At 32.9% G+C, this 57,671-nt stretch carries 60 protein-coding genes and 1 riboswitch (1 of these 61 running past the window's edge); of the genes, 13 read left to right on the top strand and 47 right to left on the bottom strand.

All coding sequences use genetic code 11. The features are described 5' to 3' along the window. Positions 1-258: 258 nt before the first annotated feature. The 9 genes from ACWG42_RS02310 to ACWG42_RS02350 form a co-directional block, all read right to left on the bottom strand. Positions 259-1,488, bottom strand: coding sequence for a bifunctional folylpolyglutamate synthase/dihydrofolate synthase (locus ACWG42_RS02310; RefSeq protein WP_455789889.1), 1,230 nt, complete (start codon positions 1,486-1,488; stop codon positions 259-261). A gap of 2 nt (positions 1,489-1,490) precedes the next feature. Continuing rightward, positions 1,491-2,150: a uracil-DNA glycosylase gene (ung, locus tag ACWG42_RS02315; protein ID WP_455789890.1), complete on the bottom strand. Its 660-nt coding sequence runs from the start codon at positions 2,148-2,150 to the stop codon at positions 1,491-1,493. 79 nt (positions 2,151-2,229) lie between these two features. Further along, the gene (locus ACWG42_RS02320; protein WP_455789891.1) at positions 2,230-2,649 is read right to left on the bottom strand and encodes a hypothetical protein; all 420 of its coding nucleotides are present in this window, start codon (positions 2,647-2,649) and stop codon (positions 2,230-2,232) included. A 24-nt stretch (positions 2,650-2,673) separates the two neighbouring features. Then, entirely contained in the window at positions 2,674-3,279 is a 606-nt protein-coding gene (locus ACWG42_RS02325; RefSeq protein WP_455789892.1) for a YczE/YyaS/YitT family protein, read from the bottom strand. Positions 3,280-3,370: 91 nt separating this feature from the next. Next, positions 3,371-4,816, bottom strand: coding sequence for a glycoside hydrolase family 1 protein (locus ACWG42_RS02330; protein ID WP_455789893.1), 1,446 nt, complete (start codon positions 4,814-4,816; stop codon positions 3,371-3,373). Between the two features lie 21 nt (positions 4,817-4,837). Further along, positions 4,838-6,274, bottom strand: coding sequence for a glycoside hydrolase family 1 protein (locus ACWG42_RS02335; protein ID WP_455789894.1), 1,437 nt, complete (start codon positions 6,272-6,274; stop codon positions 4,838-4,840). A gap of 11 nt (positions 6,275-6,285) precedes the next feature. Beyond that, positions 6,286-6,630, bottom strand: a complete 345-nt coding sequence (locus tag ACWG42_RS02340; protein ID WP_455789895.1) for a PTS lactose/cellobiose transporter subunit IIA — start codon at positions 6,628-6,630, stop codon at positions 6,286-6,288. A 33-nt stretch (positions 6,631-6,663) separates the two neighbouring features. Beyond that, the gene (locus ACWG42_RS02345) at positions 6,664-7,920 is read right to left on the bottom strand and encodes a PTS sugar transporter subunit IIC (protein WP_455789896.1); all 1,257 of its coding nucleotides are present in this window, start codon (positions 7,918-7,920) and stop codon (positions 6,664-6,666) included. 119 nt (positions 7,921-8,039) lie between these two features. Then, positions 8,040-8,393, bottom strand: coding sequence for a PTS sugar transporter subunit IIB (locus ACWG42_RS02350; RefSeq protein ID WP_455789897.1), 354 nt, complete (start codon positions 8,391-8,393; stop codon positions 8,040-8,042). 168 nt (positions 8,394-8,561) lie between these two features. On the opposite strand from ACWG42_RS02350, the gene ACWG42_RS02355 reads away from it, so the two are divergent. The 7 genes from ACWG42_RS02355 (at position 8,562) to dapB (ending at position 16,211) form a co-directional block, all read left to right on the top strand. Beyond that, positions 8,562-10,487 carry a BglG family transcription antiterminator gene (locus tag ACWG42_RS02355; protein WP_455789898.1) on the top strand — a complete coding sequence of 642 codons (1,926 nt, stop codon included), beginning with the start codon at positions 8,562-8,564 and terminating at the stop codon, positions 10,485-10,487. Continuing rightward, positions 10,484-11,314, top strand: coding sequence for an HAD family hydrolase (locus tag ACWG42_RS02360; RefSeq protein WP_455789899.1), 831 nt, complete (start codon positions 10,484-10,486; stop codon positions 11,312-11,314). The genes ACWG42_RS02355 and ACWG42_RS02360 overlap by 4 nt, the downstream gene beginning before the upstream one ends. A 132-nt stretch (positions 11,315-11,446) precedes the next feature. Beyond that, a complete protein-coding gene (locus ACWG42_RS02365; protein ID WP_455789900.1) occupies positions 11,447-11,638 on the top strand; it encodes a hypothetical protein in 192 nt (63 codons plus the stop codon). A 222-nt stretch (positions 11,639-11,860) separates the two neighbouring features. Continuing rightward, a riboswitch (Lysine riboswitch) is annotated at positions 11,861-12,026 on the top strand. Positions 12,027-12,102: 76 nt separating this feature from the next. Further along, entirely contained in the window at positions 12,103-13,389 is a 1,287-nt protein-coding gene (lysA, locus tag ACWG42_RS02370; RefSeq protein ID WP_455789901.1) for a diaminopimelate decarboxylase, read from the top strand. Beyond that, positions 13,386-14,582, top strand: coding sequence for an aspartate kinase (locus ACWG42_RS02375; protein WP_455789902.1), 1,197 nt, complete (start codon positions 13,386-13,388; stop codon positions 14,580-14,582). Before lysA ends, ACWG42_RS02375 begins: the two co-directional genes overlap by 4 nt. Positions 14,583-14,613: 31 nt before the next feature. Beyond that, positions 14,614-15,492 carry a 4-hydroxy-tetrahydrodipicolinate synthase gene (dapA, locus tag ACWG42_RS02380; RefSeq protein ID WP_455789903.1) on the top strand — a complete coding sequence of 293 codons (879 nt, stop codon included), beginning with the start codon at positions 14,614-14,616 and terminating at the stop codon, positions 15,490-15,492. Further along, on the top strand, positions 15,489-16,211 hold the full coding sequence (dapB, locus tag ACWG42_RS02385; protein ID WP_455789904.1) for a 4-hydroxy-tetrahydrodipicolinate reductase: 723 nt from the start codon (positions 15,489-15,491) through the stop codon (positions 16,209-16,211). The genes dapA and dapB overlap by 4 nt, the downstream gene beginning before the upstream one ends. A 59-nt stretch (positions 16,212-16,270) precedes the next feature. Here the strand turns inward: dapB and ACWG42_RS02390 are convergent, their stop codons facing one another. Further along, positions 16,271-17,389 carry a hypothetical protein gene (locus tag ACWG42_RS02390; RefSeq protein ID WP_455789905.1) on the bottom strand — a complete coding sequence of 373 codons (1,119 nt, stop codon included), beginning with the start codon at positions 17,387-17,389 and terminating at the stop codon, positions 16,271-16,273. Between the two features lie 120 nt (positions 17,390-17,509). Here ACWG42_RS02390 and ACWG42_RS02395 point away from each other — a divergent pair, with 120 nt between their 5' ends. Genes ACWG42_RS02395 through ACWG42_RS02405 form a run of 3 tightly spaced genes read left to right on the top strand, consistent with a single transcriptional unit; the run spans position 17,510 to position 20,991 of the window. After that, positions 17,510-19,459: a maltodextrin glycosyltransferase gene (locus ACWG42_RS02395; RefSeq protein WP_455789906.1), complete on the top strand. Its 1,950-nt coding sequence runs from the start codon at positions 17,510-17,512 to the stop codon at positions 19,457-19,459. Positions 19,460-19,497: 38 nt separating this feature from the next. Further along, positions 19,498-20,340 carry a radical SAM protein gene (locus tag ACWG42_RS02400; RefSeq protein WP_455789907.1) on the top strand — a complete coding sequence of 281 codons (843 nt, stop codon included), beginning with the start codon at positions 19,498-19,500 and terminating at the stop codon, positions 20,338-20,340. A 33-nt stretch (positions 20,341-20,373) separates the two neighbouring features. Beyond that, positions 20,374-20,991, top strand: coding sequence for a YigZ family protein (locus tag ACWG42_RS02405; RefSeq protein ID WP_455789908.1), 618 nt, complete (start codon positions 20,374-20,376; stop codon positions 20,989-20,991). 10 nt (positions 20,992-21,001) lie between these two features. On the opposite strand, the gene ACWG42_RS02410 is transcribed toward ACWG42_RS02405, so the two are convergent. The 6 genes from ACWG42_RS02410 to ACWG42_RS02435 all read right to left on the bottom strand — a co-directional run bounded on the left by ACWG42_RS02410 (position 21,002) and on the right by ACWG42_RS02435 (position 27,323). After that, on the bottom strand, positions 21,002-21,517 hold the full coding sequence (locus tag ACWG42_RS02410) for an NAD(+) diphosphatase (protein WP_455789909.1): 516 nt from the start codon (positions 21,515-21,517) through the stop codon (positions 21,002-21,004). Between the two features lie 101 nt (positions 21,518-21,618). After that, positions 21,619-22,524, bottom strand: a complete 906-nt coding sequence (locus ACWG42_RS02415; RefSeq protein WP_455789910.1) for an Rpn family recombination-promoting nuclease/putative transposase — start codon at positions 22,522-22,524, stop codon at positions 21,619-21,621. Between the two features lie 156 nt (positions 22,525-22,680). Further along, complete coding sequence (locus tag ACWG42_RS02420) at positions 22,681-25,101, bottom strand: transglutaminase domain-containing protein (protein ID WP_455789911.1); 2,421 nt, start codon at positions 25,099-25,101, stop codon at positions 22,681-22,683. Between the two features lie 57 nt (positions 25,102-25,158). Further along, positions 25,159-25,848 (bottom strand): hypothetical protein, encoded by a 690-nt coding sequence (locus ACWG42_RS02425; RefSeq protein WP_455789912.1) that lies wholly within the window; start codon positions 25,846-25,848, stop codon positions 25,159-25,161. Continuing rightward, positions 25,841-26,332 (bottom strand): RNA polymerase sigma factor, encoded by a 492-nt coding sequence (locus tag ACWG42_RS02430; RefSeq protein ID WP_455789913.1) that lies wholly within the window; start codon positions 26,330-26,332, stop codon positions 25,841-25,843. Before ACWG42_RS02430 ends, ACWG42_RS02425 begins: the two co-directional genes overlap by 8 nt. Positions 26,333-26,489: 157 nt before the next feature. Beyond that, positions 26,490-27,323, bottom strand: a complete 834-nt coding sequence (locus ACWG42_RS02435) for a hypothetical protein (protein ID WP_455789914.1) — start codon at positions 27,321-27,323, stop codon at positions 26,490-26,492. 319 nt (positions 27,324-27,642) lie between these two features. Here ACWG42_RS02435 and ACWG42_RS02440 point away from each other — a divergent pair, with 319 nt between their 5' ends. Both ACWG42_RS02440 and ACWG42_RS02445 read left to right on the top strand, forming a co-directional pair. Then, positions 27,643-28,131, top strand: coding sequence for an Lrp/AsnC family transcriptional regulator (locus ACWG42_RS02440; RefSeq protein ID WP_455789915.1), 489 nt, complete (start codon positions 27,643-27,645; stop codon positions 28,129-28,131). After that, on the top strand, positions 28,131-29,300 hold the full coding sequence (locus ACWG42_RS02445) for an aminotransferase class I/II-fold pyridoxal phosphate-dependent enzyme (RefSeq protein ID WP_455789916.1): 1,170 nt from the start codon (positions 28,131-28,133) through the stop codon (positions 29,298-29,300). The genes ACWG42_RS02440 and ACWG42_RS02445 overlap by 1 nt, the downstream gene beginning before the upstream one ends. A gap of 18 nt (positions 29,301-29,318) precedes the next feature. On the opposite strand, the gene ACWG42_RS02450 is transcribed toward ACWG42_RS02445, so the two are convergent. The 4 genes from ACWG42_RS02450 to ACWG42_RS02465 form a co-directional block, all read right to left on the bottom strand. After that, positions 29,319-30,335, bottom strand: coding sequence for an ABC transporter permease (locus ACWG42_RS02450; RefSeq protein WP_455789917.1), 1,017 nt, complete (start codon positions 30,333-30,335; stop codon positions 29,319-29,321). Next, entirely contained in the window at positions 30,307-30,978 is a 672-nt protein-coding gene (locus ACWG42_RS02455) for an ABC transporter ATP-binding protein (protein WP_455789918.1), read from the bottom strand. Before ACWG42_RS02455 ends, ACWG42_RS02450 begins: the two co-directional genes overlap by 29 nt. Continuing rightward, positions 30,975-31,631, bottom strand: coding sequence for a MerR family transcriptional regulator (locus ACWG42_RS02460; protein WP_455789919.1), 657 nt, complete (start codon positions 31,629-31,631; stop codon positions 30,975-30,977). Before ACWG42_RS02460 ends, ACWG42_RS02455 begins: the two co-directional genes overlap by 4 nt. 67 nt (positions 31,632-31,698) lie before the next feature. After that, positions 31,699-33,138 carry a DEAD/DEAH box helicase gene (locus tag ACWG42_RS02465; protein ID WP_455789920.1) on the bottom strand — a complete coding sequence of 480 codons (1,440 nt, stop codon included), beginning with the start codon at positions 33,136-33,138 and terminating at the stop codon, positions 31,699-31,701. A gap of 425 nt (positions 33,139-33,563) precedes the next feature. Here ACWG42_RS02465 and ACWG42_RS02470 point away from each other — a divergent pair, with 425 nt between their 5' ends. Further along, positions 33,564-34,040 (top strand): DUF2798 domain-containing protein, encoded by a 477-nt coding sequence (locus ACWG42_RS02470; protein WP_455789921.1) that lies wholly within the window; start codon positions 33,564-33,566, stop codon positions 34,038-34,040. Between the two features lie 93 nt (positions 34,041-34,133). On the opposite strand, the gene ACWG42_RS02475 is transcribed toward ACWG42_RS02470, so the two are convergent. From ACWG42_RS02475 to ACWG42_RS02605, 27 genes are all read right to left on the bottom strand, one after another. Further along, positions 34,134-35,453, bottom strand: a complete 1,320-nt coding sequence (locus tag ACWG42_RS02475) for a hemolysin family protein (RefSeq protein WP_455789922.1) — start codon at positions 35,451-35,453, stop codon at positions 34,134-34,136. Positions 35,454-35,725: 272 nt separating this feature from the next. Beyond that, positions 35,726-37,066: a GGDEF domain-containing protein gene (locus ACWG42_RS02480; RefSeq protein WP_455789923.1), complete on the bottom strand. Its 1,341-nt coding sequence runs from the start codon at positions 37,064-37,066 to the stop codon at positions 35,726-35,728. 648 nt (positions 37,067-37,714) lie between these two features. Continuing rightward, complete coding sequence (locus ACWG42_RS02485) at positions 37,715-38,794, bottom strand: hypothetical protein (protein WP_455789924.1); 1,080 nt, start codon at positions 38,792-38,794, stop codon at positions 37,715-37,717. A 41-nt stretch (positions 38,795-38,835) separates the two neighbouring features. Then, the gene (locus ACWG42_RS02490) at positions 38,836-39,354 is read right to left on the bottom strand and encodes a hypothetical protein (RefSeq protein ID WP_455789925.1); all 519 of its coding nucleotides are present in this window, start codon (positions 39,352-39,354) and stop codon (positions 38,836-38,838) included. Continuing rightward, entirely contained in the window at positions 39,351-39,791 is a 441-nt protein-coding gene (locus ACWG42_RS02495) for a zinc-ribbon domain-containing protein (protein ID WP_455789926.1), read from the bottom strand. The genes ACWG42_RS02490 and ACWG42_RS02495 overlap by 4 nt, the downstream gene beginning before the upstream one ends. An 851-nt stretch (positions 39,792-40,642) precedes the next feature. Beyond that, positions 40,643-41,152, bottom strand: coding sequence for a helix-turn-helix domain-containing protein (locus tag ACWG42_RS02500; RefSeq protein WP_455789927.1), 510 nt, complete (start codon positions 41,150-41,152; stop codon positions 40,643-40,645). A 264-nt stretch (positions 41,153-41,416) separates the two neighbouring features. Beyond that, entirely contained in the window at positions 41,417-41,917 is a 501-nt protein-coding gene (locus ACWG42_RS02505) for a GNAT family N-acetyltransferase (protein WP_455789928.1), read from the bottom strand. Positions 41,918-42,506: 589 nt separating this feature from the next. Continuing rightward, positions 42,507-42,794 carry a hypothetical protein gene (locus ACWG42_RS02510; RefSeq protein WP_455789929.1) on the bottom strand — a complete coding sequence of 96 codons (288 nt, stop codon included), beginning with the start codon at positions 42,792-42,794 and terminating at the stop codon, positions 42,507-42,509. A 915-nt stretch (positions 42,795-43,709) separates the two neighbouring features. Continuing rightward, positions 43,710-44,729: a PDDEXK nuclease domain-containing protein gene (locus ACWG42_RS02515; RefSeq protein WP_455789930.1), complete on the bottom strand. Its 1,020-nt coding sequence runs from the start codon at positions 44,727-44,729 to the stop codon at positions 43,710-43,712. A 149-nt stretch (positions 44,730-44,878) separates the two neighbouring features. Beyond that, complete coding sequence (locus tag ACWG42_RS02520) at positions 44,879-45,094, bottom strand: NlpC/P60 family protein (RefSeq protein ID WP_455789931.1); 216 nt, start codon at positions 45,092-45,094, stop codon at positions 44,879-44,881. Positions 45,095-45,314: 220 nt separating this feature from the next. After that, entirely contained in the window at positions 45,315-45,560 is a 246-nt protein-coding gene (locus tag ACWG42_RS02525) for a hypothetical protein (protein WP_455789932.1), read from the bottom strand. Positions 45,561-45,601: 41 nt separating this feature from the next. Continuing rightward, on the bottom strand, positions 45,602-45,877 hold the full coding sequence (locus ACWG42_RS02530; RefSeq protein WP_455789933.1) for a hypothetical protein: 276 nt from the start codon (positions 45,875-45,877) through the stop codon (positions 45,602-45,604). 510 nt (positions 45,878-46,387) lie between these two features. Beyond that, entirely contained in the window at positions 46,388-47,491 is a 1,104-nt protein-coding gene (locus ACWG42_RS02535; RefSeq protein WP_455789934.1) for a hypothetical protein, read from the bottom strand. Between the two features lie 152 nt (positions 47,492-47,643). Continuing rightward, the gene (locus ACWG42_RS02540) at positions 47,644-48,780 is read right to left on the bottom strand and encodes a tyrosine-type recombinase/integrase (RefSeq protein WP_455789935.1); all 1,137 of its coding nucleotides are present in this window, start codon (positions 48,778-48,780) and stop codon (positions 47,644-47,646) included. A gap of 81 nt (positions 48,781-48,861) precedes the next feature. Beyond that, positions 48,862-50,007 (bottom strand): tyrosine-type recombinase/integrase, encoded by a 1,146-nt coding sequence (locus ACWG42_RS02545; protein WP_455789936.1) that lies wholly within the window; start codon positions 50,005-50,007, stop codon positions 48,862-48,864. Between the two features lie 20 nt (positions 50,008-50,027). Next, complete coding sequence (locus tag ACWG42_RS02550; RefSeq protein WP_455789937.1) at positions 50,028-50,267, bottom strand: helix-turn-helix domain-containing protein; 240 nt, start codon at positions 50,265-50,267, stop codon at positions 50,028-50,030. Between the two features lie 109 nt (positions 50,268-50,376). Then, on the bottom strand, positions 50,377-51,060 hold the full coding sequence (locus tag ACWG42_RS02555; protein ID WP_455789938.1) for a hypothetical protein: 684 nt from the start codon (positions 51,058-51,060) through the stop codon (positions 50,377-50,379). Between the two features lie 461 nt (positions 51,061-51,521). Continuing rightward, complete coding sequence (locus ACWG42_RS02560) at positions 51,522-52,004, bottom strand: sigma-70 family RNA polymerase sigma factor (RefSeq protein ID WP_455789939.1); 483 nt, start codon at positions 52,002-52,004, stop codon at positions 51,522-51,524. 353 nt (positions 52,005-52,357) lie between these two features. Then, complete coding sequence (locus tag ACWG42_RS02565) at positions 52,358-52,834, bottom strand: hypothetical protein (RefSeq protein ID WP_455789940.1); 477 nt, start codon at positions 52,832-52,834, stop codon at positions 52,358-52,360. A 21-nt stretch (positions 52,835-52,855) separates the two neighbouring features. Then, positions 52,856-53,383, bottom strand: a complete 528-nt coding sequence (locus ACWG42_RS02570) for a hypothetical protein (protein WP_455789941.1) — start codon at positions 53,381-53,383, stop codon at positions 52,856-52,858. A gap of 114 nt (positions 53,384-53,497) precedes the next feature. Then, positions 53,498-53,653, bottom strand: a complete 156-nt coding sequence (locus ACWG42_RS02575; RefSeq protein ID WP_455789942.1) for a hypothetical protein — start codon at positions 53,651-53,653, stop codon at positions 53,498-53,500. Positions 53,654-53,677: 24 nt separating this feature from the next. Next, positions 53,678-54,391, bottom strand: coding sequence for a hypothetical protein (locus ACWG42_RS02580; protein WP_455789943.1), 714 nt, complete (start codon positions 54,389-54,391; stop codon positions 53,678-53,680). 318 nt (positions 54,392-54,709) lie between these two features. After that, a complete protein-coding gene (locus ACWG42_RS02585) occupies positions 54,710-55,132 on the bottom strand; it encodes a hypothetical protein (RefSeq protein ID WP_455789944.1) in 423 nt (140 codons plus the stop codon). A 138-nt stretch (positions 55,133-55,270) separates the two neighbouring features. Further along, positions 55,271-55,753, bottom strand: a complete 483-nt coding sequence (locus ACWG42_RS02590) for a DUF1307 domain-containing protein (protein ID WP_455789945.1) — start codon at positions 55,751-55,753, stop codon at positions 55,271-55,273. A 17-nt stretch (positions 55,754-55,770) separates the two neighbouring features. Next, positions 55,771-56,454, bottom strand: a complete 684-nt coding sequence (locus ACWG42_RS02595) for a hypothetical protein (protein ID WP_455789946.1) — start codon at positions 56,452-56,454, stop codon at positions 55,771-55,773. A 219-nt stretch (positions 56,455-56,673) separates the two neighbouring features. Continuing rightward, positions 56,674-57,117 (bottom strand): DUF1307 domain-containing protein, encoded by a 444-nt coding sequence (locus ACWG42_RS02600; protein ID WP_455789947.1) that lies wholly within the window; start codon positions 57,115-57,117, stop codon positions 56,674-56,676. Between the two features lie 103 nt (positions 57,118-57,220). After that, positions 57,221-57,671, bottom strand: partial view of a hypothetical protein gene (locus tag ACWG42_RS02605; RefSeq protein ID WP_455789948.1) — the 3' portion only. The gene runs 173 nt beyond the window's last position; the window shows 451 of its 624 coding nt (coding positions 174-624); its start codon lies off the right edge, out of view; the stop codon is at positions 57,221-57,223.

Here is a 57,671-nt window from a genome sequence, read left to right on the forward strand (position 1 = left end):
AATATTCATTAAATTTTGAAGTAGTTAAAGAAGTAAAAAAAGAAAAGAAGCAATATATTCCACCGATGAGTCATCCATGGAAACATGCTTCGTTTCAAAATTATTTACTAACGATGAAGCATCGCAATGACTGTACTAATGTTTAACTATTTTTGAGACATTTTCAAAAACGGTTGACAACACAATCATTCAACATCTTACAATTCCACTGAGCTACTATATATTTATTAACTCCAATTACGATTCACCTTATATTTATTAATTATTCCCAATGAATAATACACGTACATCACTAATAAAGTAAAGAGAGCCCGTTATAATAATTGGTCGATGCAAATCAATGGCTTGTTGAAGAGCATCTTCCATGTTATAAACCAAGTGTATCATGTCACTTTCCTGTATTTCATATATATCCAATGCTCTTTCATTATGTTGCAGTTGCGTTAAGATGATATAATCAGAAATTTTTTGAAGTTCATCCAACATGGAATGAAAATTTTTATCCTTTAAAACCGAAAATATAACAACTGGATTATGAATATCTTGTAAGGATTCACATAAAGCATGAACCCCCTCAGTATTATGTGCGCCATCTAAAATAATACGTGGTATTTCACTTACTACCTCAAATCTTCCTGCCCAACTAGCCATTTGTAAACCAGACCGTACGGAGTGCTCATCACATTTAATATCATGATACTCCTTCAAATATGTAATTACTTCAATGGCAAGAGCTGCATTCAAACATTGATATTTCGCTCCTGAAGCCAATGTTATATTATCATAATCTTTGTATTTGAAACTTATAACTCCATTTTGATTGTACATATTTGTAATATCTGCAATTTGTACTACTTCCGTATGTTTTTCTTTTGCGATGGCTTGAAATATTTGAAGACAACTTTCTTTTTTCTCCGCTGTAAACAACGGAATGTTTTCTTTCATGATACCTGCCTTTTCAATCGCAATCTTTTCATAGGTATCACCTAATAGTTCCATATGATCCATTCCGATATTTGTAATCACGCTTACCATAGGAGTTAAAATATTGGTCATATCTAAACGACCTCCAAGTCCTACTTCAAATACACAGAAATCAACATTCTTTCTAGAAAAATAAACACTCGCAATACACATATCGATTTCAAACATGCTTAAGTCCCATGTCATCCAAGAATCATAGTATTCATTCACAATTTCTAAAAAATCTGCTTCAGATATATACACATCATTGATACGAATGCGATCAAGATGTGTGATCATATAAGGCGAAGTAAATGTACCTACTTGATACTGTGCTTCTTGTAACATACTTCGTATATCATTCGTTGTACTTCCTTTACCATTTGTACCAGCTACATGAATAACCTTTAACTTTGCATGTGGACTACCAATACTCTCCATGTACGCTTGAAAATGGGGTAATCCATTCCCCCTGTTTTTTCGTTGTTCAATGATGGAGATAATTTCATTCGCGTTCTCAAACATACTTACTCTCCAATCTTCCAATCAATCGGTGTTCTTTTCATTTCTATTAAATAGCGATTAGCTTTTGAAAATGGCTTACTACCAAAGAATCCTTGATACGCAGATAATGGAGATGGATGTGGTGAACAAATGATTCGATGTTGTTTATTTGTAATAAGTTCCATCTTCTTTTGCGCCCAATTTCCCCATAGAATAAATACAATTCCTTGTTCTTGTTGATTCAAAAGAGAGATGGCTCGATCGGTAAAGATTTCCCATCCTTTTTTCTGATGAGAACCCGCTTTACTTTCTTCTACACTCATCACTGCATTCATCATAAAAACTCCCTGTTTTGCCCAGTCCATCAAGTAGCCGTGCTTTGGCATATCAAGTTGTAGATCACTGTTTAATTCTTTATATATATTCTTTAAGCTTGGAGGTATTTTTACTCCTTTGCGTACAGAAAAACATAATCCATGTGCTTGATTTGGTTGATGATACGGGTCTTGTCCAAGGATGACTACTTTTACATCTTTTAAAGGACATGCTTGAAAACATGAAAATAAATCCTCTTTAGGAGGATAGATTGTCTTTGATTGATACTCTTGTTCAAGAAAACACATTAACTGTTTGTAGTATGCTTCCTTTTGTTCGTATTTTAAAAATTCATCCCATGTGTTCATATTGTCACTTCCTAGCGTCAATATCATATCACAAAGGATGAAAAAGCGTTACTTTTTTGTATGAAATTCTATAGATTACTTACTTCCAACCATGCTTTAATTCATCTATCCAACACTCTTTTTCTATTTTCATAGACTTCAACAAATGCTGATAATCCTCTGCTTTTATAAATCCTTTTTCACACATAAGTTTATAGAATTTCTTAATGCTTGCACTATACAAATTCACATTATATTCACTAGTACATACATCCTTACCAATGCCAAAAGGACTAAAGAATGCAGAAAGTTCATAACACCCCACACACATTTCTTTTGGTTCATAGTGACAAAGAAATTCATTGATGTAAAAGTCGATGTGTTCTATATGTTGGCGGATTGTTTTTTCGCTTAGATTTTGTATCTTCAGATATTCCTCAAATACATCGATATATTGCTTGTTTTGTTTTTGCATTTTCTCTACTTGTGCATCAAATGATGTAAACAATTCCATAGACATAAGCCTACCTCCTGATTATTATATCTAAAGTATATCATGCTTTACTTGTTTACGATTCATCATCTTACAGAAGAATTGAATACAATAACCTGTGGTTAGCACACAAAGAATCGTTCCTATGCCAAATGTTGAACCTAGTAAATACGCGACAATCACAAAGATGACATCACAGATTGTTTTCACAACGCGATATGATATATGTAATTTCTTTTCTATACTTGCTAGGATTGCGTCTAATGGACTTCTTCCTAAGTTTAACGCAATCAACATTGCGAACGCATAACACATCATCAATTGGCCAACTACAAACAATAGTATTTTTAAAGTTGTTGAAAGTTCTGCAATTTCTAAAGGCGCTAGAATCCAACGATAAACATCAATAAATATACCTGTTGCATAGGCATAAGAAACACTTCCCCAACCTAATAAATCCTTTGCGAATACCACGGCTATTACCATACATATCGTACTATAAATCAAACCTGATATTGTATAGTTCGTCTGAAAGAAACGTGCAATACCATCGTTCATCATTGTGATGGCATCACAACCAAACCCAACTTGTAATACAAAATTGATACCAACGCCAAGTAAATTCAATGCGATAAAGATATATAAAAACTTTTTCATTTACCATCACCATCTCATTCTTGTTTTATGTATTTTAATTATACTGCTTTCTTATATGAAAGGCTACAAGCATGAGCTCATAGCCTTATGTTTATAAATCTTCTCCGTTTGTTTTGATAACGTTTTGATACCAAGTAAAGGAATCTTTCTTTAGACGTTTTTGGCTACCCTGACCAAAATCATCACGGTCTACATAAACAAATCCATAACGTTTACTCATTTCTGCAGATGAAGAACTTACGATATCAATCGGTCCCCATGCACAGTACGCAAAGATATCGACACCATCTTTGATACATTCTTTTAATTGATGAATATGTTTTTCGTAGTAGTCAATACGGTATGGATCATGGATACTTCCATCTTCTTCTACTGTATCAAGCGCACCAAATCCATTTTCACCAATCATCATTGGAATTTCATAACGATCCCAGTACTGAGATAAACAGTTATAGAAGCCTAGTGGATCCATACGCCATTCCCAAGGTGTTGGTTGAAGGTTTGGATTTTGTTCCGCATCTGTTGGATTCATGCCATTTTTTGTAGAGTCTATGATTCTACTGTAGTAATAAGATAATGCTAAGAATTCCATTTTGTTATTACGGATGACTTCTTCATCGCCATCTTCCATATGAATATGGATGTTGTTGTCCGCAAAATAACGAAGTGCATATACAGGATATTCTCCACGTAATTGAACATCGGTAAAGAAGTATTGCATACGATTACGTTTCATTGTTAAGATTACATCTTCTGGTTTACATGATGCTGGATAGAATGTACAATCCGCAACCATGGTACCAAGTACTGCATTAGGATCTATTGTTTTTCCTAATTCTTTGATTCTAGCACAAGCTACAAATTGGTTATGAACTGCTTGATACATTAGTTCTTCCATGTTTTCTGCTTGATCATCGTAAATTCCTAAAGAACCAAACTGTACGGTAGGAACTAGATTTACTTGATTACAAACAATCCAGTATTTTACTCTTCCTTTGAAGCGTTCCAATAATACACTTGCGTACTTCACAAAGAAATCAATCACTTTACGATTTGCAAATCCACCATATTCACTTACTAAATGAAGTGGCATATCATAGTGAGACATGGTAATGATTGGTTCCATACCATCACGAACGATTTCATCAATTAAATCATCATAAAATTTTAATCCTGCTTCACAAGGTTCTCCTTCATCTCCTTTTGGGAAGATTCTTGACCATGAAATACTTGTACGGAAACATTTGAATCCCATTTCCTTTAACAATGCTAAATCTTCTTTATATGTATGATAGAAATCGATTCCGAAACGTTTTGGATAATACCCTTCTGTATCATTCGCAGCTCTTACAATACTAGCGAGTGTTCCTCCACCTTCTTTTTCGATATGCGCACGATTTAATCCTTTTGTATACTCATGGATGTCAGAGGTAGATAACCCTCTTCCATCCTTATCAAATTCACCTTCACTCTGACAGGCCGCAAATGCACCTCCCCATAAGAAATTCTCTGGAAATCCACTCATTACTTTTTTCATTATTTACCTCTTTCTATTTGTCTAATCTAATTGTTCTCCATTGGATTCGATGACCTTTTTGTACCAGTAAAAGCTATCTTTTCGAATACGAGCACATTCTTTTGGATCATCATCATTACGGTCTACATAAATAAAGCCATAACGTTTTTTTACACCATTGCTTGTGCTCAATAAATCTACAGCTGACCATGGCATATATCCTAATACTTCTGCACCATAATCAATTGCTTTTTTCATTGCGGCTACATGATCTCTTAAATATTTAATACGGTAATCATCGTGTACCTTACCATCTTCTGTCAGGGTATCGAATGCACCCATACCATTTTCTGTAATCATCAATGGTTTATTGTAGCGTGTATATAAATCACGGAAGATATATTCCAATCCAGTTGGATCAATTGCCCAATCCCAATCCGTTGTATCAAGTTCTGGGTTTTTGCACATTTGATAAAATCCAGGTTGTGTCTCAAATCCAGACATTTCACCTTTTTTACCAGACGGGTTAAATCCTGACCAACGTCTTTCTTCATCAATTGAACAATATTTCGCACATTCACTTGCATAATAGTTCAATGCTAGATAATCTGAAATACCTTCTTTTAGTAGTTCTTCATCGCCTTCTTCCATAACTGGAGCCAATCCATTTTCTTCTAGGTAAATGGATGCTGCTTTGTTATAGAAACCTTTGAAGTATACATCTAAATAATATGAATTACGTAAGTCATGTGCATTTTGTGCAGCCATAACATCTTCTGGTTTACATGTTAAAGGGTAAACTGGAGCATATCCAAGAGCCGCACCTGCCATACCACCTGGCACTAATTCATGTACAAGTTTTACCGCAATGGCATGCGCTAAATTCATATGATGATTGATTTGATAACGCAATTGATTGTTGTGTTGATACTCTGGTTTTATATAACATTTTTGTGTCCAATATTGTACAATGATACTTTGTTCATTGATAGTTAACCAATACTTCACATCGTCTTTGAACTCATTGATTACATAGTTCGCAAAATACTCAAAATCGTTAACAACCTGACGAGAAATCCATCCATCATAACGATCCACAAGAGCCATTGGCAAATCATAATGATACAGTGTTACCACTGGTTCTATTCCATTTGCCTTTAATTCATTAATAAGATTATGATAGAATTCTACACCCTTTGCATTCGGTTCTCCCGTTCCATCTGGAAAGATTCTACTCCATCCAATGGAGAATCGATAGCTGGTAAATCCCATTTCTTTAAATAGTGCGACATCTTCTTTATATTTATGATAATGATCACTTGCAATACTTGCATCTGCAAATCCTGTTTTCTTTGAATATTCAAGGTTTACAATATCTTGTTGAGAAGGTCCCTTCCCATCTTCCAATGCCGCTCCTTCTACTTGATAAGCACTGGTAGCTGCGCCCCACAAAAACCCCTTTGGAAAACCCTTATTCATGTTACTGCCTCCTATTTCTGTTCAATTTTTGTATTTAAAATTTGAAACATGTCAATTAATTCTGATGCTAGTTTTGCCTCAGACATAATGGTCATAATAGTATCCTGAGCGTGAGCAAACAATAGACATGGTGTATACTGTTGTCCTCTCGTTTCATTTTGAATGACTCCAGTTTGTGCAATATGCGCTTGATGGATACATTCTTTGGCCTCTTCTTGACAACGCTTTGCACCATCAAAATCAAACTTTTTAGCACATGCTAGTGCTTCCTCTGTTTTGATTCTAGCATCGCCTGCATGCAATATAATCTGCATTGCTACTTGAATTAATTCGTTGTCTTCTATGTGTTCACCCATATCGGTTACCTACCTTTCTACTTCCTATGCTATCTAGCTTTGTGCAGATTCATTAAGATCTGCTTGTTCTTCTACTAAACACTCTTTTTCATATACTTTAAAGAATGGATACCAGATAAATAAATATACAATAAATAATACAATCGCCCATAAGATACCTCTTACGTCTTGTGTAATCATTACAGTTGAAATTGGTACTGGAACTTGTCCTACTTGGTTAAGCGTTGCTGGAATATTCAACCATCCAAGACTCATTACTGTATATACAATCACTGGCCCTACAATCGCATTGATCCACATTGGTAACATCAGAATTGGATTAAATACAATTGGTGCACCAAACATAATTGGTTCATTGATATTAAAGATAGATGGTCCAATGAAGATACGACCCATAGTTTTTAATTTTTTTGATTTTGAGAATAGCATTAAACAGTTAAGACCTAAGGTAGCTCCCATTCCACCCATTGTTACAAGGGCTGCTGTAAATACTGTTTCACTAGTCGCAATGTTTCTAGCTACTTCACCAGCTGCTACTGCATCGATATTTGCTTGAATACCAGCTAAGAAGATTGGTGTTGTTACGGCTCCAAATAACCAAGATGAAATACCCATAGAGTATAATACTGCTGGTATGAAACATAACAATACAAATCCTGGTAAAGTCTGTCCAAAACTTGCTAATGGTGAGAACACCCATACAACAAATTCAAAGATATCTACTTTTAAGTTCATTGTTAAAACCATTGAGATACCTAATGCAATGACTGTAGGTACTATATAATTGATCCAACCAGATACGAAATCTGGAATACTAGTACTATTCTCTAATACGTGTAATTTTGAATAAAGATTGAAGATAATGGAGGTAAATAACCCCGCAAACATACCTACAGCGATTCCAGTTGCTCCCATTCTCCCACCTAGAATCACCATATTTCCTGCTTCATTGGTTTCTGGCATGATAAACATGAGAAATACTGCAATGGCAACTAATCCACAATTGGTTGTATAGAAAGGTTTATTTAATTTTTCCATAACCTGCTGTGCTACCATAAATGAAATAATTAATGATATAAGACCGAAACTATAATCTGCAATTGGTCCTAAATTTGGAAGTGCAGGGATATAAGAACGGAATACGTTATAGAAATAAATCAGTGATCCTGTTAAGATAAAAGGAATTACTTTTTGCATGGAGCTTGATACTGCCGCAATCCAAGGACGACTGCATATTTCATTCATTTTTGGGGCAAATTTGTTTGCTAACCAGTCCATAAATTTTTTCATAAATTTTCTCCTTCAATTTTCTTTTTTATTTCTATAAAACCGTGTATAATAGGTTTATAGAAATAACTTGTCCAAAGTGATTTCTTGAGAGCTAAGTGTGCGCTTAGCTCTTTCTTTTTTTACTTTTCTTCGATTGTTTTGATTGCATAATCCAAAAGGGCTTCTCCATTTAACATGGCATAGATATCTTTCGGAATTGCGCATACACATACATTGTACGGATCTGCCATCTTTTTGAATTCAGGTAGTTCTCCTGCATAATGAGGACCTACCATCAATACATCGATGGAACTCATATAGCTGGCAATATCAGAATGACTACGTGCTTCAATGTTCACATCAAGTTTTTTCTTCTTTGCTGCTTTTCTAGCGGCATTTGCTAAGAATCCACTGGACATACCAGCTCCGCAACATAATAGGATACGAATGGTTTCCATGATTTCTCCTTTCTGCGTTCGTTTGCTTACACCCATATTATCTACCTACTTGCACTTTGCCTCAACTTGATATTTGCACCATACGGGGAAAGTTATAAGAAGATGAAATTGCCCCATGTGGTGCAATAAATCAGTTGTATAGGTAATTTATTATCTATATAATAGAATTAGATTATCATCGCAGAATAGGTAGAGGTGAACATAATGAAAAAGAAACATCGAGAACTTTTGGAATATCTTTTAAATACTCACTCCACAATTACAAGTAAAGAATTGGCGAATGCGTTGCACATATCTGCTCGTTCTGTAAAAAATTATGTTTTGGAAATCAATCTTCTATCCAATGAAAAAGTAATTCTTTCTTCAAAGAGTGGTTACCAAGTACATGCACAAGCGGCGCATAAAGTATTAGCTCCAGAAGAAGAACAAATACCTCAAACTTGGGAAGAGCGTTCCTTATATATCATCAAGCAATTGATGTTAGAACATTCCTCTCATGTGGATATCTATTCTTTATGTGAGGAGCTTTTTGTTGGCTACTCCACATTAAAAGCCGATATTGCTAAGATGAACAAAGCATATACAAACTTTAATGTACATTTTGCATGTGAAAATGATGCAATTTATATACGTGGAGATGAAAAAAACATACGGAAACTTATCAGTTATCTCGTACAAGAAGAAACTAGCCAACAACTCGTTGATCTATCCATATTGAAAGAGAGCTTCCATGCCATTGAAATTGATAAAGTTGCCAGTATCATACGCAAAACATTTCAGAAATACAATTACTATATCAATGATTTTTCTTTCGTGAATCTATTGTTGCATTTTGTAATTATCATTGATCGTATCCAAAATGGAAATGTTGTAATATCTAAGGACGATGAATTTATCATTGAGAGTGCACATGAACAAGCATTGATAGAAGAACTATGTGAGCACCTAGATGAATGTTTTGAAATTCATTTGACACCTAGTGAACGTTTTGAAATCTATATGTTATTTAAAACGAATGCAAATTATTCTCTTCCAAATTCCGATGATACATTACGTAAAATCGTAGGAGATGAAATCCTAAAGGAAACCAAACATATTGCAGACAAAGTAAATGAAGATTATTATATTGATTTACATACAGAAGGTTTTCTAACTCCTTTTTCATTGCATATTAAAAATCTAATTGTTCGTGCTCAAAATAAAACGTATACTAAAAATCCAATGGCAGAATCCATTAAGAATACTTGTCCTACGGTCTATGACATTGCGATCAATATTTCTTTAGAACTTATGGAACATTACCATATTCATATCAATGAAGATGAAGTTGCCTTCCTTGCGCTGCATATTGGTGCTGAAATCGAACGACAGAAATCCAATGATGCAAAGATACAATGTGTTTTATTGTGTCCTGACTATATGCAACTTACCTCTGAACTTTATAACCAATTGTTGATCAATTTTGGAAATCAGATCAATATTATAAAAACGATTTCCTTTGAAGATGAATTAAAGGGATTGTCTTATCAGATGGTGATTTCTACCATCGCAATCCATCGAAAACTGCATCATCAAATCTGTATGATTCCTCCTCTTTCAACACGCTTAAATCTTGCGTCCATTCAAACTGCCATTGATGCTTGTAAGGCAAATGAAAAACGTTATATTTTGAAAAAAAACTTCAAAGAGTTTTTCTTTAAAGAACTGTTCATGATAACGCAAGAACAAAAAACACGTGATGATATTCTGCATACCTTAACAAATAAAATGGTCGCGTTAGAATTCGTAGATCATGATTTTGAAAACAACGTCATGGTTAGAGAAACTGCAGCCTCTACTGCTTTTGGCAATATCGCAATTCCTCATTCTATGAAAATGGAGGCTATGAAAACTTGTATTGGAGTTGTCATATCTCCAACAGGAGTGCTTTGGGATGAACATCTAGTCCATGTCATTTTATTAGTAGCGATCAATAAAATTGATAAACGCATCTTCCATGATTTATATGAAACTCTTGTTCTATTGTTTAGTGAACAAAGTATGATTGAGCAGGCGAAAGATTGTCGTAATTTTAAAGACTTCGAAAATCTAGTCTATGCCAATATATCCTCTTTGGAGAGTGAATCATGAAGTGTATATTTTTAGATATCGATGGTACTTTGTTGGACCATGAAGTAGGGATACTGGAATCAAGCAAAATCGCTATAAAGGAAGCACGTGCAAATGGTCATAAAGTTTGCTTGGCAACGGGAAGAGCAAAGCCAGAGGTGGCACAAGATTTACTAGATTTAGGATTTGATGGCTTTATTTTTTCTTGTGGAAGTTATGTGGAAACAAGAGATACACTCTTATTTCAAGAAGTTATGAACAAAAAAGATATTGTAGATGTTATTAAACTATTACAAAAACATCATGTAGGATTCAATCTTGAAGGGATACGAGATTCCTTCTTAGATGAGACGGGGTTCTCCTTCTTTCACGATTTATTTAAAAATGAAATGGATATGAATAGTGAATTAGCTAGACAATATATGGCAAGTGTTCATATGTTACCCTATCAACAATTTCAGGATAAAGATTATGAACAAATTTTAAAGATTGCTATTTTTGCGAAAGAGCAGAATGCCTGTCGAATAGTTCAAGAAAATTTATCTTCTCACTTGAAATTGACGTTGCATGGCGTGGATGAAAACCCTATTATCAATGGAGAAATTACGTGTGCCCATATTTCTAAAGCAACGGGTATGGATATCCTACTTGATTATTTCCATATTCCTGTTTGTGATACCATTGCGATTGGAGATAGTATGAACGATGTAGATATGATTTTACATGCACATTGTGGAGTCGCCATGGCAAATGCAAATAAGGAATTGATTCGATTAAGTGATGAACAAACGACCTCTAGTAAGGAAGATGGAATTTATCATTGTTTCAAAAAACATGGTATCATTTGAGAACGGAGAGTAATACCGTTCTTTTTTCTTTATATAAACTTTATTACGGTTTTGTTAGAAATCAACAATTTTAAAAAGCTTATGGTATAATATGGATACAAATTTAACAATGTAGTGTGGAGGGGTGAGAAGATGGATCAGGAGAATCTCCATTCGCAAGAAAAACACCTAGATGACAAACAACAACAAGAAATATTCGATGTCATGCGAAATGAAAATGAAGATGTCTTCAATGAAGTCTTTACCTTTCGAACGGTCTTATTTACTGCGATTATATTAGGGATTGTAATTTTAGTATTTTACTTTCTAGGATCCTTGAGATGAGGCATAGGCTTCATCTTTTTTATTTGTAAGAGAAATGATGCTCACATTTACATTTTCTTAACAAGAATGTTTATTTCTGTATGTATTGATTACATGGTTCATGGTACTATAGTTGAGAGAAACCTCTATTGAATATGTAACATTTTTCAGAATTTATGAAATAATGGGCATTTCTTTCATATAACTATTGTTTTTTTGCATAGATAGTGTTATGATACGTGTGAATTTGATAGAGGTGCGAATGCGACAATATCTTAGGGAACCGGCAGGTAACGATCTAAGATAGAAGCAAATTTGCCGAACTGTTTTCTTAGGCATAGGAAAATGGTGGGTCTATGGAGAATATCCGTAGAACTGTCTACAGTACTGTAGATGTGCTATCTTACTTTCCAATCGATATAAAGCGATAGTCAGTAAGTGATGCATTTCTACTTACTGACTTTTTATATAGATGAGGTGACCTTATGGACAAGAACGTATTAGAAATATCTGGTGTATCTGTTGAACAGTTGGCAAATACTTGCCGTACACCATTGTACATTTATGATGAAAACAAAATTACTGTGAAAATGAGTCAATTCTATGAACTTTTTCAAAGTGATGAGTTCGAAACGGAAGTACTATATGCATCTAAGGCTTTTACTTGTAAGGCTTTGATTGAGTTAGTAAGTGCTTATGGATTGTGTTTAGATGTTGTAAGTGGTGGAGAATTATTTACTGCGAAACAAGCAAACTTTCCAATGGAACGTGTGTATTTCCATGGAAATAACAAATCTTATGAAGAACTTCAAATGGCTTTAACTTATGGAGTTGGTACCATTGTGGTGGATAACGCTATGGAATGCGAAATGCTAGTACAGGCAGTTCGTCAAAGTGGGAAATCAATTAAAACAATGTTGCGTGTGAATCCAGGAGTGGAAGCACATACGCATAAATATATTGTAACTGCACATTTGGATAGTAAGTTTGGAACTTCTATAACTATGAAACAACAAATTGCGGATATGATCAAAACATTAACATCTACACCACAGATTACATTTGAAGGATTCCATTCTCATATCGGATCTCAAATCTTTGATAAAGATGCTTATGTTGCGGAAATACAAACACTTGCGAAGTTTGTAGATGATATGCAAAAAGAATATAGCTTAGAAATTCACGCTTTAAATCTTGGTGGTGGATTTGCGGCATATTACACAAGTGATGATCATCCAATTCCTTTACAGGAAGTATGCAAAACAATCCTTACAACTTGTAAAGAAGAGAAAGCGAAATATAACCTTTCTTTAACTAAGATTATGATTGAACCAGGACGTAGCATTGTGGCTGAAGCTGGTTCTACCTTATATCGCATTGGGTATCAAAAAGAAACAGAAAATAAAAAATATATCTTTGTGGATGGTGGGATGAGCGATAACATTCGTCCTGCATTATATCAAGCAGCGTATGCTTGTGATATTGCGAACCGTATGAACGAAGAAAAAATAGAAAAAGTAACAGTTGCAGGAAAATGTTGTGAGTCTGGAGATATCCTTATTGAAGATGTAATGTTACCAAAGGCTCAACAAAATGATTTATTGATCCTTTATACAACTGGTGCTTATGGATACAGTATGGCAAGTAACTATAATCGTCTATCAAAACCTGCCGTGGTTTTTGTGAAAGATGGCAAAGCAAGAGTGGTTGTGAAAAGAGAAAGCTTTGAAGATTTATGTGATTTGGAATGTGATGAGGCAATTAATGTATGAATGTAGTAGAGAAGTATGGTGGAACAAGCGTAGGGACGATTGATCAAATTAAGGCAATTGCCGCTCATGCTGTAGAGATGAAACGCGCTGGACATAATGTAATTATTGTGGCGAGTGCCATGGGGAAAACAACAAATAAGCTGATTGAAATGGCAAATGAAATTGGTAGTACAAATGAGCGTGAAATGGATTCTTTGTTGTCTACAGGAGAACAACGTACCATTACTTTATTGGCGATGGCCATTGATGCTTTGGGTGTAAGTGCTATTTCATTAACGGGATATCAGTGTGGTTTTATCACAAGCAATCATCATGCACATGCACGTATTAAAGATATTGAAATTAGTACACTGCAAAAGCATTTGGATGATGGAAAAGTGGTTGTAGTTGCTGGATTTCAGGGTGCTACAGAACATGGTGAAATAACGACTCTTGGAAGAGGAGGTTCTGATACTACTGCGGTAGCGTTGGCAGCGAAACTTGGATGGGAATGTCGTATCTATACGGATGTAAACGGGGTGTATACCATTGATCCAAGAATGTATAAACAAGCAAAGTTACTACATGAAATTACCTATAACGAAATGATGCAGATGGCTTGCCTTGGTGCTGGTGTCTTAGAGACAAGAAGTGTAGAACTTGCTAGTAAATATGGAGTTAAATTATTTTTAGGAAAAGCTTTGGAAAAAGATGAGAGAAAAGGAACGTATATTATGGAGACAACAAAGAACTTAGAAGATATGCCTATTACCGGCATCAGTGTAAAAGATGATTATGCGATTATGCGTGTCAACGAATTGCCAAACGATGGTGTATTCTTAGGAGAATTGTTTCGCATGATAGCGGACTTAGATATCAACCTTGATACAATTTCTCAGCATTTGACACACGATGGAAAAGTAAACTTTCAATTCTATTGTAATACAAAACAAAGTGATGTCATCGTTAAGAACATTGATAAACTAAATTCAAAATATCCAATTTCAAGATTGTTGGGATTTGTGAAATTATCTGTTATTGGAGTAGGAATTTCTACTCATAGCGGGATTGCCGCAAAGGTATTAACAACGTTAAGTGAACATCAAATCCCTTACTATATGATTACTTCATCTGAAATTTCTATCTCATTAACAATCGAAGAGAAAGATAAACTACAAGCGGTAGAAGTATTAGCTAAAGCTTTTGATTTATAATTGCGTAAGAACGCGAAAAGGAGAACATCTTATGTTTAATGTAAAAGGAAGTATTGTAGCACTTGTTACACCATTCCATGAAGATGGAACCGTAAATTTTGAAAAATTAAAAGAACTTTTAGAATGGCATGTGGAAAATAAAACAGATGCAATTCTTGTATTAGGAACAACTGGTGAATCCGCAACTATGACACATGAAGAGGATGATGCAGTTGTAAAATGTACACTAGAGACCATTCAAGGACGTATTCCAGTTATGGTAGGAAGTGGTTCTAATTGTACGCAGATTGCGATTGATAAGAGTATTGAGTATGCAGAAATGGGTGCAGATGCCTTGTTAGTTGTAGCGCCTTATTACAACAAAGCAAATGCAGAAGGAATGATTCGTCACTTTACTTCAGTTGCAGATGCTGTCAATAAACCAATTATTATGTACAACATTCCAGGAAGAACAGGATGTTCTATTTCTCCCGAGGCAATTGAAACATTAAGTAAACATCCTAATATTTGTGGAATTAAAGAAGCTAGTGGAAACATGTCTTATATCGCAGATATTGCACACTGCTTAAATGATAAATTCGTTATGTATTCTGGTAATGATGACATGATTATTCCAGTTCTATCCATGGGAGGAAGTGGAGTAATTTCTGTATTAGCAAATGTAGTACCACAAGAAACTCATGATATGGTCATGGACTATTTAAGTGGAAATCATAAAGCCGCTTTAGATGCACAAATCAAATATATGGATTTGATTCATGCATTGTTTATCGAAGTTAATCCTATTCCAGTAAAAGAAGCATTGAACCAAATGGGAAAAGCAGTTGGTGGATACCGTTTACCATTATGTGAAATGAGTGAAGATCATAAAGTTATGATGGGGAAAGCTCTTAAAGGTGTAAATCTATGATAAATGTATTAGTTGTTGGTTTTGGAAATATGGGGAAACTCGTAGTAAATACCATAGAGAAAAAAGAAGATATGCAAGTCGTTATGATTGCGGATGGTACCAATCATCCTGATCTATCAAAGTTACAAGAACATGTAGATGTCATTATTGATTTCTCGCATCCTAATAACTTAGACTGGATCTATCCATTTATCAAAGAGCACAAAAGTGCATACATCTGTGGTACAACAGGTCATAACGACTTGCAAATCAAGCAGATTGAAGAACTTGGAACACTAGCACCGATCGTTTTTCAAGCAAACTTCTCTCTTGGAGTCGCAGTATTCCAAGAAATGCTAAAACTTGTAACTCCAATGTTGGAAGAAAACTTTGATATAGAAGTTGTGGAAAAACATCACAATCAAAAACAGGACTCTCCAAGTGGAACTGCAAAAATGCTGATTCAAACAATGAATCCTACCCATGCTTATAAAGAAGTTCATGGAAGAAATGGATTTGTAGGAAAACGTCAAAAAGAAATTGGTGTACATGCTGTTCGTGGTGGAAGTGTTGCTGGAGAACACAGCGTATATTTCTTCGGTGAAGATGAAATCTTAGAAATTAAACATACTGCCAATAGTAAACAAATCTTTGTAAATGGGGCGATTCGTGCTGCACAATTTGCATGCAAACAAGTTCCAGGTATGTATACTATGAAAGATATCTTATTTGAACAATAATATCTGATAGAAAAGGAATCTCACAGGATTCCTTTTTTGATAATATCTAAAACAACTCCTTACAAAAATGATTCTATATCATCCTTCATTTTTTTTATAAACGATTCATTGCTTTCTTTTGTATACATAGCATTTTGAATGGTACTATAGAAGTTTTCCTTTTTCATCTTGGCAAGTATCTTGGAATTACGCAATTGACTCTCATTAAGTGCTTCCATCAATTCTTTTCTGCTTCGATCATACACAAAGAAATCTTCAAGTGCTTTCTTTGCGATGAGGGGTGTTTTCGATGTATGTTTTAGAAGAAGTTTCATTCCACTTTCACTTCGCACAAGTTGTAGGAATGCACTTGCGGCACCTGGATACTTCGTAGTTTTATATACTACAAAGCCATAGGTATCGACAATAGGAGAAAAGGACTGTGAGTGATACGTTGGCATGCTTTTAAAGTGAAGCTTTCCTTTTCGATATAGATCTGTGAGTTGATATGTTCCATCATTTTGTACAAGACCACAAATATAACCATCCTTATAAAAGGATGACATTTCATATTGATCATCTAGGAATTCATTATCTTTATTAAGATTGCGATAAGCTTCTAAGTTCTCATACCATGTATCTTCTTCTTGGTCCTCTTCTGTATGCAAAAAAGGGTACACATACTCAGCATTTCGATTATGATAGTAAACATGATTTCCAAGGGATTTCATCGTTTCAAAGCTTTCCATATTTTGTATACTTCCCCCTCGCGCAATGAGCGCTTCTTCGTTGTATAGGAAAACAAGTCCTCTTCCATCTACTGGTAGAAAATAGTCTTCATCTTTCTGTAAGTAATCTTCTACTGGCAATTCTATATGTTCTTGAACGTGTTCAATATTGTAAAGCTTCTCCTTTCGCTTAGCAATTTGCGTGTCCTGAAGGTAATCAATATCATAGGTAGAAAAATCTTTGGAAGTATCACAGTGAATACTAAGTGCACCTTTATGTTTTGGAAATGTTGTATCCCATAGATTGCGTATCGCACTAGCATAGGCACTATCATCCATCCGAATATGAAGGCTTGCGTCTTCTTCTATTTGAAAGTGATTTTGGCTATCGAGTACACTAGAAGGCTCTCCCTGTAAAGAACAACCACTGAAACACAAAGCAAATGCGCATATAAGTATCACTTTTTTCATTTTATCACTCCCAATCAATAAGATTATAGAAACCTTCTTCAAAAAACATTGTCGAAATGATAAAATAGAAATAGAATTGTACAAAAACATACTACACACAACAATAAGGAGGCTTTCTCTATGAAAAACCTACAGCTTATGATAGACACATTGCATCATGAAGAAGCATTGCATAAACAAGACACATATAATTATGTAATTCCTGAATCTTGGAATCATTTTGGATTTCGTTATGTACGTAAATTAAGAAATAAACAATTGATTGTGAACCCTTATTCCTTTTACGCGTACACGTTGGATCAAATGTTTAAAGGTAAGGGAGAACTTTGTTCAACGGTATCAACAGAGGATAGTTCTTGGCTATCAAAAGCTAGTGTATATTCTCTTATGATACGTTGTGCAACTTCATGGGATCACGATCGTGATGATTATATTTCAAATGATAATTTATATCATTTATCAGACAATGGCACCTTTTTAAAAAGCATTGCGCTTTTACCACTGTTAAAGAGAATGGGAATCGATACGATTTTACTACATCAACCTTTTGCCCTTGGGAAAACACAAAAAGCTCATGATTATGCATGTAAAGAAGCTGTTGTAGATTTTCAAAAAATCGATGAACAACTAGGAGATCCTATTTTAAAATCCATGAGTGTAGAAGCACAGTTTGCGGCATTTGTTGAGGCAAGTCATGTGCTAGGAATGAAAGTGATTGTTGAGTATTGTCCTGCAAAGATGGCAAGAAATAATGCCTATATTGCAAAACATCCAGATTGGTTCTATTGGATTGAAGAATCTTATGAAAAAGATTATCATGCTCCAATTTGTCACTCACTTCCCCAAAATACATTACCTTTCTCGTATACATTAAAAGACTTATATAAAAGCGATGATGTAATACAACACATTGCACACTTTCATAATTTGAATAAAGGAGATAAAGCATCTTCTTTGGAAGAACTCCAAACAAAGCATAATGTTGTTTGTGCTCCATCCATTGTGGATCAAATCAATGCGAATGTCATAGCTGATGTAGATACCACCATACTTCGTTTCTATGAAGATGACTTCGTTATGATGCAAGATCGCATTCGTCCTGATTTATATCCTGGAAAGAAAGCTATTCGTACATGTTGGAATCAATTGAATCGAAACATTACTTGGTTACAAACAACATTTCATATTGATGGTATCTATTTAGAAAAACCTTATCTTTTACCTGAAAAACTACAAGTTGAATTTGTACAAACGGCTCGCAAGTTTAACCCTCATTTTGTCATGATAGCAGAAGAAACACAAAGTGCACAAAGTGAAGCTTGGATAAAAAAAGGGTACGATATGATCAGTGGAAAAAGTGGATATGAAGAAAGCAATATATGGGAGTATAAGTTCCATAACTTCGCCTATCAAGCCAAAGGGAATGCTTGTCCAATGTTTGCGGCAGCGGAATTTTATGACGCAAGACGTATTAGTTGTCTAGAAAATGGTAAACAATTAGCAATTACCTTAACCATTATGAATCACTTCTTACCAAATACCATTCCTATGATGTTAAATGGAATAGAATCATACGATGTGCAACCTTTACAATTATCCGAATATGGAGATCAAGCATATACATATTCTTTACCTAAAGAAGATGATCGATATCGTCGTCAACCTTATTTGGATCATTACTATTTTAATTATCTTTCTGATGATTTATCTATATTACCAAATTTATTAGAGAAAATTACAAAGATTAGAAAAGCATACTTGGATGTGATTTGTAATGCACAATATGCAATCCCAGTTTGGTTTGATTCTCCTAAAGATTTAGGTATTGGATTTACCTTCTTGAAGGAAGATAAAGCATTGATGGTTGTTTGTAATGTACATGTGCATACAGGAAATGTATTACATATACACACCGACAATATATTTCCAGAGTTCGCATTCAACGTAGAACATGTACAACAGATTTTTTCTACTTGTGATCCTTATGTTCATGATATTGATTTGGACGCATTAGGAAATCTACCTCTTTCTTTTGAACCAGGGGAAGTAAAATTTATTGAATTCAAGTAGCTATCCATTGGATAGCTTTCTATATAAAGGAGATACCTATGAAAGTTCAAATTAAAAATGTAAAAGATTTAGTAAGCAAGTCTAACCTACCTACCTGCGACTTTGTGATTAACCCCTATGTTGGATGCCCTCACGGTTGTAAATACTGTTACGCAAGCTTTATGAAGCGATTTAGTGGACATTTAGAAGAATGGGGAACCTTTGTTGATATCAAACAGTGTGAAAATCCAATCAACACGAAGAAATTAGAACATCATAGTGTTTTTCTTTCTTCCGTCACAGATTGTTATAATGCATACGAAGCTACCTATTGTGTTACACAGAACATTCTAAAACAGCTAATAGGTATCGATTGTGAGCTAGGAATATCTACAAAATCATCCTTAATCTTACGTGATATTGAGTTGTTAAAACAATGTAAGAATGTCCGTGTGTCCATGTCTATCAACACCCTAGATGAACAATTCAAAGAAGATATGGATCAAGCGTCTTCTATACAAGATCGTTTGCATACCCTAAAAACACTACATGAACAAGGAATCTATACCATTTTATTTATGTCTCCAATATTTCCAGGCATTACAGACTATCAAAAGATTATGGAGACTAGCAAAGAATATATCGATGAATTTTGGTTTGAAAATTTGAATCTAAGAGGTTCCTATAAACAAACTATTCTATCTTATATAGATGAAAAGTACCCTCATCTACATGATGTATATCAACGTATTTATGTAAAAAAAGATATGACCTATTGGAAAGAACTCTCACTAGATATTGCACAATATTGCGAAAACAACAATATCCAGTATACAAACTACTTCTACCACGAAGAACTCGTAAAGAAGACAAAACATTTGAAACAAAAGCATTTTGAATAAAAGGGTTCATGTTATAATAACAATGGTGATAATATGTATCGTTTAAAAGAAACACATATAGAAGAAATAGACATTAAAAAAAGCAGATTTATCTGTTATCTTTATCCTGTAACAAGTGAAGAAGAAGCCAAGGCTATCATTTTAAATATAAAAAAAGAACATCCTAACGCAAATCATCATTGTTATGCATTCATCATTGGAGAACATAATGAAATCCAAAGAAGCAATGATGATGGAGAACCTTCTGGTACTGCAGGGGTTCCCATGTTGGAATGTTTAAGTAAACAGCTTATGCAAGATACGCTTGCCATCACTGTACGTTATTTTGGTGGTATAAAGTTAGGCGCTGGTGGTTTGATACGCGCTTACTCTAAAAGTGTATCCACTGCCTTAAGTGAAGCTGTATTTACAAAACGCGTACAAATGCAAAGATATGCAATTGAGTTCTCTTATGACCTTATTGGAAAATTCGATTATTATTTTCGACAACATGATATTGAAGTAACGACAAAAGAATATCAAGAACAAGTATATTATGAATACGTTAGTAAGCATTCTATTGACGAAGATCTATCTGAGCTAAGCAACGGTACTTGCATTCCTATTTTCTTGGAAGATATATTTCTAGATGTTGAATGTACACATGAATAAACAGGAGCTTTTACTCAAAAAAGTCTCCTGTTTTTGTTTCATACTTCTTAAAGAAATAATATAAAAAACGTTCTGCCAAAGAATCGTGTTTTACGCTTTCCTTTGCCTCTTCAAATGTAAACCAGGTAGCTTTATCTACTTCCCATTCACATACACCACTTAAATCTTCACTATCAATCATAACCGCAAAGTTCCAAATAAGAGTATTACTTTTAGGGAAATATTCTGTTTTCATAAAGCGATGCTTGATAACCTTGCGTCCTATCTCTTCTTCCATCTCTCTTCGAAGAGCATCTTCTCCACTTTCTCCCTTATTCACATAACCCGCGACTAAGATATTGCTTTCTCTACCATATTGTTGAATCATTAGAATTTTATCTTCCTTTGGATTTACCACAACCATAGAAACTGCCGTATTAAATATTGGAAAACGAAATTCTTTACAGTTTGGACAAAAAGGTGTCATACCCTCATGTTCCAATTCTCTCATTTCCAATTTATGTCCGCATGCAAAACAATGCTTCATAGTTTCATCTCCAATCGAATAAACTTAATGTACCACATTCTTATATTTTTTCCAAGAAAAAAGACAAGATCGTGTCTTGTCTGTATATCAAATCATAATAATTATATAGCGTTTTGTATTTCATTAAATGTTTCAGCGTTCATTAGTAATTGCGATGCTTGTTGTAGTTGCTCCATGGTTAAGGTTGATAACCATGAAGATGCATCTATATTAAATTTAGTTTGAATGAATTGATTCAAAAGCTTACTATATCCTTTTTCTTCACCTATTTTTATTCCTTCATCATAGTATCCTTGTTGAATAGCTTTTTGTTGTGCTTCCGCCATCTGGATTTGTTCTGCGAGTGTCCATATTTGTTCATTATCGCTCATTCGTTCATGTTTTTCCATAAGCTTTCTCACCACGCTTTCCTTTGTCTTTATTATATCATCGTCTTCATTGTTTTTAAAGAGATAACACATTTGTTCAAAAGCTGTTAATCCTGCTGTCTTTTTCGTCTTTACAATGTCGTTTATCACTGGTAAATGTATGTACGTTCTATGTATTAAGGCATGTGTACTTTCAACCTTTCCTTCTTCATTTCTCATTTGATACTTCATAATCAGTTTCCCTTTATCTTCTGAATAGTTATCCATAAAGATAATTTGATACACTGGTTTTAAATCTAAATAATCCTCTCCTTCTTTTAGTTGTTTCTCTAAAATCTTTGCGCCATAATACTCAAATCGATTCGTTAAATTTGTGAGTAATCCTTCAACTTGCATCTCCATGTCATATTCATTTCCATGGATGTCTTTTACGTGTACATCCAATATGATTTTCTTACCTGCAAGTGCTTCTGGATCCATTTCAGGATTTACCACAATACTATCTACCGGATCAATCCCTGTAATTTCCTTAATCATAAAGTGACGAATCATTTTGGAATCTTCATCTTGTGAAGATAGGGCGAATTTGAAGAACACATCATTTTTATAGCTTACTTTTGTTACATCTTTTGAAGCCATATATATCATCTCCTTTTTTGTTCTTACACTTTACCTATACGAGATGAATTTTAAAATTCCTAAAAAATCAACAAACTTTATAGTAAATATGTAAAAGTAAACAGAAAGGATAGTGAACGAAAAAAGAAGCTTTCGCTTCTCTTTTTTGCATGTTGTCTATTTTGAGATATAAATAACGCCTAAGAAATAACCACCTTGTAAATCTGCAGTTCCTGTTAATTGAATTACTTCTTTTGCGATTTCATAAAATTGATCTTCTGTTAAAGATACATCCGTACGATAAGTTGCAGAACCATTTGCTGTAATATCTTGTGCTAGTTTGCTTGCAACATCGCTTTGCGCAAAGTACTTGCCATTTACACGATAGAATTCATTCTTATCTGTACTAGCCTTAAAGTTTGCCAAATCACTGTCCATCACATACAAAGTATCTTCTTTTAATACAGTTGCGGCTTCATAATCTGATAGATTAAACAATCCGTTTTTGTAGTATTCATTATCATTGTTTGTTGTGTCTAATGTATACCATTCTTCATCTAATGAAACACGGTTCCAAGCATGTGGTAAACTTCCTTGAAGGTATCCTGTCACAACTACATTCTTTAATCCTGCATCATCCGCAAGTAGTTTGAATGCTCCCGCATATCCTGCACAAACACCTTTTCCATTAATTAAAATTCCATAAGCAGTGAAGGAATCGTTAAATTCTTCATCCACTTTTTTGAAATTATTCTTCTCAGCGTTTTCTAATGCCGCATCATCATATTCTGCATTTGCACATAAATAATCATTGATTGCAGTTTCTTTTTCAAGATCACTCATACCTTCTTTAATGATACTTTTGTTTACTTCTTTTACTTTTGTTACTATTTCTTGTTGTTTTGTTCTTTGTGTTTTAGAATCTTGATCATAACTGATAAGTACATCGTTATTTTTAGCGTCATAAGATATTCCACGCACACCTAATGTTAATGGGTTTTGATAGATTGCTTCATACCAAGCATCCAACAAGTACTCTTGGTCCATCGCTTCCTTGAATTCATCAAGATTTACTCGAATCTGACCATTTAACATTTGTAACGCCAAGTATTCTGATAAGCCGTTAGAAGCATAGATTGTATAATCATTATATAAGGTTTCTGCCTTTTCTTCCTCTTCTTCTGTACTATCGTTTAAACGAACATCTTTCTCAATATCCCCTGTACGATCACGAAGATTTTCTTGACGTGCTTTTAATTCTTTTAGTTGCTTCTTATAGTTTTCCTTGTCATATTGTAATACTTGAGCATATCCTTTATAGGAAGTCCCTTCAATCGTGAATGGAATAGATAGACATGGAACATCTTCAGATGAGAAGTTTACTGGATTTCCATTTTCATCTTTTTTAACATCTCCATTTTCATCTTCTTCATATGTATAATAATGCGCAACATCTTCTTTTACTTTTGCTGTATCATAAAGCACTAGTTTTTGTGTAACATTTCCATTTGCCATAACTACCCAAACATGTGTAGAAGTCATCATGATATCACGATCTACTGTCACTTTTGAGTTTTTACCACTAGGTTTGATACCACCCTCGTTCATATAGCTTGCAACTTGAATTGGCACCTGATTGGCAAGCATACGCTTATCTAGCATATTACTGATTTTAGAAGTACCTTTGTCATTTAAAGCGATAACTGCGAAGTATTTATTATACTCTTTATCAAAATCACTTTCACCATCAAATTGGGTTTTCGCGATATCTTCAGCATTAACATTTTCATTGATTTTCTTTTGTTCTTCAAAATATGTATCTAAAGATTTACCATACGTTGTACGGAAATTCTTATTGATATCTTCAGTATTACTGCTTGTATCTTCCCATTTGTTTTCTTTTACAGTTGCGATGGTTTTTACGTATCTTTTCGATGCTTTTCCATCTTTCCCTTCATCTACTTGTACAATTGCATATTCTGTAGCACCTTTAATTTTGTTCCATTTTAATCCACCAACACCGTTCTCATTTACATAAAAGCTAACTTGTGGAGTATCTTTGATTTCAGTACCAATAGTAAATAAGGTAACCTCAGGTTTTTCTAATTTTTCACCAGTCTGTAAATTGTATTTTTGAACAATATAATATTGTTGTGCATTTCCCCAGTCATTCCATTCTCCCTGATCATAAAGAATTCCACCACGCTCTTCATCCGCTAAGGCAAATACTGGTTTACGATATGGTGAATAAGTAACACCTGTATCGCTTTGTGTTGCCTTGATTGATACTTCTTGTGTTAAATTGCTATCACGATATACACCAATGATATCTGTCCATTGTGTTGTAATTCCTTTAAAGATTTCTTTTGCTTCTGCAGAAACTTCAAAATCAAAGCTTTCATCACGCTTAACATTTGCTTTCTTCTCTTTATATGCGACGGTTTCTTCTTTTGCATATTTCTTCGCAATATCCTGCGTTAATTTTTTAGCATCCACCTTATTTGCATCATCCGCATTACTTCCACACCCATTCATTGTAAACACACTTGCGATCATTAGTGAAGACAATAATGTCTTATTAAATATACCCTTTTTCATATCCTTCATCTCCTTTTTTCACTAATAACACTTTCCACATATTGGAAAGGTTACAAATTATTTTATTTTTTTTATGATTTCTGTTAAACTCTTTAAAAACTCTTCTTGTTCCATGTGATTTCCCGTTATATGATACATACCTTTTCCAGCATTAAAGTAAACATCATATTGCATAATTTCATCTTCACTATAGTAAATCGCTATCTCTCTACCATGTAATGTAGAATTGGTAGTGATTTCTTGATAGGGACTGATATAGCGAACATTCAATTCTTTAGTATCTTGTTGATAAGCAAAATGCCATTCCACTTGTTTCATAATATCCTTTTCTAAATACCCATAATACCGTTTGGATGATAGTGAGTACCCATCTAGTGTAAAAGGTTCAATGGTTTCTTTACTAAATTGATAGGCACTATTTTTATCAATCGTTTTCAAGGTGACTTCCTCACTTTGCCCAAAGGTGCGATGTTGTCCATCATCTTTTTCAAAATAAAGCTTACCATCTTCTACAGTTACCTGTTCTACTGTCTTGCCAACCTTAAATTCTGTATAACTATTTGTACTATCTTTTGGTATCATGAAGAATACGAAACAACCAATCGCAAATGATGCGAATGCAAATGCTGCTGGTTTCCAACGTTTACGTTTCTTTTCTTCTTCCTCTTTCATTTTCAAAAGTGTTTTTGTCTTTACATCAAGTGGCACATGAATGTCACTATATTCATCTTTATATTTATCAAACATATGTTTCCTCCCACTTTTCCTTTAACATTACTCTTGCTCTTGATAATCGTGTTTTTACTGCACTTTCACTATCTCCAAGGATACTCGATATCTCTTTTATCGATAGTTCTTCATAATAAAACAAATGAATAACGATGCGATATGCTTCTTCTAATTCACCCACCAAATACCGTATTCCACTATCTGCTTTGTTTTCTACCGGAATATCCACTTCCAATGGAATATTCTCTTTTTGCTTTTTCGAAGTAAATACACTCTTACAACAATTTAGCGTAACACGTAGAAACCAAGCTTTTGCATGTTCCAAGGATTCAAAAGATGTATTATATTTTACATAACGTAAAAAAACCTCTTGATAGATATCTTGCGCATCAGATTCATTTTTCATAGTGCTTAACGCAACTTTATAAACCATATCACTATATAGTTCAATTACCTCTTCGCATGTTGGTCTTACACCTGGATTTCTATTAAACAGACTCATACAATCCCCTCTTTATGATATTTATTTTTTAATTATAGGGTATTTTTTTGTATTTGTCATAAATAATACGAATTTTTTATATAAAAGGTTACAAAATCAGCGAAAAAAAAGAGTTTAAATCGTTTTATGGATTTTTACTCTTTCATTTGAACATATTCTAAATCTCTTTTACCATTCTCCATAACTCGCTAAAAGATACAAAACTGATTGCGTCACATTTCTCTTTTGCGGCTTGTCTTTGTTTCTTCACATTTCCTTCATGTACTTTATTTAGGTTGTTTTTATCCATCATATATTGTACATAAGAAAACTTCTTCATGAGGAACCATGTAGCGATGATGTGGTTGATACAATTCTCTTTTTCTTCGCATTCTACTAATTTACTTGGTAATTGGGAAGTGAGATCTGTTGAAATTTTATTTGCTAAGGTATACATTTCATCATAGTTCTCAAAGATTTTAGCATCTAAATCACGTTGTACAATTCCTGCTTTTTTATTCTGTATGAAGAAGGCTTCAGCTGCCTCTACCATACGTTGTTGATTTGTTTCATTCATCGCAAACGCTATAATTTCATTACGTGTTCCTTCAAATTCATTCTCTGGCTCACTCATTACATAATATAACGCCTTCGCGATTACATATTCTTCTTTATCTCCCAAGGTAAGTATGATTGCTTTTTGATACGTTTCAAATGATCCATATATGACATATGGACAGCGTATTGTGCCTGATGGTAGCTTGAATGAGTCTTTATAACGAATGATTTGATTTGCAATTGCATCTTTATTGATATCCAACCCCAAATTCACACAAATCTTTAAATCATCACTCAATTCAAGAAGTGCAGCTAATTCATCATGAATATCTTTCTTTTCATCATCTGCTTCAAGAACAGATAAATAATCTTCTAGATATCCATTAAACTCACACTTCCCTGTTTCTGACTCCCTTATATCTTTTATTCCACACAAAATATCATAAATTGCCATAGTTTCCCTCCTTTCTTTGAACTTCTTTGTGAGATAAATGGAAATTTCATTAATTTTATAGTACCTTCATCCCCCTAGTTTATGATGGGAGATATGGAAGTATTCCTTAGCTTGTAGTATGTTCTCTATAATTTTATTTTACAACCTTTTTCTAAAAATTCAACCTATTTTACAAAACACTCTCATTTGATGCGAATTATCGTTAATTTCTTCTAAATATATCTTACGATTTCCATAATACCCTATTTATTTTGTTTACCAATTCAACATAATGGTTTACAATAAATATATTATATCAAGTAAGAAAGGTGGAAACAGGATGAAAAAAGAATTGTTGCTTTCTTTATTGGAAACAAATGCACGTTATTCAACTAGAGATTTGGCTGATGTGCTATTAGAAGATGAAGAAAGTGTCATTCATACGATGAATGAACTTGAAAAGAAAAAAATTATCTGTGGTTATCATACGATCATCAATTGGGATAAGACAAGCAAGGACAAAGTCATGGCATTAATCGAGGTTGATGTTACTCCAGAGCGTGATTTTGGCTATGATCGTGTCGCCAAGAACATCTATCGCTATCCTGAAGTAGATACCATGTATCTGATGAGTGGAAAAAGCGAGTTTATCGTGATTATATACGGAAGAACGATGCAGGAGATTTCCAACTTCGTAGGTGCTAAATTAGCCACAACAGAGAATGTTGTCTCTACATCTACCTTCTTTGTCTTAAAAGAATATAAAGTAAATGGTGTTGTTTTTGATGAAGAAGAACGCCCTAGTGAGAGATTGGTTGTGACTCCATAATGTATGAAAAATTTTTAAGTAAACATGTAGAAACCATTAAGCCTAGTGGAATACGTAAGTATTTCGATTTAGCTAGCGAGATGGAAGGCGTTATTTCACTTGGAGTAGGTGAACCTGATTTTAATACCCCATGGCATATTTGTGAAGCAGCAATTTATTCCATAGAAGCAGGAAAAACTCACTACACTGCAAATCAAGGTCTACTCGAATTACGTGAAGAGATATGTGATTATCTAAAACGTCGTTTTAATTTAACATATGATCCAGTAAAAAATGTAATTGTTACAGTTGGAGGTAGTGAAGCAATCGATATCGCAATGCGCGCTATTGTAAATCCAGGAGAAGAAGTCATCCTAATGGAACCAAGCTATGTAGCGTACACACCAAGTGTAGAATTATTAGGTGGTACTCCGGTACATGTAAAGCTTAGTCATGAAGATCAATTTAAACTGACTCCAGAAAAACTAGAAGCCGCAATTACACCAAAAACGAAAGCCATTTTATTGAACTTTCCTAGTAACCCAACAGGTGGCGTTATGACAAAGGAAGACTATGAAAAATTAATTCCGATTATTAAGAAACATGAATTGATTGTTCTTAGTGATGAAATTTATGCAGAGTTAACCTATGAAGGCGAATTCTGTTCCTTAGCATCATTTAAAGAGATAAAGGATCAAGTCATTATCATCAGTGGTTTTTCAAAAGCTTATGCGATGACAGGATGGCGACTAGGTTATGTAGTTGCGAATGAAACATTCACAAAAGCGATGAACAAAATTCACCAATACATTATTATGTCTGCACCTACTGCAGCACAATATGGAGCAATCGAAGCATTGCGAAATGGAGATATTCATGTATTAGAAATGAAAGAATCCTATATGGCTCGCAGAAACTTTATTACCAAAGGATTTAATCGTTTAGGATTGCCTACACATTTACCACAAGGAGCATTCTATATCTTCCCTGATATACGCTCCACTGGTTTAAATAGCGATGAGTTTTGCGTGCAGTTATTGAATGATCAAAAAGTTGCATGTGTTCCAGGCACTGCTTTCGGTGATGCTGGAGAAGGATTTATTCGTGTTTCCTATGCATATAGTATCGATCATATCCGAGAAGCTCTAGAACGCATTGAAAAATTCTTAGAAAAAATTCGACCAGTATAGAAAAAAGCATCTGAAAATTCAGGTGTTTTCTTTTGGTATAATGCGAACACTTTGTATTCTTTTACGCTCTTTCATACAATTTATGAGAACATATATGAATGCTATGATGGCAAGTAACAAAAAGAATATCCATTCACTACTTTTCCACAGAAGCAAACAAATGACTCCAATGAGTACATAAAATCCATTCAACTTCAAACCAACTTCTATTGCGGCAGCGCTCTTCCATCGCTTCTTAGAATTTCTTGCGTACAATTTTAGAAGGGATTGCAACAGCTTATCCAACATATCTTTCACATCCACTAACATACTTTGTAAAGAATTTGAGGCAATCCCACCAAATACTTTATATAAAATTGTCTCTCTGTACAATTTACGTCGCATAAGTTCATCATGAAAGCGAAATAAAACAAATATCATAAACACAAAACAAATACAAACAAACCACCATATTTGATGAAAAGCACGCATCCAAGCACTTGTATTTAAGATACAGAAAAGCAAAAAAATCGGTGTCGTAGTTTTTAATACATTTAAAATTATAATGGAGCCGCCTTGATCCAGATATCCATTAGATACCACAAATGTATAGTACATAAAACTCAACAAATAAATCAATTGTACACACAGTGCATAATGAAATAACATCATACTGAAACTTTGATGAAGTATAAAGTACACAATGAAAGACAACAACATAATGGGGATTTGCATCAACAACAATATAAGTAGTTTCGCAAAGATACGCTTTCCTTGCCCAACTGGATACACCAACAATGTTTTCCAACTTTCTTGGCGTTCTTCTTCAAAGGCAATTTGATACAAAAGAAAGCATGTAAGAAAGACTGGCATAATAGATAACATATAATCGATATCTTTTATATTCACCGCAAACATACTTGTAACTTGCGAAGAGGATTGTCGTGTCATAATAAAATAAGCTATACAAAACAACAAAATAAAGATCCCATACTTCCATTTAGGATTTCTTAGAATACGAAATAATTCATGAGATAGCATGGACTTCACCTTCATTGAAATAAGCATCAATTACCTTTTCATCTTTGGTATCCACCAATGTTTTATGATCTAAAAAAAGTAATCGATCCGCACAAGGTCGTAAGTTATTGATGGTATGTGTTGTGATTAAAAACATCGTTTCTTGTTTCATATCCATGATAAGTTGTATGAAACGATCACTACTCTTGGCATCAATCGCAACAAATGGCTCATCCAAGATAATCAAATCTGCACCACTTAATAAAATCGCCGCAATTCTTGCTTTTTGTTGTTGTCCAGAACTACATTTATCAAAGGTTTGTTTTAGATAATCTATGGAAAGATCTTGCAACACTCTTTTCACAAAAGGATCTTCTAGGTTGAAATCCTTTCCTTGAAAACTACGATAAAAATATCGTAAATTCTCTAGGATTGTTAAATGTGGATAAAAAGGACTAACAAAAGGAAGATATCCTATTTGAATATTGTTACGTTCAAGTATGCCACCATCTTCTTCCAACAAGCCACACACCACATTGATCAAGGTGCTTTTTCCAGCTCCATTCTTTCCAGCTAAAAGAGTACACCCATCACCTTCTTGTAAGGTAAAACTTAACTTTTCAAAGATGAATTCTTCATCGTATGAAAAATATAAATCTTCTACTCTTAGCTCTTTCATTTCTTTATCCTCTTTTGTATGTATTTTTTTACTTTATAGATTTTATCATCGACCAATGCATCTAAGGGGGACTGTGGCATAACATTCAATTTCTTCTTAAAGAAATTGTACGCATAATATATCGCAAATAGAATAAGAAAGATTCCCATTACATGATTTGTCCAATCATCACCTGAAACATAAAAATAAATTCCAAAGCTAAACCAAAATAGTATGAAAAAAATCGTTAAACCATACCCTTTGTGATTCTTTTCTATGGCTGTAAAAATCTGTTCATTTAAACGAAAATCTTCATTTATGCTTTGATCTATCTCTTGTAAGAGTTCTTGGCGATGTGGATGATCAAAACCTTCATATAGCTTTTGTATGTAATCTTTTTGTATTGTACACTGTGCCATACGTTTATCGATTTCATTAAAATGTTCTTGAAAGATTTGTTCTCTTTGTACATTATGTATTATAGATTCTATCTCTATAATTGAAAAATCCAATTCTCTTAACACCTTTATTTCCCACAGACGCTTCAAATTCAATTCATCATATTCACGATATCCTGAAGAATCTTTTTGTACTTCAATCAATCCCTTATCTTCATAATATTGTAGTGCTTTTTTACTTAACCCTATTGTTTTTATAACCTCTTGAATTTTCATATGTCACCCTCCATATATAGCTTACTGCGTTCCCCAAGGGAACAGTCAATAGATATTGGAAAGTTTGTTAATTTTCTTCACGAGCTTTTTGAACTTTTAAGTTTTTACCCTTAATGGTTTTCTTTTGTAGTGCCTTTAATACAAGATTTCCCTTACCATGTAAAATATCTACATAAGATTGACTTTCTTGTACTTGAATAATACCGATATCATCCCCACATACTCCAGGAATCTCACAAATAGCACCTACAATATCTCCTGCACGTACTTTCTTTGCTTTCCCACCATTAAGATATAGCTTCATAGTATCCTTACGTAAGTCTTTTCCCTTCTCCTCTTTTTGTACTTCAGGAGTATCCAATGTTTTTAACATTGCGGAAGTAACTTTTATAGCTTCTATCGCTTCTTTATCTTTCATAGTCAATGCATATCCTAGATATTCTTCTAAATCTCGCACACGCTCTTCATCGTATTGCGCGATGAAAGAAATGGCAACACCCCTAGCATCTACACGCCCAGTTCTACCAATTCGATGGATATACGTTTCTTTCTTTTCCGGCATATCATAATTAATGATATGTGTCACATTGGCAATATCAATTCCTCGAGAAGCCACATCTGTCGCAACTAAGATACGTATGTTTCCTAATTTAAAATCTTTCATATTTTGTATACGATCTTCTTGTAACATTCCACCATGAAGTTTATCTACACTGATCCCTTTTTCATATAAGGTATCGCATACATCAATCACATGTTCCTGTGTCTTTGCGAATATGATACAAGACTCTGGCTTTTCTGCACATAATAATTTTAATAAAAAATCAGTTTTTTCATGTTCCTTCATATGATATGCATAATGTTCTACATGATCATTTACCTGGTCACTTTGTTCACACGTAATGATCTTTGGTTCTTTCATAAAGCCTGAAGCTAATTCTTGTATTGCGGAAGGCATAGTTGCGGAAAACATACAAATCGTAATATTTCCTGGGAAATATTCAAGGATTTCTTCCACATCGTCAATAAAACCCATATTCAACATTTCATCTGCTTCATCCAAAATAACGTAACGCAATTTTGAAACATTTAAGGTATCTTGTTTCAAGTGGTCCAAAATTCTACCAGGAGTACCTGCCACAATATGTGTTCTCTCTTTCAAATCTTGCGCTTGAAAACGAAAAGGAGACTTACCATAGATAGCCAATGTCTTCATACGTTTATATGCACCGATATGGTCAAAGTCTTGTTTGATTTGCATCGCAAGTTCTCTTGTAGGAGTCAAGACGATGGCCTGAGGAGCCCGCTCGTTCCATTCTATTTCTTCTATAATAGGAATCGCAAAAGACGCCGTCTTTCCACTTCCTGTTTTTGATTTCACGATTACATCGTGTCCCGCTAATATTTCTGGTATAACTGCTTCCTGTACGGGAAGAGCTTCCTTATACCCTAGGACTTCTAATGCATCACATATATGTTGATCTAACGAGAATTCTTTAAATTTCATAAGTTCACCTGTATTCTTTCTTACTTATTATAAACTATAAAAAACGAATTAGATATGAAATGTTACAAAAGTGTAACGATATTGTAACCCATTCACAACGACACATCCTTTTGAATAAGATAAACTATAGTTGTAAACAGGAGGGATTATGATGAAAAAAATATTAGAAGTGATAGGAATTGCATTATGTGTAACATTCTTAGGATATTCTGGGAAAGATTTATAATACCTACTCGCATATTATTCGTATTCCATATGCGTCATATATGCAGTTCATTCTCTCTCTAAACTTGAAAGATTTAAAGTTTCGTCGTATAATAAAGACGCAAAAAAAGTGAATCCGATATACAATGTGTGGTTGTTAAACGTAAGTCCAATTGTTTAACAGCTACATTTTTTTATGCATATTGGAAAGGGGTAATTTTATGCCTAAAACTAAATTTGAAGATATTGTTTTCTCACTTCTCATGGCGTTCGCCATGACATACGCTATGGAGCTTTATAATTTGTCATTAAATCATGGAGGGCTTTGTAATGCATTGTTTTTTGAAGTCTTCAACGATGTATGGTTTATGATGTGCATCGTAATTATACTTGAGAAATTAGTGGCTGGAAGAATCGCAAAAAAACTAACGATGAAACTATTTACACCAACCATTGATAAACCCATCTTTATGACACTTAGTATGCAATGTTTTACAGTTGTACTGATGGCTTCTATGATGTCACTGGTTGCGACTTTGCTTTTTAAACACCCTGGAAATGAATTCATTTCCATTTGGCTTCAAACCTTAACATTTAATTTTCCATTTGCTTTCTTTTGGCAAATATTTTTTGCGGGACCTTTTGTAAGATTTCTATTACTAAATTCTTTCATTCAAGAAACAATATCGCTGCACTAGAAAAGACAAAATAAAGAGATTGTAACTAAATAGACGAATTTGATAATACAAATAATTGCCTATAAGTTACAATCTCTTTTTTGAAATATTAAATTAGCTTTCTACTTTTATTTGTTCCACAAGGATTTCTCGTATACGACGATCTTCTACTTTTGTCACATGTAAAAGCCAACCATCATCTTCTACATCAAAGGTAGTACCATCTTTTGGAATAGAGCGAAGCTTTGAAAAAATATATCCACCAATCGTATCGTAATCATTACTTATAATCAAGGGCATGTTGGTTTCTTCCATCACTTCTTGTATGTCGCAATCACCAACAATTTTCCACTTGGTATCACTGATTTTCTCAATGGAGTGGTCCTCTTGATGATCGTATTCATCATATATATTACCAACGATTTCTTCTAATAAATCTTCCATCGTTATAATTCCACTTACTTCTCCAAACTCATCAACTACAACCGCAAAATGCACTTTCTTATGTTGCATGTCTTTAAATAGATCATCTGCCGCAATTGTCTCAGGCACAAAGTATGCAGGACGTAGCAAGGTTTGTAGTTCTTTACGTTCTTCACTGCTAGCGATTAAGTAATCTCTTGTATATAAAACACCCGCGACATCATCTAAATCATCTCCACAAACAGGAAAACGTGATAGCCCATGTTCTCTTATTTTCATCAAGATATCTTCTTCACTATCATGCAAATCGATATAAATTACATCTGCACTATGTGTCATGATTTCACGAATAGATGTATCATCAAAGGCAAATACGTTTTGTATCCATTCTTTTTCGCTTTCATCAATGGCACCATTCTCGCCACCCAAATTCACCATCATTCGTATCTCTTCTTCGGTTACACTTTCCTCTTCTGCCTCAGTTTTCATATGCAATAATTTAAGTATTAGATTGGTTGAAAACGATAAGAAGACAACAAGGGGATGCATGATGACAGCTACACCACGTACCACACCACAAGAAATCTTCGCAACTTCATATGGTTTTTGCATCGCAATACGCTTAGGCACAAGTTCTCCGAATACCAAGGTAAAATAAGATAATATCAATGTAATAACAATTACCGCAATGGTATCCAGTATACTCAACGATATCGTAGTGAAACCTAATCCATAGTACACCCAGTCCACAAGATAACCAGAAAAGTTATCTGCCGCGAAGGCACTACCAAGGAATCCAGCTAAGGTGATACCTATTTGTATGGTAGATAAAAATCCTGCTGGTTCTTCTGTAAGCTTCAATAAGCGAATTGCCGTTTTCTCTCCTTGTTCAGCTTTCATCTTCAACTTTGTAGGGTTCAATGAAATCACCGCAATCTCTGTTGATGCGAAAAATGCATTTACTAGAATCAAAAATACTTGTAATAGAATCTGTTGGGGAATCGAGTCCAAAAAACATCACTCCTTTTTTTATTATGAACTCTTTCATCTTATTGTATGAAAATATAAAAGACTTTTATCACACAAAAAGATTAGATAAAAGTCTCGTTATTTCATATATAAACCGGTTGTTCGTCAACGTATGTGGCGATTATATAACATCCTGAGAGGGATGCTAACTACTCCCTTTTATTACTTGTAATTTTACGATAAGACCTATAGATAGTCAATGAATGAATTGTAAACTTTCTATAAACGAAAGTTCATACAGTATCTTAATTTACTTATAGTTCTAAATTATCATCGGAGTTGTTTTGTTTTTTCATCGTATCAAAATAGAAAGAATAACGATTCTTTCCATGACGTTTAGCATGATAAAGTGCTCGATCTGCTTTTGATAGTAATTCTTCAAAACCAGTTCCATCATCTGGATAAACGGAAATCCCAACACTACAAGAAACAGGGAGTTGTTGTTTTGTTAACACAGAACAATCAGATAATGAATCACAAATCGATTGTACATATCCTTGAATGTTATCCATCGAACTCGTAACTGGTAAAAATAGCACAAATTCATCTCCACCTAAACGACCTGCAATGCCATCTTTTCCTGATATGCTTCGTAATTTTTGTGCAACATGGCAAATCACTTGATCTCCGATTTGATGCCCTAAATTGTCATTTACTAATTTGAAATTATCTAAATCGATAAAACAAACGACTGCCTTTGCACGATATTGTTGTTGAATCGCTTTGCCAATCAACTCTCTAGATTCTTTGTTGTTATATAATTGCGTCATTGAATCATGTTTTGCTTCACGTAGTGCCTTCGCTAGTTTTCTTTCCTTCTTTCCTTCATCTAAATAAATCTGGGTAATGTCAGTTCTCGTTATAACAATGAGTCCTGCACAACGATCATAATAACTGAACTGCACTCTTGAACGATGATACTCATTTTGTAGATCGAAGAATCCTGCCGTAAATTCAAAGACATCTTGTTTTTCTAATTCTTTTATTACATTCGCAAGCATCATGATTTTTGTGACTTCTTCTTCCTCTTCAGGAACCACTTGGCTTTTGTTATATTCTCTTACATCATGCTCGTAATCTGTACCACTTTCTGGTGGTAATAATGAGTTTGGATTCCCGCTAAACATTTTATATGAGCCGCTATGCGCATCGACGAGTACAAAATAATCCAAGTTGTTTAGCACATATAAATCGATAATCTTTTGCATCATATGGTTTTCATTGTCTATTTGTGTAGTTATCAATAGCTCTCTTTTTCCACTATCCATTATCCTTGCGTTAACTTTAACCCAATCATACTTTTGTTCTTTATTAACTACTCTTATCTTAAAGGGAAAGAGTGTATTTTCATTTTGGTAAAATGCTTGTGCTTGTTCTAGTGACAAACCATTTAAATAGGTGCGATCTTCTTCATAAATCTCATTTAGAAGCAGTTCTACATATTCTTCCCAAAATAGACTTTTACTCTTTATAGAACTGTTCTGTGTTTTCATTACCTCTATATTCCCACTATTTAAATCAACCTTTAATACACTTCTATAATCTTTTATAAGAGTATCTAAAATCAAGTTATTTGAAATTTCTAGTGTTTGCATTTACATACCCCTCTCACGCTCATTCTTTGTCACGCATAAATCTCATATATACTATATCACAAAGTATATCGCAATAGCTAAAAGGCGCTGCATTTTCTAATTTTTTTCAAGTAAAATGATCTTTTATAGTAATCCAAATAATTATAAATATTTATAGATTTTTTACATTTCCTAAACTTAAAATTGATTAGAACAAAGGAAAGCTTTGTTCATTATCATCTTCTATAGTTTTTGGACTATTTGTATAAACTTCTATTCATTCCTAATGCTTCTCAATATTGCTTGCTTCAATCACAAACCAATTTAGACTTACATCCCCTATGATATAGAGCGTGTTTTGATCCAGTCCTATGCGTTCAATTCAATTCGTTCTTGTTTTTCTTCGAGAAACTCAAATGTTATTTTCTCTTTTACTCATTCGTCTTAATTTTCTTACTAACTACTATACAATAATTATTTTATATGTCTCGTCATATATAAAAAAACAAGACTTGTGATAGAAGGAAACATAAGTCTTGTCTTAATACATTTAGCAGAACAGCCGCACGTTAGTTACGCTGATAAGATTCTGCCTAAGGATGATGTAAATTATTCCCTTGCGCATCTTATCACAAACACATATCCCTATGTAAAAGTTTATGATTATAATTAAGAAGCCGCATCCACAAGCAACGTATCATTCACATAAACGATACTTGCCGTAAACAATGGATAGTTTACATCTTTTTCTACATTAACTAATTCCGCATAAATGCAATACAATTTTATTGTATCTCCGATATTTATATCACTCGCTTCAAAAGTATCTCCAATTTTAGAATAGAATGAATATTTATTTCCTAACTCATCTTCAAAAACATATATTTCTTTTCCATTATCAAGAGAATATGTACCTGACTTCTTTGCTGCTGCTTTTTCAGTTACTTTACCGCTTATCACAATATTATGCAAACCTTCTTCTTTTTCGATATCTTCTAGTAGATTCTTATAATTTTTTGGTGGATATTGGACACCCGATTCACAATTGAATTTTAGTTCAAACGAAGCATTCTTTGCTTTATCAATAACTTTATTTTCTAACAAACTCATTGAGCTTAACATACGAGAAACCTTATCTTCCATTTCTATCTTAACACTTTCCACTCTTGATTCATCGATTGTTTTTCTTATATATATTAAAAGTCCATTGTCTGCTTTATAATTAATACCCTTTTCACTATCATTGGAATTAGAATCCTCATAAAGTGTTGCAAGATCCTCCAATGAAGACTTGATAGTTCCTTTACCTGAAAAAATAAAGTCATCTGCAGTAACATTGTTGTTGTTCTCCATATAAACAGAAGAAACCACACTTTCCCCTTGTATTGAAGTAGCTTCTTTACTAATGTTATCTATTTTGATAGTAACCATTCTATAATCTTTTGACAATTTGATATCTACAGATGACTCTGGTTCTATCATAAACGTATTTTTATCAAATGGATTATCTTCGATTTGATCAATCAATTCCCATCCTTGATCATAAAAATCCTGTAGCTTACAAGGTAGTATAAAATGCGCACCCATTAGAATAAATTCAGGGACATCCTTTTCCTTACTCAATTGCGATGTAAGTTCCGTATTCTTACTTAGTGTAGATAAATCACCCTTCCCCTTTGATTCACTCTCGCTTCCACAACCTGTCAATATAAAACAACAGGCAACCATAAATATAAATAATTTTTTCATTTTCTCTTCTCCTCTTACATTGGTTTTTTTTCTAATGGACCTTATTTTTCTAAAGTCCAAGGTCCAGTCACTTGATGAATAGCATTTAAAACTTCATTCACGCCACGATAGCAGGAAATATCAATACTGATTAGTTGATGTGTATCAATAAGACAAATCTCCCAACATCGATGCGTACGAGCTGTTCTACGTCCAACAAGCCAAGCGTTACGATCATGAAAAGTTTCGATTTCATCATATGCAACCTTTTCTTTTTGTGGTCTTAATAATGTTTTTCGGATAAACCCGCATTCATAAAATCGATACTCATCAAAACAACCGATAATAATATAGATGACAATCGCAACAATGCAAAGAAACACAATGAGACTTGGTGTCTTTGATGGAGGTGTTGCTTCTATGTAAATATTATACATGGCAATACATAACGTGCCAAATACTCCTAAAAGAATCACATTTAATCTAGATGAACTATTGCAACGTGCTATTAGTTGACCAAACTCCTCATGTTCACCCTCTACGTCCATTAACTTATTTGTTACTCGCTTCTGATAACTCATAATACACTTCTTCCTCTCTCTACTTCAAAAACATCATCAATCAAATTCTTTACATATTCTTCATTTTCCCTAATTCCAAAATGCGCTTTCGCATAATTGAAAATAGTCTCTTTACCCTTATCATCCAAATTACTTTCTTTTGCCTTATCTACAATATATGTTAATAGAAGTGTAATATGTTCAGGCGTGGGTAAATGCTCAAAGTCTTTTCTCAAAGCAATTGCTTGCTCCTTTGTCAGTTCAAAGCCGATGTCGCATGTATTACACATAACATAATATGCTTTGGGTATTTTTACAATCGGTATAAAAAACAAACTATAATAAGAAATTTTCCTGCCAATATAAAAATTAGTGAAGTCACTACATGAGCGACAAAATCGTCTACCTATATATTGCCATTTCTCTACCTTTGTACCACTTCCATAAATCACAAACATTCTATCCCTCCTTCTTCATACATAACACTTTCCATTTATTGGAAAGGTTACAAACTATTTTAATTTTTTCAATATTTTTGTAGCCGTTATAAAACACATTTAATAAACATGATAAAGATATATTTTTCCACTCCCTTAAGAAATGTCCTGCTATATTATAAAGAGGCTATAACGAAATAGACACATTTGAAAATTCAGATTAGTGCCCGCTATCTGAGAATTCAATTATCTTTGCAAATGTTATCAAGCAATTTTTTGCTATCAAGATAATTTATCTCGACATCATTTAGTGGTCTCCCTTTCTATATTACCCTTCTTTGCGTCTAAAACTAAATTTCGTAATTCTTTTTCTTGTTGTTCATTATTCGTTTTATATTCCTTCTTTCTTTCAACACCTTATTTGACAATACAATCATCATTTAGCTTTAAAATTGTATCATATTTAAACTATTTTTAGAAATGATAATTAATCATGGTGTAAATTATAACACAATTTATCTAGTTATAGCATAAGGCAAGATAATATTACATGTATTATATGAGCACAAAAAAGACTTAATTTTTACAAAGTCCTTTTTGTATTCTTCAATTTTATTTAGCGCTTTCTATTGTATTTATTTTATAAAATTACACATTGAATTAAGATATGTAAAAATATGCATTTGCTTTTTTATCCAATAATTCAGATGCAAAAATATAATTTACATGTTCCACTACAACCGATCTATCAATTGCTAATAATTCTAAAATTCACGTTTGATTTAACCAAGCATTATCTAATTCTGGTGTAAATTGTGCTTCTAAAATCTCCACCGCTTATAATTCCAATTGTATTAAAAAATGCGATGGTTTTATACTTTCTTTCGCGTTAAGAAAATTCCAATGATTCCTCCAAGTAAAGCAAATGGTGATAACCTAACAAATAGCCATTCAACTATATGAATTCCCGCTCCCAACACAGCAATTTCAGGATCACTATAATCCCAGCCTAAATTGGGGCTTCCTAATAATACTAAGGCTACAAAAATCATTACAATTACTACACATAAAGAGATAAATATCCAATGAATAATAATTCTTCTTGTAATCATCCTTTGCGCTAGTTGCAAGTTTATTACCTCTAATTTTTCAGATATTGCTTTTAAGTTATCGTCCTTTGTTTCACTAACAGTTACTCCGAGTAATGTACTTACGGGTGTTTCAAGCACTTCTGATATCAAAATCAACATATCTGAATCGGGCACTGATAAACCTTGTTCCCATTTAGAAAGGGTTTGTCTAACCACGTTTAGTTTGATAGCAAGCTCTTGTTGCGAAAGACCTTTCGATTTTCTGATTGCTTTGATATTTTCATTTAGCATTAGGGATAACCTCCTTTCATTCACTACCACCAGTGTAATCGAAACTAATCATTGCCACAAGCAACGCATTTTAACATATAGGTAGAATAACAAATTCCATCTCCCTTTTCCTTCCTCAATGTTAATAAAAAAATTTGTTTGTGATTGTATACTGTTTTCGTACGGTTATAACGTCATATTTATCATGTTTTTTGCTTGTATCCTATCTGTATGGTACTTGTATGGGTTCTTACTTATTCTTCATTGTTTTATTTAGAACAATTATTATAGCTCTCTTTCCATTGCTACTACAGTATAATTCTCTTGTTGCGTTTCTTTGCCAGTTGGTTTGAATCCGTTTTTTTGCCAAAATGATTTTGCTTGATAGTTTTCTTTCACATATCCAAGCTTAATATATCGAAACTGAATTGATTTTAAATACTGTACACACTCAGATATAATACTTGTGCCAATTCCTGAACCCTGTGAATTTGTATTCATCATAAAAAAACCGATAAATGCCGTTTCATCATTTGGCCATTTCGATATCAAATCCATAACAGCAATTAGTTCGTCCTCAAGATAAAAGCCAATAAAATACTTATCATCTATTGTTTTATTTGGTGGTAATGTAATCATATCACTTTTTATAGAGTCGACACTTACTGCTGGAGGGCAAAACTGATAATATAAAGGATTGCCTTTACATAGAATTAAAACAGTACTGATATCATCTTTCGATAACACTCTAACAGTAAATCTCGTTGATAATGCTTTTACATTCATATGTGTACCTCCAAACAAATTCTTGTTTTTACGTAGTTCTTGTGATTTTCACCAAATTCCATTTGTGTCCCTCCACCTTAATAGATTGATATTTTTCTTTAGAATAACATAATTTAGTTAAATTTAAAATGACCAATTACGTTTCATCATAACCGGTCATCATAAGCAAACTTTTCACGACATTTTACGTAATTTCACAACAAACTCCTTTCGACAGATAAATTTTTTTGTTTTTCTTTCTCAATTTGAAGTGAAAGAATTTAGTATTCTTTTCGTTTCAATTCTCAGAGATCCTTACAGTTTCAGTATTTAGCTAGAGGATTTCCAAATTTTTGTTTATTTGATGATGAGAGGTGTTTCTGTTTTGAACAGATGAAGCTATTTGTCAACAATCCCATCAGATACTTGATATTCCTTAGAGATAGAAATACAACTTTGTTCTCCTTGCCATCTGAAAAAAGTAGACTCTTCATAAGGTTTATCATATCACTTTTTTGTGTAATTTCACTTTACAGCTCCAATCAATTATTGATGGTCCTCGTTTTATCAATTATTCAAATAGAAAAGCATCCCACTATTTTACTATCTTCTATCTTTGATACAAATCATATTCAGGATAATCAAATTCATTTATATATGCATCTGTTGAATCATCCTCATTTACTCTAATTCTTATGGAGTTACCTACTACCATTATCTTCATATGTGTTGGCATAACTAGATTAAATTCTTGTATCACTTCATAAATTTGATTATTAACACAGTATTCTACGGTTAATCTTTTTATGCATAAAGCATGAATATTGAATCTCACTGGGACATCCTCTACTTTAATGATTTTTCCATACCTTTCATATCCATGATACTTTAGTCTCATTTTTTTGAACATAATTTAATGTCCTTTCATAACTCTTTGGTTACTCTCTTATCTTATTCAATATATAAAATATTTGAATTATCTTCAATTAGATACGAGCACATCATTGTGATATAGAATAGATTACAAATCTTGAAAATCTTATCCATTATTCATTGCCGGCGGTGCTAAAATTTTTTCGCTCAGCATCTAACAATAAATATTATATTTCTCCCTTATATCACATATTGCGTATTTATATAATAACACCTATTGTTTAATCTTTGTAAATTTTAAACTCAAGTGATGAGTTTTGATGCGGTTAGTAACGATCATTGATAAGCTGACTATGATTATATTACATTTATCTTTTCTTAAGATCTAAGAAATTTAAAAAGAGCATAATCGAAATCACGCTCTTTTGTTACAATTTTTACAGAAAATCCACAATTTTTCATGGTAAATTTAAACTTTTACGGAAATTCGCGTGTTTTATATAAGTTTGTACGATACTTGTATTACTTACTTCTATCTTTCATATGTGGTTTAACTTGCTAGATCTTTCAAAACCTCCTAAAAACCTTTATTATTGGGCTTTTTGCAACTATCAAATCATTTAAAGGCTCAACACACCTATTTTCACGACAAATTCACGTTTTTTATTTGAGGTTATATGCCATGTGTACGCCTCCTGTATGCACTTCTACGTACTTATTATAAATCCATTCGGGAATAACAGTACATATAAAACCATTATTAAATTGGATAAAATTTTTATTCACTAATTCTACTTCTGGTTATAACTCATCTTGAGCGTTTCTTTATCTTCCCTTTTTAAGTGCATATAAACGTTCCACATTTTTAATTCAACTACAAGAATATTCCAATGAAACGCAACTAATTATATAAACTAGTTGCGTTACTGTATGTCAAATTTCATTTATCGTTTTTCCAACTTCCAATGACTTTTTCTACCTCAGCTATCAATTCCTCTTTGTTTGGAATGTAATATGTATACTTTGATGCAAATATATTGCTAGAAAGTCCTCCTAGAGCATATTCTGCAGTTAAAGAATCTTTCTCTGTGCACAAAATAATACCAATTGGTTTATTATCTCCCTCATCATTAACTTCATTTTCATAGTAATTCAAATACATATTTAACTGCCCAACTGCTTCTGGCATTAGCTTAGTTGTTTTGAGCTCAATAATTACATATGACTTTAACGGTTTATTATAAAAAACCATATCAGCATAATAATGTACATTATTTATTGTAACTCGTTGCTGAGTTCCTACAAACATAAATCCTCTACCTAGTTCAAGTAAAAATCTTTCTATTTGTACTACCAAAGCTTCCTCCAAATCATTTTCTAACATTGGCTTATTTTCTGGAATACCTAAAAATTCAAATACATAGGGATCCTTGATTATATCACTTGCATTATTTATATCAATTCCATTCTCAGCTAATTTAATAACCTCTTGCTTGTTAACAGTTCCCTTTGATAAAAGTAATCTTTCATAATAAGATGTGTTGATCTGTCTTTTCAACTCTCTAACTGACCAATTTGAATTAATTGCTTCTTTTTCATAAAAACTTCTTTTAGCTATATCAGATATACTTAGAAGCTCACAATAATGTGTCCATGACAATTTGCCAGTCAATGACTGGCAAATTGGATAAGCCAAATATATAGCACGCATATTTTGTAAATTAGATCGAGAGAATCCTTTTCCAAACTCTTTAGTTAATTCCTTCGACAAAACTTTTAAAGTACGTTCTCCATACTCTGCTCTTATACTATCGTTTTGTTCATAGCGTACTATTATCTCTCCTATTTTCCAATAAGAGATGATAAGCTCATTATTTACTGTTTGTGCCACTCTAGTCTTTGCAGCATCTATAATACTTTTTACTTCTACAACTAACGGATTCATAATCTCATTTGACATAATATCCTCCTTGATTATTGTTAATACAAATTTCATTTATGAAGTTATTATACTCATTCTATCTAAAGAAATAAACTGATTTTTTATATCTATTTATGTGTTTTGAATTTTGTAGATATCTTTAAAGTTTACTTTGCCTACTGTTCCCTTTACATCTTAATGCTTTTTGTTCTAAAATTGGTGTTATAGGTATAACTTATCCCACCTAAGCTATCCAAATTACGTTCAATACTGTAGGTCGTAAAACGATCCTCATTAAACTTCAATCCTACTTGTTTAGACGCATAGGATACAAAACCAGAACAGTCAAATGAATTAGTATCTGCAGCACCCCATACATATGGCGGCAACAGCACTCTTTCCATTTTTCGTAGAACCACACCCTGTCATCATGACTCCTATGATTAGAAGCATAATTAGTTTTTTCATTGTCCTCTTCCTCCTTTCCTTCATTATAAACCGAGAATCAATACTAAAGTCTATTCTTGTAAAATATTTTATTTAGAGTTAAACTAGACTACCCAAAATAAAAAAGCATGACTGATTAAAATCATGCTAAATTGATAACGACAAACTGGAATTTGTTTAGTCCTTATCCCACCGATTTGCATCAGTCCAACGATAGTTTGGATCTGTATTGCGACTAGGATCTTTTTTCCGTTTTTCTGCTGTTCGTCTACTCATCTCTCTATCAATGCTCTTCATTTCAGGGCTCATTTCACCATCTCCACCACAGTCATCTTTTAACCATTGATGCCTTCTTTCTTCGTAGCCATCATCAAGTTCTTCATCAGAAGCATTTTCAAGCCAGATTTCAAATGAACTCCTCAAAATTTTGCTCAGAAAACCCATAGTAATCTCCTCCATAAATTCTAATTTGTTACAACAACAGATTTTTTGGAAACTATCAATAATGCTATTGTTGGAATATTTAAAAACATTAAATACAATAGACTTGCTAAAAAAGCTCCCAAACTAAATTGAATATAAAATGACTTTTCAAAATTAGGAATACTCTTATATATTGAGAATATAAAACATAAAATTGGTAATATCATTAAATATTTATTATCTAATTTTTTTTGTATCACTATCAACAATACTGTTATTCCTATAAATAGACTTAATAAAATCAATGTACTTATCATAGCTATTCCTCCTCAAATTCTAATTTGTCTTTCTTTTTATACTATACCATATTTCTTCTTTCCTCCTCAATATTAATTAAAAAAAGACCAATTACGTTTATCATAACTGGTCATAATTCACGACTTTTTCACGACATTTTTACGGGATTTCACGAGAAAACTGCCTTTTTACGGAAAATCAACGGAATTTACTTACGGTTGTCTACTACCTATATGAGGTTGAAAGCGCCCTGTTTATCGTACTTTTTTGCTTGCATGCTACCTGTGTGGTACTTATATGAGTTCTACTTATTCTTCATATGAGGTGTAAGTAAAAACCTTTTCTATAACTCTTAAAACCCTTATATTACTGTACTTTGTGTTTAAAAATTTTTGATTTTTTTATTTTCACGGAAAATCCACGGGATTTGTTTGAAGATATATGCTGTTATTTAATGTTTTAACGCCTTTTATTACAGCCTTCACTTTCTCTTGTTTTTTGCAAATAGCATTGAGTAAGGTTGAAATTATTTATATATTTTCAATTGTTTCCCTATTATTCTCCCAATCACAAATTATCGCTTTTTTTAATGAGATGCCACTATTGTTCTTCCCTAACATTATTCCCATAGGATTTTCTGAATAAAATCCAACATATGCAATTATATAATCAGCTTGCATTTCTATTACCACAAAATGATTTTTATATTTAAGATTTTGCCTTGCCCACTCCTTTAGCCATTGAGGTTTCAGTTTGTAATTATATTTATCTAAATTTCGCATATTCAGAATTGATAATCTTAATTCATCAAACTGATCTTGTTTAACAAAGTCTTCTCCCATTATTAATGCAAGAAAATTGAAAGCTGTTTTTATATACAGAAATTCGAAACTATCATCTAAAAATTTATCTAATTTATAAGAATACCTATAATTTTCAAATCCGCAAATGATTTCTGGAATCTCCATATACAATATACTTTTCTTTATTGAATGCAAATACATTTGTAAATTCAACTTTTCTATATTGGTGTAAACAAACCATCTATTATTGAAATGGCCTATGGTTATGAACTTTTGCTCTATAATCAAATCTGTTTTAATGAGCACATATTGTAGTTCACTTTGATTAATAAAATCAAAAAACTTTCTAAAAAATTCATCAAACTTTACTTGAAAAATACCTGCTGTATAAATAGGGGTTTGAAATATATCGTTAACCCCCAATCCTAAATGATATTCGGCATTCATCTTAATATAAAATTGTGGAATTATATAAGCCTTACCATAATGCATAAATCCCAACTTAACTGGTACTTCCCTTCCAGAAAGTGTCTTGTTTCTGTCTCCTTCAGCTACTAACATCACTTTGATTTTTGGATTCGTTACTTTTTTAACGGAATTTGCCCCTCGTTTACCTGGTCCAACATTATCCCTATTGACTGATAATAACGTTTCTCTAACCGCAGTCAATTCTGATTTAGAAAACAATTCATTAGCCTTGTCAGATACCATTCCTTTAGGCAACATTTCCTTTCCACCTAGAGCTGCTGGTATCACATGTTCTCTCTTCTTATAAGTTAACTCTTTTATCTCTTTAAAATATATGCACATTGTTCTTCCTTCTTTACCCAACTTTCTTTTATTATATCACTTACACCTTTGATAACATAGATATAAACCGTATACAAGAATAATAAAATATCTGTTTAATTAGAAAATACATAATAGAATTTGAATCAAATAAATTATAAATGATAATTTTGACACTTCAAATACAACCAGTTTTATTCTCCATACAAATTATCTAATGCCAACCTCTGATCATCATTTTCTGCATGTGTATACACATCCCATGTTGTTGTTACTTTACTATGTCTCATTAAATCTTTAACAACAATTGGATTTGCTCCTGACATCATTAATTCTGTTGCATAGGTATGACGCAACATATGAAAATGAAAGTTGAATCCAAGTTTTAATGAAGCATTGCTTGTTATGGTATTCAATACTGCAGGGCTTACAAAATCTCCTTCTTGATCGCAAATAACTAAATCATAAGGATTTATTTTGAACCATTCTTTTAATTGGTCACTTAAGATAGTACCGATTTCTACTTTGCTTTTACTGCTAGATGTCTTTAGTTTTTCTGTAAAGTACATCTCTGATTTTTTTAATCCTGCATACTCCAGTCTGCGACATACATTCAATTGATGATTATCTAAATCAAAATCCTCTTTCTTAAGTGCTAATACCTCACTTATTCTAAGTCCTGTATATCTGCCTATAATTAGTGCTATCTTTGCTGATTCATAAGTGAACTGTGCCTTTCTTGCTAAAGAATTCATTCTTTTATACTCAGGCTTTATATTATCAATAAGTAATTTAAGATTTGCATCACTTATGATTTCTCTATGTACTTTGGGTACTTTTCCTGGTATTTGTATTTTCTCAACTGGATTATCATAAACATAGCCACTACGCATAGCATATTTAAAGGTAACATTATATACTCTTAACATATTTTTTATCGTTGGGTAATTATACTTCTTGGCCATATCATTGATATGTTTTTGCAAATCCACATAATCAACTTTTTCAATTTTTGCCTTACCAAATTTATTACGTATATAGCCATCATGTGTTTTCTTATAATAAAATCGTGTGGCTGGTGCGTACTTTTGATTTCCTTCAAACTCAAAGAATTCATCAAAAACATTATCTATGGTCATATTTTTATTATGTAAAAGTTCAACACTTGTATTGACCAACTGCATCAGGCTTGCTTCATATTTTTTTGCCTCTCTTTTTCCTGAGAATCCGCTTTTAATATGTCTTTGTGTTACCCCAAAGGGATCTTTATAATGAAAATCTACCTGATATAGAAAACCATTCTTCTTGCTTTTATATTTTGTAATTGCCATAATTCCTCCATTCTTATATATAGATAAAGCATTGCTCGTTCTTTATTCATATATAAAAATGACAACAGTTCGATACCATTGTCATTCCATTTTTATATATAAGTTATCTAATACTTCTCTTTGATCTTTACTTGTTGGGTGTGTATATGTATTCCATGTAGTTGCCACTTCGCTATGACGCAATAACCCTTTGACAGTCACAGGATTGATACCAGCCATCATCAATTCTGTTGCATAGGTATGCCTTAGCATATGGAAGTGGAAATGAACCCCTACTTTCTTTACAACTTTTCTGATACGAACATTAAAGGTTTCAGGTCTTATAAGTTCTCCACCACTATCACAAATGACAAATTCATAAGGATTGCAAACAAACCATTCTTTGAGTTGGCTTGATAACTTCTTGCTAATAGCTACTGTCGCTTTACTATTTTTAGACTTCAACTTATCTGTAAGATAGATATCTTTCGCTAAAAGATTTGAATACTCAATTCTTCTTTGAATAGTAAGCGTATGGTTATCTAAATCGAAATCACTTTTCTTTAGTGCCAATACCTCACTAACTCGTAGTCCTGTATAACGTCCTATAATAATTGCCATAGCACAGGATTTGAATTTAAACTCAGAGTCTTTCCTACACGGCGCTGTCCTTCCCACCTTCTGCATTTCATCGATTATCTTTTTTAAATCCTCATCACTGATTGTTTCTACAACCATCCTTCTGCTCGTGGACTGCTTTGGCAACTGAAGCAATTTCACTGGATTATCCTTCACATACCCTGCTCTCATTGCATATTGAAACGTTACAGAAAATACTTTTTTCATATTCCTTAATGTAGGAAAATTATAAGATTCTCCCATTTTGTTAAAATGTCTTTGTAAATTTTTATACTTTACTCCTGTAATAGGCATAAGACCAAACTTATCTTTGATGTACATTCTATGCGTAGCCCTATAATATGTGATACTTGCTCTCGCATATTTATGTTGTCCTTCAACATCCATATACTCTTCGAATACATCATTGACAGTTTTATTATGAGATAGTTCTTTTTCTTCTTCTAAAGCTAACCGCATTTTGAAGTCGTCTTCATACTTTTCTGCTTCCTTTGATGATAAAAATCCGCTTTTTACATGCCTATGATTAACTCCTAGATTATCCTTATAACGACAATCTACTTGATATGTAAATCCATACTTTTTGCTTTTTACACTTGATATTGCCACATCCTATCACCTCTTATCAATTATTCATACATTTTTGATTGTACTAATTCCTTGCTTTTCATTGCTGACAATCTATTGCTTACATCCAACCCCTTATAGGCATCAAAAAATTCTTGTATTGCTTTTGCAGAAAACATGTAATTTCTGCCTGTCTTGATTGCAGGTATGATACCTAGTTCTCTCAAAAATGTAATATGACTTTCTGAGCAATTTAAGATTTTTCTTAATTCCTCTTGAGTAACCATTCGTAAATCGTCCATAGTCATCCTCCCTTTTTAGTTAATTTTTTCATAACACACATTACCCTATTTTTATTTATATATCTATACAATAATGAGCTATACATGAAAATTTAAACACTGTAAAAATTTAATTCATAATAATTTCAAATCCAATATTTTGTGTATTAGAAGGAAATGTAAGTGTAATATCACTATTTTGTAGTTCATCAATCAAATCATCATATGCTTTTGTATTGAATTCATCGTAAAATATAACTTCACTTATATCTTCCTCTTTTATTATTCTTCTAACTTCATTAGCGGTATCTAAATTAAATTTGATTACCTGCAACTGACCTAGTTGTGCCACATTTTGTTTTTGCGATAACTCTATCGCATACTTCATCATATCGGTAGTTTCATTTTCTCCACATACAAATAAAACATTTTTTCCTTCTTTAGTATGTGACTCCCCCATCTCTTGGAACTGTTCTTTAATGCTTGGTGATAGCAACTTCATAATTTCATCAAATCTTAATTCTAGATTAAGATCATATACATCTATATCATTTTGCTTTAACGTCTTTGAAATCAGAGAATCGTAGGCAAGTTCACTGATTAGAAAATCTGAACTTGATGTAATGACATAGTCAGCTTTCGTCATCTTTATACTTTCAATTACAATTTGCGGATCCATAACGGGCAAGCCACTTGGATATTGCATAATCCCTTGGATTTCAGCACTATGTTTTTCTGCAAAGCACTCTGCCTTCGTTTTAAGCGCATCATTCATTTCTGTATCATCTGCTATTGCTACTATTATTTTTTTCATCTTTTTTCCTCTTTTCTGTATCTTTATTGATACAAGCGTGAACACCATATATCTATATATGATGCTCACAATCTATCAATAAATATTTTACCTTCATGTTCATAAACAATATTATTTACTATCCCTTGTTTATGGGCAAAACAAAGACACCTCTAGCAAGGTTCATACGAATTCCACGTTCTCCCTTTCAATGTAGGAAACGCCTCTCATGGGTGCGACGGTTTTATCACGCTCAACCAAGTCTGAGACGAAGTATCATAATCCTCTATCCTATCATCGCATAATAAGTTGCTATCTTATTTTCTTGATCCATTAGTATTCGCTCGATTACTATAAACTTCATGTCATGGCGTAATGATCAACGTGCTTAAGAATAGATTAACGTATCTTTATTTTGAGTATTCAATTATCAAAGATCACTTAGAGGCATCAATTTAATAAGTTCCTCTACTCTATACCATTCAACACATTTTCTCTTTAACAATACTTTTTTGATATTTATCTCTAATTTTTTTAATAATCGCATGTTTCCTCCGGTTTATTTCTTGTTGCGTTACTAGAAAATATTGAGCAAGTTCCTTCTCTTTTCTATCATTCAATAATAGTTCCGTAATTAAATACTTATCTTCTATGTCTAGCTCATTTATTATTTTCAAAACATCCACAACTTTTGTATGATTGCTAATAATTTCAATAATATCCGTGTCCACTGCTTGTAAATTTAATAGCGTTTGTCCTTTCTCATTTTCACTATCTAAGCTGATTAACCCATACATTTCATTCATTCGATTATCTCTTAATTCTTTTCGATAAGCATTAAAGCAAACATTAAACACTTCTTTTGATACTTCCACTTTGTCATGATGGACCTTAATATAAAATCTTTTCTTTCCTGTATTCTCATCTTTAATTGTATAAAAACTATTTCTATTGTAATCGTTCATCTTTCTTTTCCTCCATGTTCTTTTTCATTCCAAAACGAACATGTTGGTGGTGATCGGCCCTTAGGTATTATTGGTAAACAAAAAACGTCAAATTTTAGCCTGTTAAAAACAAGCATAAAACTGACGTTTATGATATCTTTTATTTCATCCCTTTTTAAATTTTCCTTGCATATAAACGAGGAGTGATTTAAGTCCTTATTAATATATTTATCTGTATTAAAGATTCCCCGCTCATGTATATGCAATAGTAATTATTGCACACATACATACCCACTCCTTATTATAAAATCATATTTTTTATGTTTTTATATTTACCACTTTTACTTTCTTTTAAATATCTTATGAAATTTGCATTATTTATTTAGATAACTGATAAAAATACCTAATAAAATAAGTATCAATACTAATAGTGGTGCTTTTCGTTTAAGCTTCTCTGCTTGTTTTAATGAATTCTCTACCAAATAATCCGTTATTGGACGCGAATCTTCTTCGTTATACATGGGTTGCAATTCTTTTACCAAGGTAGAATACTTAGGATATTTATGTGCTATATAACGTCCATATTCCAAGTTCTCAGTGATTCGTTTGACCATGATCTTATGCGCACATTTGGGGGCATATATCTTACCTAATATTCCTAACACAAAAAATACGAGAGGAATAATTCCAATATATAAATTTCCATATAACCAACTAGAATCACGCATAGTCAAGATAAATAATGGTGTAGATATAATCCCTAAAAAGATTGATGCACTAGCTACCATCGATATCGTCGTTGCCATTGGGCACTCTTCATATTTCTTGTAAAAAATTATAAAATGATACATAAAATTTCCTCCTTATTCAAATTACTCACTTTCCATTCTCAAGTACTTCATACTATTTAATTGTCTTTCCTGCTTTGACAACCACCGAAGGATATGACCTCGTTCGTGAAACCGCTCTTGTGCGATTGCTAAGAGAAGTTCCTCATGTTCACTCAACTGGTCAGACCACCCACATATAGGACAAACCTCTTCTACGCTAGTATCAATAAAAGATAGATAACAGCAACACTTACACTTCCCCAATTCTTCTATTTCACCAATAACTTCATATTGATTTTCTAGCAATTTATCTAGATATTCATTGGTTGTTCCTAATAGTTTATATATCACCGCCGATTCCAACAGACCATAGAGCATTTTTCTTCCTTCTGTATTTTCATTTTCATAAATGTCTTCCATCTTCTCCACAAGCATTGGATAATCAAATTCTTCTTTCTTTACACCGACCCATCGCAAACAATAATCAATCCTTTGTTGCCTTGTCATAGATGCGATATGAATGTTGATGATCTTATTGTATGCCTCTTCCCTTGTAATTCGTTCACGCATACGATATCGCTCCCTTCTGTTTTGAATTATGATTAACTCATGAATCTACTCAATGTTATTTGTTTTTGTATGCATATTTTGTAATGGATTGAGTAGATTCATCAGATATTCATATTATTTAGTTGATCTAATAATAGATTCCATCAATAGTAATAGTTCTAAGGAACTTCGAAAACACAGTTCCTTTTTCTCTTCAGCCCAGAATATCGTGCCTTGCCAACTTCCATTTTGTGTATCCTTTATTGATACAACGAAGTTTGGTTTCCCCATTGTATTTTCTCCTATCCATTTACTCTATTTCTTATTTGTTTTATTTTTTCCAATATGTACTCTTCTATATAATTTAAGCAACTCACCATATAACTCTTCAAAATCTGATGATAAAGCGAAATGACTACATACTTCTGGTGATACATAATACCCTTCGATCTCTTTGACTCCATCTTTAATTGCACCAATAGTTCTATGTGTTCCATTAATCAAAAAGGTATCATTGGCTTTTCCATCTTTCATTACCATCACATGGTTCTTGGATTTCACAGTTTCCAATAAATCTCCTCCTAATTTTTTAATAGCCATATCCATTTCATATTCTTCAAAACATTCTGGTTTAATAATTTGTTGCAATTGAGCTGTTGTAAAAATGACTCTCTTTTCTTCTCTAGATTCTAGATAGTCATTAAGTTTAGTGATATTAATGACAAAAGGGATTTTGATTGTTACAGATTGTTCTTTTGTATAGAATAAAAAGAACACATCAGCATCATATAATTCGTTATTTTTTGAAATATTCGTAAACACATCAATGTCGGGAACTAAACATAGTCTTCTCATCAACTTATAAAATTTTTCCAACCGATAATGCGATAAATATCTGTATGGAAATTCCTTTTTATAAAGTGATATTATTTCTCTAAAGTCATCAATCGTTTTTTTTAAATCACTTTTATCTTTTTGATAGTTTTTCATTATTTCTTTATACTGTATTTCATATAATGTTGATTCCATATATATCCTTTCTCTTTTCAGTTTATGATACTCATCACAATATCGAATTTATTTTATTTACATTTGTATATCCCCTCCCCATAGTCCGTGCGAAAGGGAAGATATAGAGAGGAAGATATACTACTACTTTCCCATTTTTTGTTACTTCAAGAGAATGTTTTATGAACGTATTTTGCAGCGTACATCCTTTAAATAATATGAAAAATCGATGTAAGAAAAGTAGTTGAGATAATCGGATAATTATCTCACATATCTAGATGATCAAGTCATCTAGATAAATCAAATAATAATGCCTATATTTTCACTTTATTGCTTTCATTACGCTTTAAGGTAATCTAAAATGCATTTCCATTCGTTATGATATTTTTTGCGATTTATAAAACGAACTATATAACTATCTGCAGGAAACGCCTTTAAATCACTAATAAAATTTAAACCTGCTATTTTACAAATAATATTCAAAAGAATATCCACACGCTCATTGCATCCAATTCGCTTATTTTCTTTAGTAGCCATCACATCAATGAATTCTAATACTTCATCAACATCCATAAGTACAGGTGTTTTTAAAAATGAATCAAAGTACAGAAGTCTCACTGTTCCTTTTGCGTTGATTAACATCCCATAGTTATCTAAAATTTTTATTGTACTTAGAGTATCCCTATGTGAATTTCTTCGGATAGATTTTACCTTTTCACTCCAATGACAAACAAGATCGCTTGATTCAATGATTTTTATCATAAGAAGTACCTCCCATTCTCCCCCTTCTTTTTAATTAACCCCCTTCGTGATAATAGAACCTTCATCAATCATCCATTGTATTGACAATTCTTCATTATTTACGTGTGTTGCGTTAGCACTTATGTCAGTTATACAAATTTATTCCTCTATGAATGTTACATTAAATAATCCTTCATAATAAGTTTTAACTTTTTTCAAACTGATATATTTACCATCATCTTTTGAATCTACCAATCCTGTTCCTCTCAATTCCTCATTAGCAACATTACGATAGTCTATCTCAGTAGTAAGGCTCGCTTTCTCTTCTGTTGTTTCAATTTTAGTAGATTTACCTTCCATTTCGCTATCTTCATCACTTACTCGTTGCATTGATTCTTTCGCTTGATCCTCCGTTAATCCTAGTAATTTTAAATCCAAAGTTATAACTTTTTTTATTCTTAATACTTTATCCCCATTACTGACTATCTCAAGTTCATAATCTAAACCTTTTGCATTTCCTTTACCAATTATTGTTGTTTCTTTACCGTCTACACTTCCATTATCTTTTAATGTTGTTTCTTTACCACCAGCACACCCAATCAAAACTGCTGCCATCATCAATACTGCTACTATTTTCTTCATATTCTCCCTCTTCTTTTTTAGCTGATTCCCTTAGTGATAATAGAATCCCCATTAATCATTACTTGTATCGGTAGCTTTTCGTTATGTATGCAAGTTCCTTTCGATACAGTTATTTCAGTGATTGCACTAGAATTCACTCTTAAAATACCTGTACCTAATGTTATCGCTGCCTCTTTATTCTTACTTGTTACATTAATAGCTTGTAGAACATTCATTGTTGCGTTATTTATGTCAACTGCCATCGTTTGGCAAGTTAAAGAATACTCGTGATTTAAAAAACCCGTCATAATATTTATTTTGCTCTCTTCAATATCTATGTGGAGCTCATTTACATTTTCGACGTTATGTGATCCAATAACATAGTCAACATGACAGCGATTTAGAAAGATAGATACAGCTCTCGTATTTCTTTCCGTTCCTATAATTACTAAACCCGAGTCTTTCTTTCCTATGTTTTCTAATACACATGAAACACCATTGCAATGGATTGTCATATGTTTTTTGTAGAAACCAGCAGGTCTTTTTTTATGTGTCGTCATATGTAATTTAATTAATGAAGAAGGAATGAAAATATCTTTTTCATCCAACACGTCACTTGTAAGGATAATATGCAATCTTCCTTTTTTATGATGCTTGAAAGCTTCATATAAAGTAGGATATTGTCCATCAATTCCTACACTAATGGTTTTTTCAGAAAACATAAGATGACTCCTTTTTTATATATCATTGTCTCTTTGATACAGTTATTAATTGCACTTGCTTCTACTAAACTTTTTGTAAAATAGGTGATTATACACTTAAAATCTTTCATATTTTTATCCTTTGAACCAATGAATCCTTTTAAATTAAAAATCGATTTTTTACATTATCACTTTTTATATCCTACTTATACTCAATTAACCTCATAAATTGATATTTAGTTACTTCTCTTCAAACACCACTCCAAATTTCTTTTCGTAGTTCTCTTTTGACTTTTTCAAACTAACATACTTTGCATCACTAGTAGAATCTACAAGTCCTGCTTTCTTCAATTCATCAATATTTGCTTTACTACAATCTAATTCTGAAGTCACAATCACTTTTTCTTCTGTTGTTTCAAGTTTAATATTCACACCTTCTATTGCATTGTTCTTTTTTGTAGCTGGTTCCATCGTTGCTTTTGCTTGTTCTTGCGTTAGACCAAGTGTTTTTAAATCCATATCAATTACTTCTTTTACTTTTGACACTTTATCACCGTTACCTACAAATTCAACTTCACATGTTATCCCATTTGCGTTTCCTTTACCAACAAATGTCGTTTCTTTACTACCTGTACATCCTGCTAATAATGCTACAAACATTAACACTGCTACTATTTTTTTCATCTTTTTTCTCCTCTAATTTCGAGTATTTTAATACATACTTTATTTTTTTGTTCTCTGTTGTAATGTAAAATCAAATTACACTATTTACGCTGTTTATTTTTTCTTAATTGGCATCATAGTCATAGCTTGGGTATTTACTTGCAATGACTCTTTTTATGATGTCATTTTCGTCAAATACAAAGGTGTATGATGATAAATCTCTTTGATAATGGAAAACACTCGGTTTGGTTCCTTCATCTTTTTTAAATCCTTTTAAATTTTCATCCATCCATCCTAATAACTCTTTCCTATTTTGTGATTCTATCTGTAACCCTGCAACTTCAATACGTACGTCTTCTTTTAATAGCTTCATATCACATGTTAAACTAGTAATCACACCCTCCTTTAATTCCACGCCCTCTTCTTTTGGATTGAATAAATTCGCAATAATAGATGCATTTGATTGTTTAGATGCTCCTTTTAGACGTAATGGCACTCCATAATGATAGATAGTTCTTCCCTCTAAATATCTTCCATTGTATCTATTCAGTTCTACCCCTTTATCTGTGTAAGTA

Source organism: Amedibacillus sp. YH-ame10 (assembly GCF_053848885.1).

What these genes read in the sequence shown, in the direction of transcription:
- ACWG42_RS02310 (WP_455789889.1), bottom strand. Translation starts at nt 1,488, where the DNA reads ATGTTTGAGAACGCGAATGAAATTATCTCCATCATTGAACAACGAAAA.
- ung (WP_455789890.1), bottom strand. Translation starts at nt 2,150, where the DNA reads ATGAACACATGGGATGAATTTTTAAAATACGAACAAAAGGAAGCATAC.
- ACWG42_RS02320 (WP_455789891.1), bottom strand. Translation starts at nt 2,649, where the DNA reads ATGTCTATGGAATTGTTTACATCATTTGATGCACAAGTAGAGAAAATG.
- ACWG42_RS02325 (WP_455789892.1), bottom strand. Translation starts at nt 3,279, where the DNA reads ATGAAAAAGTTTTTATATATCTTTATCGCATTGAATTTACTTGGCGTT.
- ACWG42_RS02330 (WP_455789893.1), bottom strand. Translation starts at nt 4,816, where the DNA reads ATGAAAAAAGTAATGAGTGGATTTCCAGAGAATTTCTTATGGGGAGGT.
- ACWG42_RS02335 (WP_455789894.1), bottom strand. Translation starts at nt 6,274, where the DNA reads ATGAATAAGGGTTTTCCAAAGGGGTTTTTGTGGGGCGCAGCTACCAGT.
- ACWG42_RS02340 (WP_455789895.1), bottom strand. Translation starts at nt 6,630, where the DNA reads ATGGGTGAACACATAGAAGACAACGAATTAATTCAAGTAGCAATGCAG.
- ACWG42_RS02345 (WP_455789896.1), bottom strand. Translation starts at nt 7,920, where the DNA reads ATGAAAAAATTTATGGACTGGTTAGCAAACAAATTTGCCCCAAAAATG.
- ACWG42_RS02350 (WP_455789897.1), bottom strand. Translation starts at nt 8,393, where the DNA reads ATGGGTGTAAGCAAACGAACGCAGAAAGGAGAAATCATGGAAACCATT.
- ACWG42_RS02355 (WP_455789898.1), top strand. Translation starts at nt 8,562, where the DNA reads ATGAAAAAGAAACATCGAGAACTTTTGGAATATCTTTTAAATACTCAC.
- ACWG42_RS02360 (WP_455789899.1), top strand. Translation starts at nt 10,484, where the DNA reads ATGAAGTGTATATTTTTAGATATCGATGGTACTTTGTTGGACCATGAA.
- ACWG42_RS02365 (WP_455789900.1), top strand. Translation starts at nt 11,447, where the DNA reads ATGGATCAGGAGAATCTCCATTCGCAAGAAAAACACCTAGATGACAAA.
- lysA (WP_455789901.1), top strand. Translation starts at nt 12,103, where the DNA reads ATGGACAAGAACGTATTAGAAATATCTGGTGTATCTGTTGAACAGTTG.
- ACWG42_RS02375 (WP_455789902.1), top strand. Translation starts at nt 13,386, where the DNA reads ATGAATGTAGTAGAGAAGTATGGTGGAACAAGCGTAGGGACGATTGAT.
- dapA (WP_455789903.1), top strand. Translation starts at nt 14,614, where the DNA reads ATGTTTAATGTAAAAGGAAGTATTGTAGCACTTGTTACACCATTCCAT.
- dapB (WP_455789904.1), top strand. Translation starts at nt 15,489, where the DNA reads ATGATAAATGTATTAGTTGTTGGTTTTGGAAATATGGGGAAACTCGTA.
- ACWG42_RS02390 (WP_455789905.1), bottom strand. Translation starts at nt 17,389, where the DNA reads ATGAAAAAAGTGATACTTATATGCGCATTTGCTTTGTGTTTCAGTGGT.
- ACWG42_RS02395 (WP_455789906.1), top strand. Translation starts at nt 17,510, where the DNA reads ATGAAAAACCTACAGCTTATGATAGACACATTGCATCATGAAGAAGCA.
- ACWG42_RS02400 (WP_455789907.1), top strand. Translation starts at nt 19,498, where the DNA reads ATGAAAGTTCAAATTAAAAATGTAAAAGATTTAGTAAGCAAGTCTAAC.
- ACWG42_RS02405 (WP_455789908.1), top strand. Translation starts at nt 20,374, where the DNA reads ATGTATCGTTTAAAAGAAACACATATAGAAGAAATAGACATTAAAAAA.
- ACWG42_RS02410 (WP_455789909.1), bottom strand. Translation starts at nt 21,517, where the DNA reads ATGAAGCATTGTTTTGCATGCGGACATAAATTGGAAATGAGAGAATTG.
- ACWG42_RS02415 (WP_455789910.1), bottom strand. Translation starts at nt 22,524, where the DNA reads ATGGCTTCAAAAGATGTAACAAAAGTAAGCTATAAAAATGATGTGTTC.
- ACWG42_RS02420 (WP_455789911.1), bottom strand. Translation starts at nt 25,101, where the DNA reads ATGAAAAAGGGTATATTTAATAAGACATTATTGTCTTCACTAATGATC.
- ACWG42_RS02425 (WP_455789912.1), bottom strand. Translation starts at nt 25,848, where the DNA reads ATGTTTGATAAATATAAAGATGAATATAGTGACATTCATGTGCCACTT.
- ACWG42_RS02430 (WP_455789913.1), bottom strand. Translation starts at nt 26,332, where the DNA reads ATGAGTCTGTTTAATAGAAATCCAGGTGTAAGACCAACATGCGAAGAG.
- ACWG42_RS02435 (WP_455789914.1), bottom strand. Translation starts at nt 27,323, where the DNA reads ATGGCAATTTATGATATTTTGTGTGGAATAAAAGATATAAGGGAGTCA.
- ACWG42_RS02440 (WP_455789915.1), top strand. Translation starts at nt 27,643, where the DNA reads ATGAAAAAAGAATTGTTGCTTTCTTTATTGGAAACAAATGCACGTTAT.
- ACWG42_RS02445 (WP_455789916.1), top strand. Translation starts at nt 28,131, where the DNA reads ATGTATGAAAAATTTTTAAGTAAACATGTAGAAACCATTAAGCCTAGT.
- ACWG42_RS02450 (WP_455789917.1), bottom strand. Translation starts at nt 30,335, where the DNA reads ATGAAGGTGAAGTCCATGCTATCTCATGAATTATTTCGTATTCTAAGA.
- ACWG42_RS02455 (WP_455789918.1), bottom strand. Translation starts at nt 30,978, where the DNA reads ATGAAAGAGCTAAGAGTAGAAGATTTATATTTTTCATACGATGAAGAA.
- ACWG42_RS02460 (WP_455789919.1), bottom strand. Translation starts at nt 31,631, where the DNA reads ATGAAAATTCAAGAGGTTATAAAAACAATAGGGTTAAGTAAAAAAGCA.
- ACWG42_RS02465 (WP_455789920.1), bottom strand. Translation starts at nt 33,138, where the DNA reads ATGAAATTTAAAGAATTCTCGTTAGATCAACATATATGTGATGCATTA.
- ACWG42_RS02470 (WP_455789921.1), top strand. Translation starts at nt 33,564, where the DNA reads ATGCCTAAAACTAAATTTGAAGATATTGTTTTCTCACTTCTCATGGCG.
- ACWG42_RS02480 (WP_455789923.1), bottom strand. Translation starts at nt 37,066, where the DNA reads ATGCAAACACTAGAAATTTCAAATAACTTGATTTTAGATACTCTTATA.
- ACWG42_RS02485 (WP_455789924.1), bottom strand. Translation starts at nt 38,794, where the DNA reads ATGAAAAAATTATTTATATTTATGGTTGCCTGTTGTTTTATATTGACA.
- ACWG42_RS02490 (WP_455789925.1), bottom strand. Translation starts at nt 39,354, where the DNA reads ATGAGTTATCAGAAGCGAGTAACAAATAAGTTAATGGACGTAGAGGGT.
- ACWG42_RS02495 (WP_455789926.1), bottom strand. Translation starts at nt 39,791, where the DNA reads ATGTTTGTGATTTATGGAAGTGGTACAAAGGTAGAGAAATGGCAATAT.
- ACWG42_RS02500 (WP_455789927.1), bottom strand. Translation starts at nt 41,152, where the DNA reads ATGCTAAATGAAAATATCAAAGCAATCAGAAAATCGAAAGGTCTTTCG.
- ACWG42_RS02505 (WP_455789928.1), bottom strand. Translation starts at nt 41,917, where the DNA reads ATGAATGTAAAAGCATTATCAACGAGATTTACTGTTAGAGTGTTATCG.
- ACWG42_RS02510 (WP_455789929.1), bottom strand. Translation starts at nt 42,794, where the DNA reads ATGAGACTAAAGTATCATGGATATGAAAGGTATGGAAAAATCATTAAA.
- ACWG42_RS02515 (WP_455789930.1), bottom strand. Translation starts at nt 44,729, where the DNA reads ATGTCAAATGAGATTATGAATCCGTTAGTTGTAGAAGTAAAAAGTATT.
- ACWG42_RS02520 (WP_455789931.1), bottom strand. Translation starts at nt 45,094, where the DNA reads ATGGAAAGAGTGCTGTTGCCGCCATATGTATGGGGTGCTGCAGATACT.
- ACWG42_RS02530 (WP_455789933.1), bottom strand. Translation starts at nt 45,877, where the DNA reads ATGATAAGTACATTGATTTTATTAAGTCTATTTATAGGAATAACAGTA.
- ACWG42_RS02540 (WP_455789935.1), bottom strand. Translation starts at nt 48,780, where the DNA reads ATGGCAATTACAAAATATAAAAGCAAGAAGAATGGTTTTCTATATCAG.
- ACWG42_RS02550 (WP_455789937.1), bottom strand. Translation starts at nt 50,267, where the DNA reads ATGGACGATTTACGAATGGTTACTCAAGAGGAATTAAGAAAAATCTTA.
- ACWG42_RS02555 (WP_455789938.1), bottom strand. Translation starts at nt 51,060, where the DNA reads ATGAAAAAAATAATAGTAGCAATAGCAGATGATACAGAAATGAATGAT.
- ACWG42_RS02560 (WP_455789939.1), bottom strand. Translation starts at nt 52,004, where the DNA reads ATGAACGATTACAATAGAAATAGTTTTTATACAATTAAAGATGAGAAT.
- ACWG42_RS02565 (WP_455789940.1), bottom strand. Translation starts at nt 52,834, where the DNA reads ATGTATCATTTTATAATTTTTTACAAGAAATATGAAGAGTGCCCAATG.
- ACWG42_RS02570 (WP_455789941.1), bottom strand. Translation starts at nt 53,383, where the DNA reads ATGCGTGAACGAATTACAAGGGAAGAGGCATACAATAAGATCATCAAC.
- ACWG42_RS02575 (WP_455789942.1), bottom strand. Translation starts at nt 53,653, where the DNA reads ATGGGGAAACCAAACTTCGTTGTATCAATAAAGGATACACAAAATGGA.
- ACWG42_RS02580 (WP_455789943.1), bottom strand. Translation starts at nt 54,391, where the DNA reads ATGGAATCAACATTATATGAAATACAGTATAAAGAAATAATGAAAAAC.
- ACWG42_RS02585 (WP_455789944.1), bottom strand. Translation starts at nt 55,132, where the DNA reads ATGATAAAAATCATTGAATCAAGCGATCTTGTTTGTCATTGGAGTGAA.
- ACWG42_RS02590 (WP_455789945.1), bottom strand. Translation starts at nt 55,753, where the DNA reads ATGAAGAAAATAGTAGCAGTATTGATGATGGCAGCAGTTTTGATTGGG.
- ACWG42_RS02595 (WP_455789946.1), bottom strand. Translation starts at nt 56,454, where the DNA reads ATGTTTTCTGAAAAAACCATTAGTGTAGGAATTGATGGACAATATCCT.
- ACWG42_RS02600 (WP_455789947.1), bottom strand. Translation starts at nt 57,117, where the DNA reads ATGAAAAAAATAGTAGCAGTGTTAATGTTTGTAGCATTATTAGCAGGA.